At 66.5% G+C, this 43965-nt stretch carries 42 protein-coding genes and 2 pseudogenes; 27 read left to right on the forward strand and 17 right to left on the reverse strand.

Annotation, left to right across the window (positions count from 1 at the left end; all coding sequences use genetic code 11):
- Positions 1–155: 155 nt before the first annotated feature.
- Positions 156–1031: a potassium channel family protein gene (locus V2J52_RS16385; RefSeq protein ID WP_331228853.1), complete on the reverse strand. Its 876-nt coding sequence runs from the start codon at positions 1029–1031 to the stop codon at positions 156–158.
- A 326-nt stretch (positions 1032–1357) separates the two neighbouring features.
- Between V2J52_RS16385 and V2J52_RS16390 the strand changes: the two genes are divergently transcribed.
- The 5 genes from V2J52_RS16390 to V2J52_RS16410 all read left to right on the forward strand — a co-directional run bounded on the left by V2J52_RS16390 (position 1358) and on the right by V2J52_RS16410 (position 3830).
- Positions 1358–1534, forward strand: a complete 177-nt coding sequence (locus V2J52_RS16390) for a hypothetical protein (protein WP_331228813.1) — start codon at positions 1358–1360, stop codon at positions 1532–1534.
- A gap of 19 nt (positions 1535–1553) precedes the next feature.
- Positions 1554–2309: a ZIP family metal transporter gene (locus V2J52_RS16395; protein WP_331228814.1), complete on the forward strand. Its 756-nt coding sequence runs from the start codon at positions 1554–1556 to the stop codon at positions 2307–2309.
- A gap of 193 nt (positions 2310–2502) precedes the next feature.
- On the forward strand, positions 2503–3009 hold the full coding sequence (locus tag V2J52_RS16400) for a hypothetical protein (protein WP_331228815.1): 507 nt from the start codon (positions 2503–2505) through the stop codon (positions 3007–3009).
- Positions 3010–3213: 204 nt separating this feature from the next.
- Positions 3214–3456, forward strand: coding sequence for a type II toxin-antitoxin system Phd/YefM family antitoxin (locus V2J52_RS16405; RefSeq protein ID WP_331228816.1), 243 nt, complete (start codon positions 3214–3216; stop codon positions 3454–3456).
- Positions 3453–3830 (forward strand): type II toxin-antitoxin system VapC family toxin, encoded by a 378-nt coding sequence (locus V2J52_RS16410; protein ID WP_331228817.1) that lies wholly within the window; start codon positions 3453–3455, stop codon positions 3828–3830. The genes V2J52_RS16405 and V2J52_RS16410 overlap by 4 nt, the downstream gene beginning before the upstream one ends.
- 215 nt (positions 3831–4045) lie before the next feature.
- Here the strand turns inward: V2J52_RS16410 and V2J52_RS16415 are convergent, their stop codons facing one another.
- The 7 genes from V2J52_RS16415 to V2J52_RS16445 form a co-directional block, all read right to left on the reverse strand.
- A complete protein-coding gene (locus V2J52_RS16415) occupies positions 4046–5041 on the reverse strand; it encodes a LacI family DNA-binding transcriptional regulator (RefSeq protein WP_331228818.1) in 996 nt (331 codons plus the stop codon).
- A gap of 8 nt (positions 5042–5049) precedes the next feature.
- Entirely contained in the window at positions 5050–6189 is a 1140-nt protein-coding gene (locus V2J52_RS16420; protein WP_331228819.1) for an N-acetylglucosamine-6-phosphate deacetylase, read from the reverse strand.
- Entirely contained in the window at positions 6179–6919 is a 741-nt protein-coding gene (locus tag V2J52_RS16425) for a 6-phosphogluconolactonase (RefSeq protein ID WP_331228820.1), read from the reverse strand. The genes V2J52_RS16420 and V2J52_RS16425 overlap by 11 nt, the downstream gene beginning before the upstream one ends.
- Before the next feature lie 16 nt (positions 6920–6935).
- Positions 6936–7682: a sugar isomerase domain-containing protein gene (locus tag V2J52_RS16430; protein ID WP_331228821.1), complete on the reverse strand. Its 747-nt coding sequence runs from the start codon at positions 7680–7682 to the stop codon at positions 6936–6938.
- A 31-nt stretch (positions 7683–7713) separates the two neighbouring features.
- A complete protein-coding gene (locus V2J52_RS16435; protein ID WP_331228822.1) occupies positions 7714–9003 on the reverse strand; it encodes a TRAP transporter large permease in 1290 nt (429 codons plus the stop codon).
- On the reverse strand, positions 9000–9539 hold the full coding sequence (locus V2J52_RS16440; RefSeq protein WP_331228823.1) for a TRAP transporter small permease: 540 nt from the start codon (positions 9537–9539) through the stop codon (positions 9000–9002). Before V2J52_RS16440 ends, V2J52_RS16435 begins: the two co-directional genes overlap by 4 nt.
- A gap of 146 nt (positions 9540–9685) precedes the next feature.
- Positions 9686–10597: a TRAP transporter substrate-binding protein gene (locus V2J52_RS16445; protein ID WP_331228824.1), complete on the reverse strand. Its 912-nt coding sequence runs from the start codon at positions 10595–10597 to the stop codon at positions 9686–9688.
- Positions 10598–10928: 331 nt separating this feature from the next.
- Here V2J52_RS16445 and V2J52_RS16450 point away from each other — a divergent pair, with 331 nt between their 5' ends.
- Positions 10929–12821 (forward strand): DUF8600 domain-containing protein, encoded by a 1893-nt coding sequence (locus V2J52_RS16450; protein WP_331228825.1) that lies wholly within the window; start codon positions 10929–10931, stop codon positions 12819–12821.
- A gap of 122 nt (positions 12822–12943) precedes the next feature.
- Here the strand turns inward: V2J52_RS16450 and V2J52_RS16455 are convergent, their stop codons facing one another.
- Both V2J52_RS16455 and V2J52_RS16460 read right to left on the reverse strand, forming a co-directional pair.
- A complete protein-coding gene (locus tag V2J52_RS16455) occupies positions 12944–13105 on the reverse strand; it encodes a hypothetical protein (protein ID WP_331228826.1) in 162 nt (53 codons plus the stop codon).
- Between the two features lie 147 nt (positions 13106–13252).
- Entirely contained in the window at positions 13253–13519 is a 267-nt protein-coding gene (locus V2J52_RS16460) for a hypothetical protein (protein WP_331228827.1), read from the reverse strand.
- A 368-nt stretch (positions 13520–13887) separates the two neighbouring features.
- Between V2J52_RS16460 and V2J52_RS16465 the strand changes: the two genes are divergently transcribed.
- From V2J52_RS16465 to V2J52_RS16555, 20 genes and pseudogenes are all read left to right on the forward strand, one after another.
- Entirely contained in the window at positions 13888–15057 is a 1170-nt protein-coding gene (locus V2J52_RS16465) for a MalY/PatB family protein (RefSeq protein ID WP_331228828.1), read from the forward strand.
- Between the two features lie 120 nt (positions 15058–15177).
- Positions 15178–17379 carry an alkaline phosphatase gene (locus V2J52_RS16470; RefSeq protein WP_331228829.1) on the forward strand — a complete coding sequence of 734 codons (2202 nt, stop codon included), beginning with the start codon at positions 15178–15180 and terminating at the stop codon, positions 17377–17379.
- Between the two features lie 980 nt (positions 17380–18359).
- A complete protein-coding gene (locus V2J52_RS16475) occupies positions 18360–19295 on the forward strand; it encodes a tyrosine-type recombinase/integrase (RefSeq protein ID WP_331228830.1) in 936 nt (311 codons plus the stop codon).
- 405 nt (positions 19296–19700) lie between these two features.
- Positions 19701–19958 carry an addiction module protein gene (locus V2J52_RS16480; protein ID WP_331228831.1) on the forward strand — a complete coding sequence of 86 codons (258 nt, stop codon included), beginning with the start codon at positions 19701–19703 and terminating at the stop codon, positions 19956–19958.
- Positions 19955–20272 (forward strand): type II toxin-antitoxin system RelE/ParE family toxin, encoded by a 318-nt coding sequence (locus V2J52_RS16485; protein ID WP_331228832.1) that lies wholly within the window; start codon positions 19955–19957, stop codon positions 20270–20272. Before V2J52_RS16480 ends, V2J52_RS16485 begins: the two co-directional genes overlap by 4 nt.
- Positions 20273–20689: 417 nt before the next feature.
- Entirely contained in the window at positions 20690–21928 is a 1239-nt protein-coding gene (locus tag V2J52_RS16490; protein WP_331228833.1) for a hypothetical protein, read from the forward strand.
- 239 nt (positions 21929–22167) lie between these two features.
- Positions 22168–23958 (forward strand): polysaccharide biosynthesis protein, encoded by a 1791-nt coding sequence (locus V2J52_RS16495; protein WP_331228834.1) that lies wholly within the window; start codon positions 22168–22170, stop codon positions 23956–23958.
- Entirely contained in the window at positions 23955–25151 is a 1197-nt protein-coding gene (locus V2J52_RS16500; protein ID WP_331228835.1) for a DegT/DnrJ/EryC1/StrS family aminotransferase, read from the forward strand. The genes V2J52_RS16495 and V2J52_RS16500 overlap by 4 nt, the downstream gene beginning before the upstream one ends.
- A complete protein-coding gene (locus V2J52_RS16505) occupies positions 25148–25792 on the forward strand; it encodes a sugar transferase (protein ID WP_331228836.1) in 645 nt (214 codons plus the stop codon). Before V2J52_RS16500 ends, V2J52_RS16505 begins: the two co-directional genes overlap by 4 nt.
- 86 nt (positions 25793–25878) lie before the next feature.
- Positions 25879–26565 (forward strand): GNAT family N-acetyltransferase, encoded by a 687-nt coding sequence (locus tag V2J52_RS17100; protein ID WP_434056443.1) that lies wholly within the window; start codon positions 25879–25881, stop codon positions 26563–26565.
- Positions 26562–27587 (forward strand): GNAT family N-acetyltransferase, encoded by a 1026-nt coding sequence (locus V2J52_RS16510; RefSeq protein WP_331228837.1) that lies wholly within the window; start codon positions 26562–26564, stop codon positions 27585–27587. The genes V2J52_RS17100 and V2J52_RS16510 overlap by 4 nt, the downstream gene beginning before the upstream one ends.
- Positions 27588–27589: 2 nt before the next feature.
- The gene (locus V2J52_RS16515; protein WP_331228838.1) at positions 27590–28807 is read left to right on the forward strand and encodes a glycosyltransferase family 4 protein; all 1218 of its coding nucleotides are present in this window, start codon (positions 27590–27592) and stop codon (positions 28805–28807) included.
- On the forward strand, positions 28804–29709 hold the full coding sequence (locus V2J52_RS16520) for a glycosyltransferase family 2 protein (protein WP_331228839.1): 906 nt from the start codon (positions 28804–28806) through the stop codon (positions 29707–29709). Before V2J52_RS16515 ends, V2J52_RS16520 begins: the two co-directional genes overlap by 4 nt.
- Before the next feature lie 363 nt (positions 29710–30072).
- A complete protein-coding gene (locus V2J52_RS16525; RefSeq protein ID WP_331228840.1) occupies positions 30073–30987 on the forward strand; it encodes an O-antigen ligase family protein in 915 nt (304 codons plus the stop codon).
- A 246-nt stretch (positions 30988–31233) separates the two neighbouring features.
- Positions 31234–32118, forward strand: coding sequence for a polysaccharide pyruvyl transferase family protein (locus tag V2J52_RS16530; protein ID WP_331228841.1), 885 nt, complete (start codon positions 31234–31236; stop codon positions 32116–32118).
- A gap of 198 nt (positions 32119–32316) precedes the next feature.
- On the forward strand, positions 32317–33684 hold the full coding sequence (locus tag V2J52_RS16535) for an oligosaccharide flippase family protein (RefSeq protein ID WP_331228842.1): 1368 nt from the start codon (positions 32317–32319) through the stop codon (positions 33682–33684).
- A gap of 33 nt (positions 33685–33717) precedes the next feature.
- Positions 33718–34836: a glycosyltransferase family 4 protein gene (locus V2J52_RS17105; protein WP_434056442.1), complete on the forward strand. Its 1119-nt coding sequence runs from the start codon at positions 33718–33720 to the stop codon at positions 34834–34836.
- 71 nt (positions 34837–34907) lie between these two features.
- A pseudogene (locus V2J52_RS16545) lies at positions 34908–35759 on the forward strand (UDP-glucose dehydrogenase family protein); the annotation flags it as partial.
- Positions 35760–35764: 5 nt separating this feature from the next.
- Positions 35765–36355 (forward strand): annotated as a pseudogene (locus tag V2J52_RS16550) (UDP binding domain-containing protein); the annotation flags it as partial.
- A gap of 119 nt (positions 36356–36474) precedes the next feature.
- Positions 36475–37965: a tyrosine-protein kinase domain-containing protein gene (locus V2J52_RS16555; protein ID WP_331228844.1), complete on the forward strand. Its 1491-nt coding sequence runs from the start codon at positions 36475–36477 to the stop codon at positions 37963–37965.
- A 10-nt stretch (positions 37966–37975) separates the two neighbouring features.
- Here the strand turns inward: V2J52_RS16555 and V2J52_RS16560 are convergent, their stop codons facing one another.
- Positions 37976–38935 carry a beta propeller repeat protein gene (locus V2J52_RS16560; protein WP_331228845.1) on the reverse strand — a complete coding sequence of 320 codons (960 nt, stop codon included), beginning with the start codon at positions 38933–38935 and terminating at the stop codon, positions 37976–37978.
- A 108-nt stretch (positions 38936–39043) separates the two neighbouring features.
- Here V2J52_RS16560 and V2J52_RS16565 point away from each other — a divergent pair, with 108 nt between their 5' ends.
- Positions 39044–39640 (forward strand): arsenate reductase/protein-tyrosine-phosphatase family protein, encoded by a 597-nt coding sequence (locus V2J52_RS16565; RefSeq protein ID WP_331228846.1) that lies wholly within the window; start codon positions 39044–39046, stop codon positions 39638–39640.
- 16 nt (positions 39641–39656) lie between these two features.
- On the opposite strand, the gene V2J52_RS16570 is transcribed toward V2J52_RS16565, so the two are convergent.
- From V2J52_RS16570 to V2J52_RS16595, 6 genes are all read right to left on the reverse strand, one after another.
- Positions 39657–40178 carry a CAP domain-containing protein gene (locus V2J52_RS16570; RefSeq protein ID WP_331228847.1) on the reverse strand — a complete coding sequence of 174 codons (522 nt, stop codon included), beginning with the start codon at positions 40176–40178 and terminating at the stop codon, positions 39657–39659.
- 69 nt (positions 40179–40247) lie between these two features.
- Positions 40248–40784 (reverse strand): LPXTG cell wall anchor domain-containing protein, encoded by a 537-nt coding sequence (locus V2J52_RS16575; protein WP_331228848.1) that lies wholly within the window; start codon positions 40782–40784, stop codon positions 40248–40250.
- A 55-nt stretch (positions 40785–40839) separates the two neighbouring features.
- Positions 40840–42750 (reverse strand): DUF4012 domain-containing protein, encoded by a 1911-nt coding sequence (locus V2J52_RS16580; protein WP_331228849.1) that lies wholly within the window; start codon positions 42748–42750, stop codon positions 40840–40842.
- A gap of 175 nt (positions 42751–42925) precedes the next feature.
- Complete coding sequence (locus V2J52_RS16585; protein WP_331228850.1) at positions 42926–43069, reverse strand: hypothetical protein; 144 nt, start codon at positions 43067–43069, stop codon at positions 42926–42928.
- Positions 43066–43326, reverse strand: coding sequence for an FtsB/FtsL family cell division protein (locus V2J52_RS16590; protein WP_331228851.1), 261 nt, complete (start codon positions 43324–43326; stop codon positions 43066–43068). Before V2J52_RS16590 ends, V2J52_RS16585 begins: the two co-directional genes overlap by 4 nt.
- Before the next feature lie 423 nt (positions 43327–43749).
- On the reverse strand, positions 43750–43965 hold a 216-nt coding region (locus tag V2J52_RS16595; RefSeq protein ID WP_331228852.1), incomplete at its 5' end, for a transposase.

Consider the following 43965-nt stretch of genomic DNA (forward strand, 5'->3'; position numbering starts at 1 on the left):
AGCGTCACTCGCTCCCCGGCGCGCACGGCATCGAGCACGCGTGCCGTCTCGTTACGAAGCTCCCGTACTCCCACCCGCATGTGCGACACGGTAGACCTCACCGAGACGCCGCGGGAGGCGTCTGACCCCAGCGCAGCGTGCGCCGTCGGCCGGAGCTACTCCGGCGAGCGAACGCTCTGGTCGCGGCGGTAGGCAGCGAGGATGCCTGCGGTGTCGGCGTCGGCGTGAAGGAACTGCTCGCCAAGGACGGTGGCGAGGTCGTCGATCACTTCCGACAGCACCGCCGCCGCGTGCCGCACGTCCGCGTTCTCGCTCGCTCGGGCCGTACGGGCGAGCTCGACAGCGTAGGGAACCGTCACGGCGAGCGTCGTCCGCGCGTCGGCGTCGCGGAAGTAGTAGGTCTCGCTGTACTGGAGCAGGTCGACGTGGACCTTCCCGACGGCGTCGGCCACACCCGCGAGGAGTGCGACCGTGGTGGAGGCCTGCAGGCCGGGCAGCGCGTCCGTCGTCCGGGCGCGGCGTAGGGCGTCGAGCCGGAGCGACAGCACGCGCCGCCGGGTCAGTGCGGGGTAGACCTGGAGCACCCATGACACCGCCGCCGTCAGCAGCGCGAAGCCGAGCAGCGCCTCGAGCGGGACGAGCAGGCGCAGCCATGCGCCGGTCGGAACGATGTCGCCCAGGCCCAGGGTCGTCAGGGCGACGAGCGAGACGTAGAGCGCGTCGATGAACCCGTTGCGTTCCCCCGGAAGCAGTCCCGGGCCGTAGGAGAACCGCTCGGGCAGGTGCGGCCAGTAGACCAGCGCGCACCCGACAACGAGCAGCGCCGCCCACGTGACGATGACGAGCACCATGGCGACCGGGCCACTGAGCCGTCGACCGCCGGTACCGAGGCGCCCGGACAGCCGCCACACCACTCGCATGAGCGCCGTGCCGACCGGTCCCCGGCCGCTGGGGTGCCACAGCGTGGTGAAGACGTCGCGCCACGCGACCAGGACGAGCACGCCACCGAGCAGGGTCGCGATCCACATCATCGGGCTCACGCCGCTCCCCTCGTCCGGTCCCGGGTCGTGGCGACAGTGCACACCAGTGCGCCGCGCCGCGCACGGCGGGCGCCCCGCCGGCGGTCCGCTGCGGTCGCGGCCCGCCCCGGCAGCATGTAGGCAAGGAGGGTGCGAGCACGCGGGGCACGGTCGAAGCGCCTCGGACATGAGCTCGAACCAGCCAGGAGGACCCGTGGGGCAGCGCATCGAGGACTACGGCGTCATCGGGGACCTGCACACGATGGCCCTGGTGGGACGCGACGGGTCCATCGACTGGCTCTGCCTGCCGCGGCCTCGACGTGCATGTCCTGGACTGGGTGACGAACGGCGCCAAGTCCCGCCTGGTCACCGAGCTGGGCGCCTCCTACCACTCGACGGCGGCCGACGACGTCATGGCCCAGCTGGCGCCGGACATCATCATCGAGGCCACCGGCACCAGCCCGGTGGTGCTCGCCGCCATGGCGGGCGCCGCGTCCTACGGGATCCTGTCATGACCAGACGACCGTGACAGTCGTGACCGGAGTCCTCGAGGCCGGCCTGTGGGGTGCGCTGGGCGGCGCCGCGCTCGTCATCGGCGCCGCCATCGCCTGGTTCGTCCGCGTCCCGGCAGACATCATCGCTGGCGTCATGGCCTTCGGCTCGGGCGTGCTCATCTCCGCGCTCGCCTTCGAGCTCGTCCAGGAGGCCGCCGACACCGGCGGCGTCGGACCGGCGATTCTCGGCTTCCTCGCCGGTGCGGTGGTCTACATGCTCGCCAACACGCTGCTGGCCCGCCACGGCGCCCGGCACCGCAAGCGGTCCCAGGAGCAGCAGCCCGGCCCCGAGGAGAACAACGGCAGCGGTGCGGCCATCGCCGTGGGGGCACTGCTCGACGGCGTGCCCGAGTCCGTCGTCCTCGGCGCCAGCCTGCTCGGCGGCGGCGGCGTGAGCACCGCCGTCGTGGCCGCCGTCTTCATCTCCAACCTGCCCGAGGGCCTGTCGAGCGCGGCCGGCATGAAGAAGGCGGGCCGCAGTGCGCGATACGTGTTCGGGGTGTGGATCGGTATCGCCCTCGCCAGTGCGCTCGCCGCCGCCCTGGGCTACCTCTTCCTCGGCTCTGCCTCACCGCAGGTCGTCGCCGTCATCACGGCGGTGGCGGCCGGCGCCATCCTCACCATGCTCGCCGACACGATGATCCCCGAGGCGTTCGAGCGCACCCGGGCGCTGACCGGGCTCATCGCGGCGATCGGGTTCGTCACCGCCTTCGCGATCAGCCGGGCAGGCGGCTGAGGCGGCGTCCCCGACGGCGGCCGCAGCGACGCGAGCTGCGCCGTCGCTTCACCGGGCGCAGGTCGGGACGATCACACGAGACCCCAACGCACGTCGACATGTGTCACCCGCTCACGGCGGGCAAGTTACGCTGCTCGAGCCAGGGTCGCGTCCCGGCTCCCGTTCCACCAGAGCAGCAGGAAGGCTGTGTCCAGTGTTCACCAGGCCCGTTCGCGCGGGGGCTTCGTCCCTGACCGCGCTCCTGCTCGCCCTCGTCCTCACCGGGTGCGGAACAAGTGAGTCGGAGCCGACGACGACTGCCGAACCGACAACCCAGGAAGCGACACCCGAGGCCACCGACACGAGCAGCGCAACCGCCGAGGCAGCTCCGGAGCAGCGCGACGCGCTGGACCGGTACGTCGCGCTGGAGCAGGCTCAGGTGGAGGCGACATTCGACACGATGGCCGACGTCTACTCCAAGGTCACGGTCACCGCGGCGTACCCGGACACCGTCGAGTTCAGCTACGTCTACGCGCGGCAGGTGGACCCGGCGGAGGCGGCGGCCCAGCTCGACAGCATGCTGCCGACCCTGCAGACGCTGTGCGACACGAAGCTCTTCCCCGACATGGCAGCCACCGGCGTCACGCCGTCCCAGAAGGCGACCTACAGCTACTACAACGCCGACGGCTCGGAACTTTGGACGCACACGTTCGAGTCGTAGAGCACGCCCGCCTCTCACGTTGTCACGTGGGTCCAGGCCGAGCATTCGCCCGGCGCGGTAGAGGCCCGGTGCCCCGCACTGCGCACGAAGGCGCAGGCTGCACCAACCAGACCCCGGAGCACCGCCAACACCCCCTCACCGACAGCGCGATCGTCAACACGCCATGGTCGTCCATGGCCAAGCTTGGCCAAGTAGAATTCACCCATGCCAGTGGTGAACGTCGGTCAAGCCAAGAATGAGCTGTCCAAGCTGCTCGCGATGGCAGAGGCGGGTGAGGAGGTCGTGGTCGCCCGAGATGGAGTTCCCATCGTTCGCCTGGTACCCGTGCGGCAGGAGCGACCCGGGGCTCGCTTCCTCGCGGGCAAGGGGATTCTCGCTGGTCAGGTCCGGATCGGCGCGGACTTCGAGCTCACAGACTCCGAGATCGACGAGATGCTGAGCCCGTGAGGCTCCTCATCGACACCCACGTTCTGCTGTGGCAGCTGTCGAAGGAACGTCCGCTAACCCGGGCGACGCGGGAAGCCATCCTTGCGGCAGACGACGTGCTCGTCAGCACGGTGTCGTTCGCGGAGATGGGCGTCAAGATGTCCCTCGGCAAGCTCGACGTGCCACCCGACCTCGAGAAGGCTGTCCGCACTCTGGGCGTCCGGATCCTCGGACTGTCACCGGCACACGGTCTCGCCGTCGGGCAGCTGCCGATCCACCATCGCGACCCGTTCGACCGGCTGATCATCGCCCAGGCCGCCACGGACGACCTAGCGGTCGTCACTGCCGACCGACGATTCGCCGACTACCCGATCACGACGATCGCCGCCGGGTAGCGGTCGGTCCGGCTCCCAACGGTCCACCTCCACCGGCAGTCGGACGATCACTCCGCCACGGCTCGACCGGGCCGCGCGCGTCGCGAGTCCGGCCCAGATGACGGCGTGCGCCTAGCGCGTCGACGATCCTGCTGTCGGCGACGGGCGGGGTCGCGGTGGCGGCGGAGGCCGAGGGAGACGGCACCGCACCGGCAGCGGCTCACGATGGCAGTTTCCTACGTCGTCTCGCCCGGTAGGTACGTCCCGCTGATGACCACGCGCTGGGCTCGACCGGTCGAGTCCTCCGACAGCAACAGGTCCACAGCCGTACGGGCAGCGGTGCGGGTGTCGAGATGGACCGTGGAGAGTGCGGGCTGGGTGCTGATCGGGAGGGCGTCGTCACACCCGAGCACCCGAAAGTCCTGCGGCGCGTGGTAGCCGCGCGCACTCATCCCGTCGAGAACCGCGTGGGCGACGATGTCGTCGAACGCGATGATGAGTTCGCCGGGCTGGTGGTCCATCGCGCCCACCAGGCTGCGAGCGTCCTGGTAGGTGGGCTCAGCCAGGCGAAGGCGCCGGTAGCTCAGCGAGTGGCGGGCCGCCTCGGCCCGCACGCTGGCCTCCCGTTCGGTGTTGGGCCACCACCGTTCCTCGCTGCCGACGTACGCCACTCCCGAGATCCCGTGACGTACGCCGTCAGCAACGGCGTCGGCAATAGCCTGCGCTGCGGAGACGAGCACCGTCGACAAGCCGGCGACCTGGGCATTGATCAACACCGTGGGCACCTGCTCCGCCACGTCGTTCACGTGTGCCTTCGACATCCGCGGGGACGCCAGGATGAGTCCGGCGACGTCCCGGCTCACCACGGCCGCGAGCTGTCGCTCACGCGCGGCACTGTGCTCGCTGCTGAGGATGTAGAGCGAGTACCCCTTCTCCTCGGCAGTGAGCTGGGCAGCGTGGACGAGTGGGGGGAAGAAGGGGTTAGAGAGGTCGGGGACGATCAGTCCCAATGCCGATGGTCGGCCGGTGCTCAGTGCCTTGGCGAACCGGTTGTGCCGGAAGCCGAGCCGGTCGGCTGCCGCCTTCACTCGAGCGACGGTGTCCTCACGCAACAGGTGCGGGTGGTTGAACGCCCGCGACGCCGTCGACGAGGACACCCCCGCGGCCTTGGCGACGTCGGCGATCGTCACCGGCGCTGGGCGCGGCGCGCGCGGGCCTCCAGCTCTGCTCATCTGCCGACTCAGCTCCGACCTGGGGTGACGGACGCCATCGGCGTAAGCTCCGAGTCCCACAGGACGAGGTTCGCAGGTGCGCCGGGGGTGATCGTTCCTACGCTAGCGGCGCCGGCGAGCTCTCCGAGGAGGCGCCCGGGCACACGCGTGGCCATGGCGAAGACGTCGGGCACCGCCAGCTGCGTGCGCGAGGCAGCGAAACGCACGCAGTCCGCGAGCGACACCGCGGAGCCGGCAAGCAGCCGCTCGTCGTCGGCGAGCGAGAGGCGCCTGTCCGCCGAAAGGACCACCTCTCCCCCGACCGCGGTGGTGTAGCGACCTGCTGGGGACCCGGCGAGGGCGACCGAGTCAGAGACGAGGAAGCAGTGGTCCACGGCCTTGGCGCGCACGACGCTCTCCAGCACGGCCGCCGGGAGGTGGTGGCCGTCGGCGATGAGTCCCGCGTCCATGGTGCGGTCGGCGATCTGTTCCCACAGCAGGTTCGGGTGGCGCGGGATCTCAGACTTCACGCCGTTGCCGAGGTGGGTGGACAGGGTGGCGCCCGCGACGGAGGCCGCGGCGACCTGCTCTGCGGTGGCGTGGGTGTGCCCGACTGCGACATGCACCCCCAGGCGGCGCAGGGCTGAGATCTGCGCGGCGGCGTCGTCCCCGTGCGGTGAGACGGTGAGGTAGCCGATCGGGAAGATCTCCTGCCAGCGCCGAACCTCGTCCACGGAGATGTCGCGGACGTGGTCGCGCTCGTGCGCACCGCGCGGGCCGTCGAGCGGGGAGATGAACGGCCCCTCGATGTGGGCGCAGCGGACGGCCGCCGCCACCGCGGGGTCCTGCGCCACCGCGGCAGCCAGCGTCCGCAGGATCTCGGCGATGTGCTCGTGGCTCTGCGTGATGACCGTGGGCACCCAGGTACCGGTGCCGTGGTCGGCCAGCGCCCTCGTCATCCGGGAGACGTCGTCGACGGTGAGGTCGGCGGCGTTGACGTCGATCCCGCCGAACCCATTGACCTGGAGGTCCACCAAGCCGTGACTGAGCCACGGCAGCTCGGCGGCCGTGGCGATCAGCTCGAGCTGCTCGACGACGCCGGAATGCACGGTGACTCGCACGCCCCGACCGGTGAGGACGTCACGGCCCTCGTACACGTCACTCGACACGGCTCAGCGCCTCCAGGTCAGCCACCACGGTGACGTCGGAGTGGTTCTTCAGCGCGGTCGCCGGCACCTGGTCGGTCACTGCGTTCTCCAACATCGCCTTCATCGCCTCCGCCTTGGCGGCCCCGAGGACCGAGCACACGACAGTACGCGAGGCCAGGATCCGCGGGACGGTGAGGGTGATGGCGTACCGGGGCACAGCCGACAGCGCCGGGAACAGGCCCTCGTCGACCTGCTGTGCTCGCGACGCCTCGGCGAGCTCGATGTACCGCACCGGCTCCGGGTCCTCCAGGTCCGCACCCGGGTCGTTGAACGCGAGGTGGCCGTTGATGCCGATGCCGCACAGCACGAGGTCGAAGTCGCCGGCCGGCAGCGCCGCCGCGTAGGCCGACGCGGTCTCCTGCGGCGCCCCTGATGCGGGAATCCGCTCGAAGGTCGCCCGGTTCCCCTCGGGCAGGCGCGCGAAGTAGTTGTCCTCGAGCCACCTCCCGAACGCTTGGGGCGCACCGGGCTCCAGGCCCACGTACTCGTCCATGTGGAAGTAGCGCACCGGTCGGGCGTGGATGTCGGCGCCGGTGAGTGCCTGGAGCACCGGCAGCTGGCTGGGGGCCGCCGCGAGAAGGACCGTGGCCTCGCGGCCCTGCTCGTGTGCCCGGGAGATCGCCTCTGCGGCGATCCTGGCTCCGGCCGTGCCGAGCTCGGCATGAGTGCGGTTGCGAATGAGGTCAAGCATGGTGTCCACCTAGTGCTCAGAGGTAACGGATACGGCCCTTGAACCGGTCGACGAGCTTGGCATTCGCCGCATCGCCGCCCGGTGCGTTCCCGCTGGTCCACACGGCCGGGCGACCGCCCTCGGCCAGGACGCGCTCGATCGTGAGCATCTGGATGGCGTTCATGAGGAAGGCGTTGGCGAAAGTGGACACCGCCCCAGCGTTCGGCACGTCGCCGTCGAAGGTGATGACCGCATCGCCCACCGGCACGAGAGAGTCGAGGAACAGGTCGGCCAGATCGTGCAGGTTCTGCTTGGAGGGGTGACGGGCGGGGTGGTCGGCTGCGATGGTCTCGGCGTGCTGACGGGAGCTGACGCCGACGACGGTGGCCCCCAGCTCCCTGGCGCGCATCGTCGAGTCGATCACCGCGGAGTTCATCCCGTACGAGTTGACGACGAGGATGAGGTCTCCCTCGCCCAGTCCGGAGTTGTCGATGACGATCCGGCCGTAGCCGGGTGTGCGCTCCATGGACATCGATCGCAGCGCACCGCTGGAGAGCATGGTGCCCTCGTCGAGGATGGCGGCGATGTTCATCAAGCCGCCGGCCCGGAAGAACGCCTCCTGGCTGGCGATGTTGGCGTGGCCACCGGGGCCGTACACGTAGATGAGCTTGTCTTCCTGGACGCGCCGTGCGGTCTCGTCGATGACCCGTGGCAATACCTCGCTGTTGACCTCGATGACCTGTCCCAGCATGGACGTGACGTAGTCGTAGTACGTGTTGAGCATTGTCGTTCCTTTCGTTGTCGCGGTGTCGCGATCAGAAGAGCAGGCCCGGTAGCCCGATGGTGAGAGCCGGAATGAAGGTCGTGAGGATGACCACCACCATGTAGACGGTGATGAAGGGCGCCGCCTCCTTGACCAGCGGCACGAAGGAGACCCTGGCGAGCTTCGTCGTGACGAAGAGCAGGGCGCCCACCGGAGGGGTGATCAGCCCGACCATGAGGTTGACGACGATCATCGCCGAGTAGTGGATCGGGTCGATCCCCAGCGCGATCGCGGTGGGTAGCAGCACCGGTACGAAGATGAGGATCGCCGGGATGGCGTCCATGATCATGCCGAGCACCAGGAAGAACAGCATGGTGAGCAGCAGGAACGTGAACACTCCCAGGCCGGCGTCCTTCACGAAGGCGTCGATGCGCGTCCCGAGGCGGGTCAGCGCCACGATGTAGGTGAACCCCCCGACGGCAGCGAAGATCATCATGATGGTCGCGGAGAACAGCGCGGTGTGCGTGAATACGTCGAAGGTCGACCGTAGGTTCAGCGTCCGGTAGATGAGGCCGAGCAGCAGCACGTACGCCGAGGCGAGGATGGAGATCTCGGTGACGGTCGCGAATCCGCCGATCACGCCGACGAGGATGAGCAACGGGGTGAGCAGCGCGGGCAGCGCCCGAAGGGTGACGGCGAGCAGGCCATCCTTCCGGTACGGGTTGACCGCCTCGGTGTCCGGGATCCGCTCGGTCCCGCGGCTGCGGAGGACCACGACGGCGATCAGGCCGACGATGAGCAGGATGCCTGGCCCGAGGCCCGCGATGAACAGCTGCCCGACCGACAACGAGGTGACGAGGGCGACGAACACCATCGGCACGCTCGGCGGGATCACGGGGCCGAGTACTGCCGAGGACGCGACCACCGCCGCGGAGAACTCCTGGCGATATCCCGAGCGCCGCATCATCGGCAGCATCGCCGAGCCGATCATCGACGCGGCGGCCGGTGCGGAACCACTGACCGAGGAGGCAAAGGCGCTCGCCCCGATGACCGTGTGCGCCAGGCCGCCCTTGATTCCCCCGATGAAGTACATGAGGAATGCCACGATCCGCTCCGTCAAGCCGGCCTTGGACATGAGCGAGCCCATGAGGATGAAGAACGGGATGGCGAGCAGCTCGTAGGAGTCGACGCCGGCAGCCATCTGGGTGGGCAGTGCGGTGGCCGAGCCGAAATCTCCGAGGACCAGCGTGACGAGCACCGCGATGAGCATCGCGAGGAAGATGGGCGAACCCAGCGCCATCAGCAGGAACATCACGACGAAGAGCACAGCGATTTCCATCATCGTGCGTCACCTCCTTCGGCAGCCACGATCGGTGCGGACTCGGGTGGACGGATGTTCATGAGCAGACCGAACAGCACCATGAAGAATCCGAGGGCCGGGACAGCCAGGTAGGCATATCCGGTGGGAATCCCGAGCTGGATGTACTGGATGTTCATGCGTTCCATCCCGACGACGACGCCGGAGACCAGGAGGACGAAACCGATCCCGATCTCGGCAGCGCGTGTGAGGTAGGCGGACACGGCGCGAAACTTCTCTGGTGCGCGCTCCACCACGAAGTCGACGATGAGGTGTTCGCGCAGCCCGACCGCCGCTGAGGCGCCGAGCATGATCACCCAGGTGATCAATAGTCGGCTGAGGTCATTGACCCAGATCCATCCGCCCATGAGCGGCCGAGCGCCGATCTGAAGGACGTTCACCAGGAAGAGCACGAGCAGCAGGGCGCCGGCGAGGGCGGCAAGCCCGTGCGAGATGCGTCTGACGAGGGTTTCACGCCTCGTGCGCCCTGGGCCGGTGGGGCCAGGCACTTCGGAGTCCACTTCGTCTCCTAACGGTCGGACGTTTGCGCAAGCGCTTGCAGCAGCTATCGGGTCCTCGACCCGAGGCTGCGATGGGCAGGACTATCGGCCGGCGAGCGGGCCCCGGGCCCCCGGCATCGAGGCCCGCTCGTCATGCGCGGTGCTTGTCAGCTGGCATCCGCGTGCTGGCCAGCCAGCTCCTGCACCATCTCGAGGGTGCCCTCGGGCCACATGTCGCCGTCGAACTGGTCGAACTCGCCGTCGAGGGCCTCACGGAAGGCATCCATGTCCACGTCGACGACGGTCATGTTCTCCTCGATGACCTCCATCGCGGAGTCGATCTCGGCTCGGGTCGCCTCCGTGACGTCCTCGCCGGCCTGCTCCATCTCCTCCTCGAGGATCGTGCGGTGGTCGTCGCACAGGCCCTGCCAGAGGTCGTCGTTGAAGTACCACGCGCGCACGTCCCGGATGTAGTCCGTGGGCATGTAGTAGTCCTGGACCTCGAAGATGCTGTTGTTGACGACGGCGATCGAGCCGGTCTCCTGAGCGTCCACGACTCCCTGGCGCAGCGAGAAGTAGAGGTCGGACAGGGCGATGACCTGAGGCTGAGCGCCGAGCGCGACGGCAAATGCCTGCGGGATCGGAGCATCGGCGATCCTGATCTTCAGGCCCTCCATGTCCGCCGGCGTCTCCACGGGGCGGCTCGCGGTCAGGGCCCGGGGCTCGTTGTCCCCCGACGCCTCGACAACCCGCACACCGGTTGCCTCGGCGGCCTCGTCGAAGAGCTCGGCGAACTCCTCGGTGTCCAGTACCGCCTTGAACTGCTCATAGCTGTCCCACAGGAACGGCACGGTCAGGGCGGTGAACGCCTCGGCGCCGGCCAGCGCGGAGTACGTGGAGATGGTCTCGTAGTAGACGTCGATCTCCCCGCTCGCGACCCCCGCGTAAGCATCGTTCATGTCGCCGAGCTGACTGTCCGGGAAGATCTGGATATCCAGGTCGCCATCGGTACGTTCGGCGACGCGCTCCGCCAGCTCCTGGGCCGCAATCGTGCCCGGGTCGTTGGCGGTACGGATCATCGCGACTCGGATCGATCGCGGTTCGCACTGTGCTCCGTCCGCGTCAGAGCTGCCGCCCCCGCCGCCGTCCGAACCGGTCAGGAAGCCACAGCCGGTCAGGGCGAGGGCGCCCGCGGTCGCTACCGTCAGAACCTTCAGTCGTCGCATTGTCCCTACCTCCTTGTTGGGTGCTCGGCACACTGACATGCAAGCGCTTGCACGTCAAGACTTCGAGTGCACGGACTCAGCCGACGGCCTGACATCTGTCGACGGACCTCGGGCTCCGGCTCGGCGCGGCAGGAATCCGCCCAGGCATACTGACAACGACCGGCAACGCCGACCGAGGACGACGATGGCAGATGTATCGCGCGCCGCGGAGCTGTGGCGCCGCTGGGTCGACGAGGGCGTCATCCGTCCCGGCGACTACGACACCGACCTGCTCGACGCCGTCAATCCGCTCGTCGCCCCGGGCACCAGCCTGACCGTGCCCGACGTCGGTGCCGCGCTCGAGGAGTCGGCCGCGAGCGCGCGTGACCTCATCCGGGCGGTCGTGCCGCTCATCAGCTCTTTCGCCGGGATGATGCGGGACCTGCTGGACCTGTACGCCCGTGTCGGGGCCACCCAGGCCACCGGCGGCAACCTTCGTATCCAGTACGAGTTCGAGGACGGGAACGTCGTCGACGACTCGCTGGCCGCGTTCCGTACCCAGGTCGAGACCGTCGAGGAGGCGGCTCGGCGGCTGCCGTGGCTGGTGTTCCCGCGGTCGCGCGCCTTCGAGAGTCCGCTGCGCCGGCTGGAGCGGGTAGAGACTGAGCTCTCCCGCGCGGTCACCTCTCTCGACAACGACGTCGTCTGGGCCGACGACGACGCCGTGGCTCACCCGGGCACGACCGGCCTGCCGGAGGTCGATGCGGTCATCGACGACTGGTGGCACCTGGCCGTCACCTGCCGAGACGTCCTCAGGTCCGTCGCCGACGATCCCTTCTCGGTACCCACGCCCCGTGACGACGCACCCCAGATCCAGGTCGATCTCGCTCAGGCAGCGACCGACCACTGGCCGGCGTCCCAGATGAAGGCGGTGCACGGGCTGGCCGAGGTCAGCCGGCAGGGCAGCCCACCGGCACCAGGGAAGCTGCAAGCCACGGCGAGGTGGCTGGACAGGTTCTGGGTGGAGTCGCCGGCCGACGAGATGGCTGCCGCTCTCGCCGACGTGCTGTCGCTGCCGTCGTGGGGACGCCGGCACGAGCTGTACGCAGCCTGGGTCCTCACGCAGCTCGACGCAGCGCTGCCAGGCCGGCTGGAGATCGACGTCGTCGACGGCGCGATCCGGTTCCCGTTCTCGGCCACCAGGATCGCCACGCTCGATGTCGCCGGAGACGACGGCGGCCCGCGCCGGGTGGAGCTGTGGAGCGAGCTGCGCTCGGCAGCCGATGACCTCGCCGGTGAGGGCCGGACGAACGCCATCCAGCCGGACTACGTCTTCCTCGATCCGGCCGCCGGCGCCCCGGCAGGTGCCGTCCTCGCCGTCGAGGTGAAGCAGTACCTGCGGTCGGCGCTGCGAAACCCCGGCCTGGCGCTGCGCGACTACGCGCACTCGCTGCCTTCGGCCACCGTTCTGCTCGTTGCGCACGGGCCGCTCAGCCCCCGGGTCACCACCCTGACTCGGGAGGAGGACGTGGACCGGGTCGCGGCCTTTGCCCACGTACGACCTACTGTCGGGTCTCGTTGCGAGTCGTTTCGCGCCGCCGTCACCGGGGTCCTTCCCCCGCCACCGCCACCGCCACCGCCGTCCCAGCCGTCCGACGCCGCGCGACCGTTGTCAGGAACCGCTGTCCCGGGCGTCGTGGCCGACACCGACGGCATCCGGTTCTCGCTGCGGTGGGACCCGGCGGTGCACGACCTCGACCTGCACGCCCGCCGGCTCGCCACCGACGAGCGCATCTCGTTCATCAACCTGAGGGAGTCCTGGGGACGCCTCGAGCGCGACACGCGTGACGGCGGACCGGAGGAGCTCACGCTGCTCCCGACCCCCGGTGGCATCGACCTGACGGTTCAGGTGTATTCCGGAGCGGAGTCGGTCGTGCAGGCAACTGCCACGCTCGACGTGACAGCCGAGGCATCGACGGTCCGTCTTATACCGGCCGCCGGAACCGGCCGGGAGTGGCACGTGGGGCACCTTCGGCCTGACGGAAGCTTCGTCCCCGGTGTCCAGACCGTCACGAGGCTCGGGGCCGTTGAGAGCTGACGGCCACCTGGCCCGCCAACGCAACCGACGCGTTGACAATCCTGCTCTCGACGACAGGGGAACGAGGGGCCGGCGCAGGTGGCGCGTTGACAATCCAGCTGTCGGCGACGAGATGGGGCGCTTTAGAGGAACTCCTCCTGGGAGCGGCCATCGGCGTAGCCGTCGGTGCCGGGCCAGCTCGCCCCGTGGCTCAGGCCTGCGCCGGCCGCGAGCTCCTTGATCGTCGAGCCCTCGTCGGTGGTCAGCAGTGTTGACCGTGCCGCGATCTGTGTTCCGGTACCCATGTGATCGTCCTTCGCCAGCTGAGCCGGCACCGCCCGATGCCGCCGACACAAGTCGACAACAGCACAGGTGTCGCGCGCACCCTGCGGAGGGCCGAGAGTCTGCTCCTACTTTCGAAGGAGAGTGGTGGTTAGTCGGCAGGGCGACAGTCAGTCGTGCCGACTAACGACCATGCGCTGGCGCCACAGCAGGGCGACAACGCCGGCCGCGAGCAGAGCCGCGACGCCACCAAGCATCCCGGCCAGGTCGGCGCCGGTGCTGGGAAGGGTGCCGGGCTCCGACTGTGCCGGACCGTCGACGCCATCAGTGCCCGGCTGTCCGGGCGCCGAGCCGCTCTCGGTCGGGCCCGGCTCACCGTCCGGCGCTGCCGGCCCCGGGAGCGTGCCGCTGCTGACGCCTTCGTCGGTCGGTGGCACCTCTGGTCCGCCCGGGGTCGCCCGCTCCGGAACCGTGACGACGATCCGCTGATACTGCTCGGAGGTGGTGCCCTCCGTGACGTCTGCGTGCGCAGGGGCGACGCCGCCGATGGCAATGATGAGACCGGCCGCTGTAGCCGCCGCTGCGAGCCCCCGCCCGGGACCCGCAGAAGAATACGAAGGTGTCACACTTCTCCATTGATCGTGACCTCGAGGTGGAGCTAGTCGGTGACTGTAGCAGCGGGCAGCAGGCTGGCGGATGGTCGGCGCCGCCGGACGCCGCAGCGCACGGCTCGCCGGCTCAGTACCGTGGGCGTCGACGAGGCCGCTCCCCCGGGCGGCAGCACCGCACCCGAGGAGCAGCAGACGTGGCAGCAACCGACTTCGACGCCATCACGATCGAGCAGCTGAGGGCGGCCGGCAGCACGAAGTGGACGATGTTCCCCGACGCGATCGGGGCGTTCATCGCCGAGATGGACTTCGGGGTCCCGCCGCAGGTCGCTGATGTCGTCCAGCAGGCCGCCGACTCCGGCGCCATGGGCTACCTGCCCGCAGCGGACCGGACCGCCGCCAAGCGTGCCACCGCCCAGTGGCTGGACCGCGGCTTCGGCTGGCAGGTGCCGCAGGAGCACGTCTTCCTGCTGCCGGACGTGCTGTCCTCGATGCGGATCGCGATCCAGCGCTTCACCCCACCGGGCTCCCCCGTCATCATCCCCACCCCGGCCTACATGCCCTTCCTCACCGTCACCCCGGCGATGGACCGCGAAGTCATCGAGGTCCCCTCCCTCCTGGACGACGACGGCCGCTACCACCTCGACCTGGCCGGCATCGACGCCGCGTTCGCCGCCGGCGCCGGGCTGCTCGTGCTGTGCAACCCGTGGAACCCGGTCGGTCGCGTGCTGTCCCGTGACGAGCTGCTCGAGGTGGCCGAGGTGGTCGAGCGCCACGGCGGACGGGTCTTCGCCGACGAGATCCACGCCCCGCTCGTCCTCGACGACCTCCCCCACATCCCCTACGCGTCGCTCGACGAGCGCACCGCCGGGCACACCATCACCGCGGTCGCCGCGTCGAAGGGCTGGAACGTCCCGGGCCTCAAGTGCGGCCAGATGATCCTGTCCAACCCCGACGACGTCGCCGCCTTCGCCCCGTACGCCACCGACGCCGGCGACACCGTCGGCCTGCTCGGCGGCCGCGCCGCCGTCGCCGCCTACGACCACGGCCAAGAGTGGCTCGACGACGTCGTCACCTACCTGCGCGGCAACCGCGACCTGCTCACCGAGATGGTCGAGCAGATCCCCGGAGTCACCCTCAGCCCGGTCGAGGGCACCTACATCGCCTGGCTCGACTGCCGCGAGCTGGACGTCCCCGGCAGCGCCGCGACGTTCTTCCGCACCAAGGCCGGCGTCGCGCTCACCGACGGCTCCAGCTGTGGCGGCGCCGGTGAAGGCTTCGTCCGGCTCATCTTCGCCATACCGCGGCCCATCCTCCGCCAGGCGCTGGAGCAGATGCGAGACGCGGTGCTGGCCGTAAAGGACTGACTGCCCTCACCACCGCACTGACGCGCACCTCCCGGCCACGCCGGGTTCATCCGCGGTTCTCCGGCACGTCATGACGCTCAGGTTGAGTCGAAGGGCCCTGTCCCCTCCAGAGAGGCAGTCATGCCCCTTCGACCCACCGGACCGCGCCGCCTCCTGGCCGCGACCCTCGGCGCCGCCGTCGTCACCGGCGCCGCCGTCGTCACCGGCGGAGCCGTCGCGCCCACGGTCGCCGCCGCCACCGCAGACGACGCCCGCACCAACGTCATCCTCCTCATCGCCGACGGCATGGGCTACAACCACGTCGACGTCGCCAGCCTGTGGCAGCACGGAGTCGCCGCCTACCAGGACGCCGACGGCAACGTCCACCTGTCCGGCCACGGCTCGGACAGCGAGAACAGCCAGGTCTACCAGGACTTCCCGGTCCAGCTCGGCGTCGAGACCGGCGAGGTCCGCAGCCCTTCCTACGCCGCTGTCGACCCGTGGGCAGGGCCGGCGAACGTCACCCGGGACCACCCCGACGGACGCATCACCGTCACCGACTCGGCGGCCGCCTCCACGGCCCTGTCGACCGGGGTCCAGACCCGTAGCCGCCACCTCGGCATCGACGCCGACGAGCAGCCGCTCGTCAACATGGTCGACGTCGCCAGCAGCGCGGGCCTGGCCACCGGCGTGGCCAGCTCCGCACAGCTGTGGACCGACACCAACGCCGGCTTCGCGGTGCGGACCACCGATCGCGACACCCAGGGCATCGTCGACCAGCTCCTCGGGCACGAGGACCTCGACGTCCTCATGGGTACCGGCCACCCGGAGTTCAACAACGACGGCACCCCCAAGGGCTCGTTCTGGAGCCGCTACATCGACCCGCAGGACTGGACCGCGCTGCGCGCCGGCGACGCCGCCGCGGCCGGCCTGGCGGACTGGACCCTCATCGACGAGCGCAGCGACTTCCAGGCACTCGCCGAGGGCGAGACGCCCGAGCGGGTCCTCGGCATCGCCCAGACCGACGGCACGCTGTTCCACGACCGGCCCGGGGACCGCGAGGTCCCGTTCGCCGCGCCCCGTGCAGAGAACGTCGCACGGCTGCCGGAGATGACGGCGGGTGCCCTCAACACGCTCCACAACGCCTCGGACGAGGGCTTCTTCCTCATGGCCGAGGTCGCGACGGTCGACCACTCCGGTCATGCAGGCGAGCTCGGTCGGGCCATCGAGGCGATGGTCGACTTCAACGAGACGGTCGAGGCGGTGGTCGACTGGGTCGAGAGCGAGTCGAGCTGGGAGGAGACCACCGTCGTCGTCACCGCTGACCACGAGACCGGCAACCTCTGGGGGGCCGGCACGGTCGACAGCGGCGCCTTCGCGCCGATCACCGGCACGGCCGGCGAGCTCCCGACGGCGGAGTTCGCCGACTACACCGACGGCGAGCCCGGGGAGGAGAACCCGCACTACCACACGCTCCAGCTCGTCCCGCTCTACGCACGAGGTCCGGCCGCACCTGCGCTGGCGGCCGCAGCCACCGGCGAGGACCCCGTCCGCGGTGCCTACCTCCACCTGGCCGACATCGGCCGGACGCTCCAGGACCACCTCACCGCCCCGCCCGAGCAGCCGGAGCCGGAGCCGGAGCCGGCTCAGCGGTACGGCTTCTTCCTCAACGACGGGTGGGACGGCGTGCCCGAGCACGTCTTCCAGTACGGCCGGCACACCGACGAGGTGCTCATCGGCGACTGGGACGGCGACGGGACCAGCTCGATCACCGTGCGGCGCGGAGATGAGTTCTTCGTCAACGACACCCCGCGCGGCGGGGAGGCGGACCGCGTCTTCCGGTACGGCCGCCCGGACGACGTGGTGCTGGTCGGCGACTGGGACGGCGACGGCACCGACACCCTCGCGGTGCGCCGCGGCAACGAGTACCACGTGAAGAACTCGCTGCACGGCGGCGACGCCGATCACACGATCGTCTACGGCCGCGCCGGTGACGAGGTGATCGCCGGCGACTGGGACGGCAACGGCACCGACACCCTGGCGGTCCGCCGTGGCGCGACCTACCACGTGAAGAACCGGATCGCCGGCGGGGACGCCGACCAGGTGTTCGCTTACGGCCGCGAGGACGACGTCACGCTCGCCGGCGACTGGGACGCGGACGGGACCGACACCTTCGCGATCCGTCGCGGCAACCAGTACCACGTGAAGAACTCGCTCGCCGGCGGGCCCGCGGACTTCATGGTCAGCTACGGCCGGGCGGCCGACGAGGTGCTGGTCGGTGACTGGGACGGGGACGGGCGCGACACGCTCGGGGTGCGCCGCACCCCGCAGAACGCGTCCTGAGTCCCACTCCACCCCACGGCACGACGCTGCCGCACCACGGGCCCGGGTTGCGGGTTGCCACTCGCACCCGGGCCCGTGGTCGATGTACCCAGCAACGCGGCCGCTACCTGGCGGAGGCCGCATTGTGGCGCGTGTCGTCCACAGCCCGGGCGCTGTCCACCGGTGCCCCGCCGAGGCCGACGGTGAACGGTGGTCGGTGGTGGGATGGGCGGCAGGCCCGATCGCCACCGCGGAGGTGAGATTGATGAGCGACGTCGTCGCGCCGCGACCGGCACCACTGCCCACGGCGGCCCAGGCCGCCGCGATCGGCTTCCTGGCACGCTACGACGGCGCGACGCTGGCGCTGTACCGCACCCACCTCCAGGTGCTGTTCACCTGGTGCGAGGAGCACGACGTGGACCCGGTGGCCCTCCAGCGGGTCCACCTGGAGATGGTTCCGGCGCTACCTGTCGGAGGGCCGGGCAACCGGGCCACGACGGTGGCCACCCGACTGACCACGATCCGCACCTTCTACCGGTTCGCGGTGATCGACGGCTACCTGGCGAGCTCCCCGGCCGACCATCTGCGCATCCCCACCGCCCACCGCGACGAGGCACGGTTGCGGGGACTGCCCCTCGTCGAGCTGTCACACAACTCCTGCGCGGAACGGTCGAGATACCTACTCAGCGCGCTCGGCGCGGCCAGCGCCGGCCTGAGCACCTGCAGCCGGGTGAGCAACTTCCCTCAGCTGTCCGAGTCTGGAGCACACCATCTGGCTGGTCGTGGCCGGTTCATCGACCGCTCGCGGCCGCCCGTGCCACCGTCCGCCCTGGTGAGCACAGTTGGAGTTGCTCAGCGTGCCGGTGCCACGGGAGTCACCGGCTGCGCAGTGCCCCACATCACCCGCCGCCCTACCTCCTGTCCACCGGCGCCGTGCCGTGACGCCCGCGGCACACGGGCCGGTGCTGGGATGGGGCGTAGCACTGACCACCACCTCGGAGATGAGGCTCATGACCGACGTCGTCGCGCAGCGACCGGCACCGCTGCCCACCGCGGCCCAGGCGGCCGCGATCGGCTTCCTCGCCCGCTACGCCGGTCCGACGCTGTCGCTGTACCGGACCCACCTCAAGGTGCTGTTCGCCTGGTGCGAGGAGCACGGGCTGGACCCGCTGGCGCTCGAGCGGGTCCACCTGGAGATGTTCCGGCACTACCTGACGGAGGTCCGGGGCAACCAGGCCACCACGGTCGCCAACCGGCTCGCCGCGATCCGGACCTTCTACCGGTTTGCGGTGATCGACGGCTACCTGGCGAGCTCGCCGGCCGATCACCTGCGCATCCCCACCGCCCACCGCGACGAGTCACGGCTGCGGGGACTGACCCGCGTCGAGCTGGCTACGTTGCTGGAGGTCGCCCGCGCCACCGACGCCCGCCGCTGGGCACTGGTCTCGCTACTGGGGCTGCTGGGGCTGCGGGTCAGCGAGGCCTGCTCGGTGCAGGTGGAAAGCACCAGAGGCCAGGCCGGGGAGCACCGCACCGTCTCGTTCGTCGGCAAGGGTGCGAGGCCGGCGACGATGCCGCTCCCGGCCCCGGTGGCCAGCGCGATCGATGCCGCCGCCGAGGACAGGGACACCGGCCCGTTGTTCGTCCGTGACGACGGGAGCCAGCTCGACCGGCGCACCGCCCACCGGTGGATCAGGGCGCTGGGCGCGCACGCCGGCCTCGGCGATCGGCTCCACCCGCACATGCTGCGCCACACCATGGTCACCCTCGCGCTGGACGCCGGGGTGCCGCTGCGCGACGTGCAGGCCGCCGCCCGGCACGCCGACCCGCGGCTGACCGAGCGCTACGACCGCCAGCGAGGCAGCTTCGACCACCACGCCGCCCACGCCCTTGTGGCCTACGTCGCCGGCGCCACCGACCCTGACCAGCGCCCGTGAGGGCTCGCCGGTGGGACGCTCGGCTCGGCTACCGCCGGTACCGGTGCCGACGGCGGCCGGGCGGTTCTCGTCGCGCCTGCTCGGCTCGATGTCGGCGGCGCCGGCTCGTGCCCCGCCCGAGCCCGACCTGCGCTCCTCGCCGCCCCAGCCTCGCCCAGTCCTTCGACGAGCTGACGTCGAAGGAGAAGGCGCCCGCTTCCGCGCGCGTCCTCGGGCGCCTGGATCGCCCATGCCCAGCAGCGGCTCGGCAGCGCCGGCCCGCGCCTGAGTTGGCTGGTCGCCGCGACTGTCGTCGCTGCTGGGCTCCAGCGCGCCGTCGACGAGGCGGGCGCGCCGCTGCTTCTCCTCGGTGCGGGCTGCCACCGCCCCCTGCGCCGTGTCGGTGCCTCGGCGTACAGTTGGGGCATGTCGCAGAATGTTGCCGACGTCGAACGGGCGCTGCTTGCTCTCGACCACCATGATCGTGCAGCAGTGATTCATCGCGGCCTGCGCAGCCTCGACCCCGCAGACACGACCGACGTAGATCAGAACGAGGTTGATGCCGCCTGGCGCACCGAGCTGCGGCGACGCCTCGACGACATCGAGAGCGGCAAGGTCGAGCTGCTCGACGTCGACGAGTCGCACGCCCAGTTGCGCGCCGAGTTGGCGGCACAGCGCAGGTGACGCTGAGCAAACGCGAGCATCCCGAGGCCCGCGACGAACTCCGCGAGGCCGCGAACTGGTACGACGCCGAGGAGCCCGGGCTGGGCGACGACTTCTTCGACGCCATCGACGAAACCCTGCGATACCTGCTCGACTGGCCGCTATCAGCGCCGGTCATCCCGGGCTGGGAAGGTGCTCCGCCGGTACGAAGCCTGCGAGTGCGCGTGTTTCCGTACCGCGTGCTGTATTACGTCACCGATACGAGCGTCGTGGTCCTCGCCTACGCGCATCAACGACGCAAGCCGGAATACTGGCAGCACCGACTCCACAGCTGACTCCTGCCGTCGCTGCCAGCGGTCAGTCGCTGGTGGTGGTGTCGTTAGTTTCGACAGGAGAAGCCCGCGCTCGGCGATCTCACGCTGGCGTCCCGCGTTGGCAGCCGGGTCCTTCAGTCGCAGGAGAGGCGGACAGCGCACCGTCGCCGAAGGAGTGCCGGAGGTCCACAGCACTGCCACCGGCCACCGGTGCCCACTGGGCCCGGCATAGGGACACCCCGCCGACCGCGCCAAGCTCGACAGGGGCTGGAATACCCGACGATGCCGCTCCCCCGGGCGGCAGCACCGGCACCCGAGGAGCAGCGCACCTGGCAGCAACCAACTTCGACGCCATCACCATCGAGCAGCTGAGGGCGACCGGCAGCACGAAGTGGACGATGTTCCCCGAGTCGATCGGGGCGTTCATCGCCGAGATGGATGCTCATCATCGGCGCGGCGCTCACCGCGTTCTGGACCTACGAACGCACTGTGCCAGACACGTTCTCGCGGGAGTTCTCCATCGCTCTGCTCGGTGCCGTGATCACTCTCGTGCCGGCCGCTGGTCTGGCCGCGCTGGCGTTGCTCGAGCAGTGGCGGCGCGCCCGGGAGATCGAGATCCTCACTCGGTTCGCGGGCGAGACGTGGCAACGACGGGCCATCCGTGCTGGATGGATGGAGATTCCCGGCATCGTCGTTATCGCGTCGGGCAACGACCACAGCGAGTGGACCGACAAGGTCGACGTCGAGTTCACGGACTGGGCGGCACCGCGCCCTCTCGATGACGACGTGCAGCAGGTCGTCATTGCCCGCATCCCCGAGCTGATCGATCGAGCTGCGCGGACGCATGCGCCGTTCACCGACGACGACTGCGTCGACCTCGTCATCGCGCGGGTCGAGCTACACCGCGACGCCGCCGGTCGCCGACGCCCGCTGTACCGCCTGACTCCGGCACCCATGACCTACTTCCCGTTCGCCGCGACGGGCGCCGAGCTCGACCTTCCCCACGGCGAGGGCGGTATGACCCTGCGCCATCGGTTCGGTCCGGATATCCAGAACCTGCCGGAGGTCGCCGCCTTGCCCGTCCCGGCCAAGGTGGGCTCCGGGACTCTCGTCGTCTCTTCCGACCGGCGGCTGGTCCTTGGGGTACGCGGCAGCACCATGATCGCCGGGCGACACGAGAGTAGGGACGGCCGCAGCCTTGTCCACGTCGTCGCCGAGGGCGCCACCCCCGACGACGTCGATCGCCACGGACGGTTCGATCCGCTCGTCACTGCGCGCCGAGGGGTGCTCGAGGAGGTAGGGATCGGCGACTCGTCCGAAGAGGTCGGCCGGATCACCAAACTCGTCCGCACCGGCTTCTACCTGGACCAGCAGCGCTGGCAGCCGTGCTTCGCGAACATCGCCTACGTCGACCTCACCTGGGACGAGATCCAGACGGCTGCGCCGGCCGCGCAGCACTCGTGGGAGGTGGAACGGTACTTGTCGTTGCCGTTCGACATCGCCCACCCGGGTGTTCGGCGGTTGCTCCTCGACAGCCACCCGGACCTCGCGCTGGCATCGAACCATGCCGCAGCCGTGCTCTGGTTCGCGCTCCTCTACGAGCACGGCTTCACCGTTATGCGCGACCTGCTCTCGCGAGCCGTCGCAGACGACCCGCCGGCCCGGCCCCAGCCGTAAGCCTCACCGCTTCACGACATTGCCACACGGGGCGGCCCACACCGCGCCCCGTCGGACGTCCAGACCCACGCGCGAGTGCCAGACAAACCTGGACATTGCCTGTGAGCAGCCCCACCAACTCGGCAACATCGCCGCCCGTCGACTACTCTCGACAACGGACGCACGCGCCGCTAGGCGCGGGCCGGGGGGCAGGCGTCCGACAGGGCCGGGCGTGCCCGTAATTCTAGAGGAGTGGTGTCGTGGCCGGCGGGGGCGTGGCTCGACGAACGATCATCGTGTTGTGGGACTGGCTGGCATGGCTGCTAGCAGTCTTTGTCATCGTGGCGACTCGCTACGAGTTCTATCTCAACGAACCGCAGTGGGCATCTCTCATCGCCTACTCGGTCATCGCGTGCCTGACTCAACTGGTCGTGGGCACCCTACTGAAGCTCTACCGCGGCAAGTACCGCGTGGGCACGTTCGAGGAGGCGCTCGGGCTGCTGCTCACCACGACGTTCAGCGGACTGATCCTCATTGTCGGCTTCCTCGTGTTCGTGCCGTTCGAGCAGTTCCCGCGTGGCGTGGCCTTCCTCGCGCCTGCGCTAGCGCTCCTGCTGATGGCCGCCGGACGCTGGTGCTTCCGGGCCTGGCGCACCTCTCGACGGCCCCATCACGCGGACGCAGAGAAGGTGCTCATCTACGGCGCCGGTGACGCCGGCTACCAGCTGCTGCGGCTGATGCAGATGGACACCGCCTCGCCTTACCGTGCCGTGGGCCTCATTGACGACGACCCTGCCAAGCGCCATCTCACCCTCCTCGGCGCCCGCGTCCTCGGCGGGCGAGCGAATCTTGTCGAGCAGGCCCAGCGGAACGGGGTCAGCGCGATCATCCTGACCATCTCCCGCGCGGACAGCGCGATGATTCGGGAGGTTGCGGATCTGGTCGAAGGCGCGGGGATGAAGTTCTTCCTCCTGCCGCCGGTGAGCCAGATCCTCGGTGGCCAGGTGAGGCTCAGTGACGTCAAGGAGGTCGATATTGCTGACATCCTCGGCCGTCGCCAGGTTGACACCGACATCGGCGAGATCGCCGGCTACCTGACCAACAAGCGGGTGCTCGTCACCGGTGCGGGCGGTTCCATCGGTTCCGAGCTCGCCCGTCAGGTGCACAAATTCGGGCCGGCCGAACTCATCCTTCTCGACCGCGACGAGTCGGCACTCCACGGGGTGCAGCTCTCGATCTACGGCCAAGCCCTACTGGACACGCCAGACGTCGTGCTGGGCAGCATCAGGGACAAGGCCGCGATGCGTCAGGTCTTCGAGGACCACCGCCCACATGTCGTCTTCCATGCGGCGGCGCTCAAACATCTTCCGATGCTCGAGCAGTACCCGTGGGAGGGCTGGAAGACCAACGTGCACGGCACGCAGATCCTTCTCGACCTAGCCGCAGAGTATGGGGTCGAGAAGTTCGTCAACATCTCTACCGACAAGGCCGCCGCGCCCACGAGCGTCCTCGGCAAGACCAAACGGCTTGCCGAGCAGCTCACCTCTTGGTATGGCCAGCAGGCTTCCGGTACATACCTTTCGGTGAGATTCGGCAACGTCCTCGGTTCACGAGGATCGATGCTCCACACGTTCCGAGAGCAGATCGCGCAGGGTGGGCCGCTCACCGTGACCCACCCGGACATCACCCGCTACTTCATGACGATCCCTGAAGCGAGCGAGCTCGTCATCCAGGCTGGCGCCATCGGGAACGACAGTGAGGTCCTCGTGCTCGACATGGGTGAGCCAATCAAGATCTTCGACGTCGCCAAGCGACTCGTGACCCACTCGGGCGCGGACATCGACATCGTCTTCACTGGCCTACGGCCCAACGAAAAGATGCACGAGGTCCTCTTCGGCGATGAAGAGGTCGGCACCCGCCAGCAGCATCCTCTCATCACACACGTGCCGGTACCGCCGATGTCGCCCACCGATGTTGCAGCCATCGAGCACCACTACGACAACCTCGCCAAGCAAACTGTCGATCCCCAACCTGCCGGAGCCGCTCGGTGAACGACCGCATCCTCCTGTCCCCGCCTGACACCGGGCCAGCCGAAGAAGAGGCCGTTCTCCGAGCGATGCGATCAGGTTGGATCGCCCCGCTAGGTCCTGAGGTAGATGCCTTCGAAGCCGAGATCGCCCAGTACACAGGCCGGCAGCACGCTGTAGCACTCGCGTCAGGTACAGCGGCGCTCCACCTCGCACTGCTGAACATGGGGGTCGGCCCAGGCGACTACGTCGTCACGGCCACCATGACGTTCGCCGCCACCGCGAACGCCATCACCTACACCGGCGCTCGCCCCGTATTCGTAGACTGCGACGATACCGGCAACATCGATGTCTCACTCCTGGAGCATGCACTCGACGATCTGGAATCCCAAGGAAAGCACGTCGCAGCGATACTTCCGGTCGACCTTCTAGGGAAGGTGGCCGACTACTACGCAATCGGCCACCTCGCACAGCGAGCGGGCATCCCGGTGCTAGCTGACGCCGCTGAGTCTTTGGGCGCCACCCGCAATGGCGCGCCTGCTGGCAGCTTCGGAGATGCTGCGGCGATTTCATTCAATGGCAACAAAATTATGACCACATCGGGAGGAGGAATGCTACTGACCGACAACTCAGACTTCGCGGACCGTGCGCGCTATCTCGCTACACAAGCGCGGCAGCCGGTCGCGCACTACGAACACACCGATGTCGGCTACAACTATCGCCTATCGAACATCCTCGCAGCAATCGGGCGTGCGCAGCTAGACCGTCTCGATGCGATGATCGACCGCCGTCGACAGCATCGCCTCCGATACTGCGAGGCCATCGCGGACATACCCGGCGCAACTGTTTTTGGTCGCCCAGATGGCGCCGAAAGCCCTGGCCCGACACGCGACAACTTCTGGCTAACATCGGTCATCATCGATCCGGAGACCGCGGGATGGACCGCGCAGGATCTGATCGCACACTTCGGGGCCCACAACATTGAGGCTCGGCCTCTTTGGAAGCCAATGCATTTGCAGCCTATCTACCGGGACAGTCTGAACTACTCCACCGGCGTCGCCGAACGAATCTACCGCACTGGCGTGTCCTTACCTAGCGGCTCGATTATGACCGACAGGCAACTCGAACGCATCTCAAACGTCCTAAACGACTTCGAGTCGATCCACGCAAAGAACAGTACAAATCCATCAACCTTGTCCGGTCAGGACGCCCCATGACCACACCGTTGAGTACAGTACGGCCCGCGTCGAGCAGTCTTAAGCGACTGACAGACGTCACGCTGGCAATCGTGGCACTGACTCTCGGCGCGCCGGTCCTTATCGCCATCTGCTTCACACTACGAATAACTCAAAACAGCGCTGCCATATTTACTCAAGAGCGCCACGGTCTCGACGGACAGCCATTCAAGCTGTATAAGTTCCGAACCATGAAGGACATTGTAGACGCACAAGGCAGACCGCTGCCGGACGAGTTGCGGATCACGCGTAGCGGCGCATTCCTCCGACGAACAAGTCTCGACGAACTCCCGGAACTGTTCAATGTCCTCATTGGCAATATGAGTATAGTCGGGCCGCGACCTCTGCTACCACGATATACACCCTACTTTACCGCCGCAGAGCGAATCCGATTCAACACACGTCCCGGAATAACCGGCTTAGCACAGATCAACGGCCGCAACGCTGCCTCATGGGACGAACGACTCGCGTTAGATATTGAGTACGTCGCAAACTGGAGCCACCCAGCCGATGCGAAAATTGTTCTGCGTACAATAAAAGCAGTGCTTACCCAGGCAGGCGTCGAAACACTCCCTACCGCGACCATGAGAGACCTCGACGTCGAGCGAGCGGAGAGAGAGTGACACTCCGACAAGCCAGCGCTCAGGACGCCCCCTCCATCCTGCAGCTTATCCGGGAAGAGATCCTTCCAGCCGACCTGCGTCCCTACGTGCCTTACGGTCAAATCGGCGCGCACCAATACCTGACTGATCAACTGTCAATCGCCTCCGACCGCACCCGACTCATCATTGCCGCGGGTAACAACGTAGTAGGCTATATCGAGTTCCATAACCCCGCACCAAGCATAGTGTCAATTGACTATCTCGCCGTAGCTAGGACACATAGACGACTGGGCTTTGGAAGTAGACTCATCAGCACAGCAGCGAGTACTGCAACAAACGCGACCATTCGACTCGACGTTCTAACATCGAACGACGGCGCACTCGCGTTCTACCGACGTAAGGGATTCGTCCCAGTGGGATCGAAATCATGGCTAACTCGAAGATTGGCGCCACCGAACTCTCACGTTTCGCACGATAATGCAGAGAGTGAACAGCCCGCGACCATGGCCCTCGGATATGGGTTCTCCCGCGTTGGCGACTGGACCCACAAGGGACACACCGTACCAATCGGCCGTCTGGGCAATGGCATAGTTCGGGTCTACACTGAGTCGGCCCTATTTGACGATACCCTTCTAGCGGCTCTCCACTCCCAGTATCCTGACGCACGGGAAGCATTCGCCATATTCACTACAGGTCGACTTCAGGCGGCAGCCGTCACCGGAGCCTCATTAAAAGCACACTTTCAAGTCCTCGAACTGACCGGGGCGAGCCCCGGTGGATTGCAGGGCAAATGAAGTTCTCTATGGTCGACGTTTCTAGCGCCCACTGGCGGGATGCAACCTCCCTAATCCCCCATGATGTCTACCAACTTCCAGAATGGTCCGAGCTCGATAGTTTGGCCGGAAGCGGTTCCCCACGCGCTATCATCGTAGATGATGGCACGAGAAGCACGGCAATACCCGTCGTAGTACGTCGCATATCGGACACGCTATGGGATGCCTCTTCGCCATACGGCTATCCAGGGTTCGCGGCAGGTCACGGCTTCACGGCAAAAATGGCCCGGGAACTAGTTCTACATCTCTCGGAGTTCCTCCGTACTATGGGGTGCGTCAGCCTCTTTCTAAGGCTCCACCCGACCCTCAACAATGCAAGCGCCTGGCCCGATGAGTTCACTCGCCTTGTTGGAAAGACGCTGATCCTGGATCTTACAGTCTCCATCGATGAGATACAGTCCAGTATTCGCAAGGGCCATAAGAGCGATATCAAACGTGCAGTACGTGAGGGCCTCGAAGTAGTAGAAGACTCGAGCGAAGAAGCGTACAGAGAATTTCAGCGAATATACGAACAGACAATGCGTAGAGTAGACGCTGCCGACTACTACCAGTTCGATCGTGACTATTTCAATTACCTGCGAATTAATATGCGGTCAATGGTTCGCCTATATCTGGCAGTGCAAGACCACGATGTCGCCGGCGGGGCTCTCTTCCTGGAGGCGCCGAGCTCAGGCATAGTTCAATACCATCTCTCGGCTACCGCTGACCGGCACTTAGGCCTCCAACCCAGTAAGTCAATCATCCACCGTGCGATTCACGATAGCCGCGACCGCGACTTCTCACTACTGCACCTCGGTGGTGGTCTTGGTGGCAATTCTGACTCACTCTACAATTTTAAAAAGGGATTCGGCGCCACCCCTGTCGACTACAGAACCGTACAACTCATCACAAATGCCGATGCTTACCACGAACTGAGCGCAGGCACTCCCGCCGGATCATATTTTCCTACGTATCGTATGCCTTCTCAGGACTCAGAGAGCTAACCATGTCCCGAATTACATATATCCACCAGCACTTCAAGCGGCCGGACGAGGCCGGTGGCACCCGCTCGTGGGAGTTCGCCCGGAGGCTAGCCTCCGATGGACATCGCGTCACGGTGATCTGCGCTGGAGCCCAATCGCGGCGTTATGAAACCGAAGGATTCAGAGTACGACAACTCCGCGTAGCATACGCCAACAGGTTCGGCTTTCTAGCGCGGATTATGTCGTTCATCCGCTTCATGTGCGCTGCAACACTCGTCACGTTACGTGTACCTGCAGATCTCATTTATGCAACAAGCACCCCACTAACGGTTGCCATCCCAGCATTGGCCCGTCGCCTACTCATGGGAACGCCCTATATCTTCGAAGTTCGCGATCTATGGCCGGCCGTGCCGGTAAGCCTTGGCTACTTGCGGAACCCGAAAGTCATTCGCGTCGCCCAGTGCATCGAACGTCTCGCATACCGACACGCCGCAGAGATCGTGGCTTTATCACCATCGATGGCCGATGGTGTGGTTGCAGTGAATCTCGCCGTGCGCGTTTCGGTGATTCCTAATTCTGCGGACCAAGCACTCTTCCACTCGGTGGCACAGGATCGCAATGCTCTGCGAGGTGAACTCAATTGGCCCAATGAGAAGCGGATCGCCCTGTACGCCGGCTCGCTCGGCCATTCATATGACACTCCATGGCTCGTTGACTTAGCCCAACATCTTCGCCAGACCGAGTGCATTATCGTCATAGCTGGCTCGGGAGCTGCCGAAGACAGTTTGCGTCTTGCGGTGCAGAAGAGAGGCCTGGATGACACCATACTGTTGGCTGGAGCAGTCTCGAAGCAGGATGTTGCAAAAATGTACAGCGCTGCCGACCTGATCCTTTCAACACTGCTCCCTCACCCCTCCCTGGAGGGAAACTCCCTCAACAAGGTATTCGACGCACTCGCTGCTGGCAAAGCAGTGGCCTTTAACCACGGCGGATGGCTCACAAATCGTCTCACCGAGGCGGGCGCTGGGTGGCGCCTGAGTCGCGAATCGGGAAGCGCAGCAGAGTCACTTCGACGGATCTTGGACGACGAGCGTTCGTTGCGGCAGGCGGAGGCGGCTGCAACCGTTCTGGGCGAGACTGAGTTCGCCAGAGACACACATTACAGTTCTCTCAGGCAGGTAATTACTCGCGCACTCGGCACACTTGACACGGCGTCGTTTGATGAGGGGAAAGTAGCGTGATCAACGACATTGAGCGCGTGCTCATCACCGTCATCACCTATCGACGTCCTGCGGAACTCGAGCGCATGCTACATAGTCTTCTTCAGTTGCAGACCACGCTCTCCCACCGGATCGTGGTGGTTGACAACGACCCTGAGGGCGGCGCCCGCAGCATCGTACGGAACTTTAGCGAGCGTGTTCAGTACGTTCACGAGCCGATGCCTGGCATCGCTGCCGCAAGGAACCGTTGCATTGAACTAATTACTTCCGATGACGACGCAATCATCTTTACTGACGATGACGAAGTGGTCACACCTGACTGGCTCGAAGAACTAGTGCAGTGCGCTCACGTGTATGCCGTCGATATCGTCGCGGGTCCTGTCGTCTCTGTGCTACCGAAGAATGCACCGAAGTGGATATTGAACGGGAACTACTTTCAGCGACGCATTCGGAAGACCGGAGCATCAGACGGCCTGCCCGCAACGAACAATGTTCTGGTACGTTCCAAGATTCTCACCATCGATGCGGCACCGCGATTCGACGACGCCTATTCAGCCACGGGCGGTAGTGATACAGACTTCTTTTCACGCCTAGTGGGCAGGGGACACAGTTTCGTATGGTGTGAGACCGCGCGCGTCGTCGAGTACATACAGGCTGATCGCGTCACCTTGCCATGGCTAATTCGTCGATTTACCCGGGGCGGTGAGACGCATGCGCGAGTTCAGCGCCAAATCGAACCTGCATGGCGGCTTGTACTACGAGGGGGCAGCCTACTGGTTGCAGGTATTGTATGCGCGCCACTGTCGCTGCTATTCGTCCCACGACTACGGGGACGCAATCTAATGATGGCCGCGCGGGGGCTAGGCATAATTCGAGGCACACTCGGACTTCGAGTTCATGAATACGCACGGGCGGTGGGCTAGTTGGGAACGCCAAGACTCCACGGGAAGCCGGCGAGCTACAATCATGCGGTAGGCACTATCAACGGCATCGACGCGGGCATCACGCGCCCACGCCTTGCAGCTGCGTGGGTCCTCCTGCCGCTGGTTCTGGGCGTCGGGGGTACATTTAAGGGTACTCCGCTCCTGTCTTGGCTACCGTTTGATCTAACCTTGGTTGCGGCGATAGTCGCCATCATTGGCATCTTTAGCTACCTCGCGAAGACGCATGGCACCGCGCCCCTAGATCTCCGCATTATCATGGGTCTATGGGCATGCTTTATTCCTGCAACTGTGGTCACAGCTTTGTCGGGCAATAGCCTGTCGAAGCCACTGCAACTATTTACCGTGACGCTGGCGGCAGCCGTGTGCGCCCCCTTCATACTTCAGAGCGTCAAGGCTCAGCGCTGGTGGATATATGGCCAACTTGGACTGGCGGTAGTAGTAGTCATATTGATCCAGCTATTCCCGGATCAGCAGGCTCTTGCAAGGGGCCAGGCAAGCATCTCCGGATCGAACACTATCGGTGTCGGGAGGCTACTTGGTGCAGGCACGATCATCGCGGTACTGCACGCGATCTGCGTGAGGCGAGCGCGTATCTTCACCGCCATAGTCGCGCTGGGGCTCGGTGCAGCACTTTTGATCGTTGGAAATCGCGCGTCCTTCATCGCCGTGGTCGTGACCGTCATATGCACAGCTCTTCTCTCGCGCCGATTTAGCGGAGTCCGCCTCCGTATTCTGGCAGTTGTATCGATCGGGCTCGCCTGTGCGGCAACAGCTGTCGCGACAGGTAAAGTAGGTTCCTCGAGCCGAATTAGTGCGCTCCTCCAGGGCAGCGATTCCACAGTCCTCGTGTCGAACAACGTTCGTCAATCGCTGTTGGAAGTGGCTATACGCACTAGTGCGGACAACCCAATCGGTGTCGGCTGGGGTGGTCTTTCGTCGATGCCCGAGTTGGCGTCAGGTCTCGGTGAGAACGTGTATCCCCATAATGTTGTCGCAGAACTCTTTGCTGAGGGTGGATGGCTAGCAGGTATGGGATTCCTCGTATTCCTAAGTCTAGCCATATCTCGTCTGCGCCGTGTGAGTGAGACGCGGATAAATACACTTCTGCTTTCCTTGGCGATATACTGGACAGTAGTTGCGCTCTTTTCGGAGGATATAAATGGTAACCGAATGATGTGGATAAGCCTCGCACTCGCCTTCGGCATTCCGGCAGCAGGCCGTGCACCGAAGGATAGAACCGTTGGAACAGCCCACTAGCGCCCGGCAGTACGTCCCTATCAAGCGTAACTACAGCCTCGTTCCGAGAACAATTCCGTATATCAAGCACTCCATGCAGTGCAGGTTGGAAGATCGATAAATATGGCCAACGCCGGCTCTGACGAAGTATCGCCCTCACGAAGGTCGCTCCTGGATCTACTCAAAGACCTAAAGGGCAGTGCCGCGTATGTAGTGCCTATGGTCGGGCGCAACGGGCGACCGCTGGGCAATAATGGAGACCGTCTAATGCTCACCATGTTCGGGCAAATTCTTGACGATCTCAAGATCAGGCGCACGACGCTCCAGATGGCTGAAGTGGTCGTCGTGCCGCCAAATGGGGCACTACTGGACACCTACGAGTTTCCCTGGATTCTCCGTGACGCGCTCCGACAAGCGCCAAACCTCCCGGTTGTCATCTTCCCATCGTCGGCATACTTTCCTGAGGTTGACCCAAGTTTTATGTTCGAAGGCCGTCCAGCCGCAACCACGTGGATAATGCGGGAGGGGAACTCATTCCGCCACCTGCAGTCCGCATGGGGCGAGTCTTTAACACGGGTTGGCGTTCGCCTCGAGCTCGACCACGATGTCGTAGCATCCGCAGGTAAGTTTCTGCCCACGCAGTTTCCATCCTCTGGCAGCACCGGATACCTCCTCGTCGCGGCGCGCCTGGATCGCGAGTCGAGCAGTTCTGCCTTATCGCGGGGCAGCGGTGCGGAGAAGCTTCCGTCCCTCAAATCTAGGCTCAAGAGAGGCTGGCTGAAATTGCCCAATTCGCGCGTAAAGACGTTCATAGGACGTTATGCGAAGCGCGCTGAATTACAGAAGAGCGGGAAGCTGCTCGAGTCTAGGCTATCGAAAGTAGCGTGGCAGGATCTCGGCATCACGCCTGATGTTGTCGCCACACTGCCTCGGCGTTACGTAGACATCAGCTCTCCGCAGTTCGCGACCTATCGCGAATACGGGAAGTTGATTGAGGGTGCCACCGCTGTCATTTCGGATCGATTGCATGTAGCGATGCCCGCGGCATTGTTGGGCAAGCCGACGGTAATGGTCGAAGCTGGCTACTACAAGTTGGGAGGGGTCTATCAGCGGTCTCTTACGGACCTACCCAATGTTTACTATGTTCGCTAACCCAGCTTGACTTTTCGTGGCACCTGCACGAGTTTGCCACGCGCCCGGAGTCGCACTTCAGCACTTCGCCACTTCATCGGAGACCGCATTGACGAGGAGTACGATTAGTAAGCCCATGACCGGTCAGTGTAGATTAGCGTGCTCGATGGTAGACCGGCGGGGAACCACCCCGTCTTCCTTGCCGGGAGGACGTCCCTGATGGACTCAAGCAAAACTGCGCGCGGCGCACTCAAGGGTGTATTTCAACTATCAGTGGGAACTACAGTTACACGCCTGATTTCTGCGGGTTCGCAGTTTGTACTGGCTATATGGCTAGTCCCCGCTCAGTTCGGATTGTGGGCTGCAGCAATATCCGCCACTGCGTTCGCTGTGGCCCTGACCAATTTTGGTTTGGTTGATGGCTACCTTGCTCGCCGTGGGCTTACTCTGCGAAGTTTGCTCAAGCAAAGCACCATAGGAAACGTTCTCCTGACGCTTCCAGTGCTGGCCATCGCCGCCCTGTATTCTCGAAGTGGCAATCACGAAGTTGGATTGCTGGTGCTTCTGGCTGGCTGCAACATTCCATTAACTGGCTTAAGTGAAGTTCTTAACGCGCGACGGTTGAGACGTAACGGATACCGCTCGATTGTACTGAGCCAAGCGTGTGCAGCTTTCGCCAAGCTCGGGGTCGGCGTCGCGGTTGCCTATGCGACCCACTCCGCCGTCGCCATTGCACTCAGTGCGATAGCTTTCTCAGTTGTCATGATCCTCCTCCTCTTATTGCCTTCGTCGTCAAGGGAAGTAGTGGTCGATGAACCCGAGTATCGTCCTCAAGAACGCATTGCGTGGGCGACACATGCGCTGGTGATGCGGTTGCCGCCCTACCTAGGCTTTCTTGTCGCGCAGTTTCTCACCACACCGGATGTGTTGGGAATGTACTACCTCAGCTACCAAGCTGTGGTGGCAGTTAGCTCCGTCGTAGCGCCGCCACTCAAGCGCGTCGCGCTCAACACGATGACTCAGCATCCACCTGAGGTTAAGACGATGCTCGCTCGGACGTTTAGCCACATCGCTAGCAGAGCCACACTCACTGCGTCGGCAGGGGCCGTTGTCGTGCTTCCCCTAGTCTGGCATCTGGCGCCTACACATTGGCGCGATGCTCTCCCCGCGATGCTGGTCTTCTTGGCACTATTGCCGGGTAGAATGCTGTCGCCTGTTATCGACGCATACCAACAAGCGAGTGACGAGTGGAACAAGAGTATCCGCTTTCATGTATTTGATGGCATAGTGGTGTGCCTGGCGGCAATTACTGCACTTATGGACGACATCTTCTTGCTAGCATTAGTCTTAAGCGTTTCGCGCTTGGGCGTTATTGGGGTACGGACATATTTTGCCTACGTCATGCCGAAACGTGAGCGGTGGTCGCTAACTGCCGTGTCGACGGGACTTCCGTTCGCGCTAATCGTTAGTGCCGCAGTTAGAGATGTTACGCCGGTCCCATCCCTGACCTGTTTTGCTATAGGCGCGTTTTTGCTCGGTTCTGCGGTAGTGCCGCTCTTACGAGGCGATAGCCCGACTGCGGCATAGTGGCCTGTGTCGACTAGGATGATTGGATGCACCATGCATGTTGCAATATTGAGCCCTCATCAAAGTTCTGGATACAGCGGTCCCACAATACTAGTCAAGAGACTAGTATTGGGATTACCAACCGAGTTCGACGTCACTGTGGTGGGGCCGGAGGAGTCGGGCGGCGTCCAGGCGCCGGTCGCATTTGAACGTATTCGAACAAAGTCCATACGATCGCGTGGTGGCCAGCTTAGGTGGAGCATCGGCGTGGCAGCTTGGATTGTACGGAGGCGCCGACGACTCGACCTCCTTCACTTCCATGGTACATACCTGTACGCGCTGCTTCCCGCCGTGGTGTGCCGAGTGCTACGGATTCCATACGTACTGCTTCCGCTCGCAGCAGGAGGGGATCTCTCCGTCAGCTCGGCTAGTAACCGCTGGTCCATTGTTAAGGCGATCCGCCGGTATGCAGTTTCCGGCGCGTCGGCGGGGCTCTCACTGGCGCCACCAATCGGAGACGAATTGGCGTCATGGGGAGTGCCACGTTCGGCCATCTTCCCGATTCACAACCCCGTGTCGATGGAGTACTTTGAGAACGAGATCGGGCGTCGCCACGCACGGGCACACGGTCGGACGCTCGTGTTTATCGGGAAGCTTGGCTCGCGAAAATCACCCGAACTCGTTCTGGGAGCTCTCAACCTCCTTCGGTCTGAATGGCCTTCCGCTCGAGCATGTTTCATTGGCCCCTTCGAGTCCGCAAAGTTCGGTAGTGCGTTCTGGGAGAGAGCGGAGACTCTCGGAGTCAGGTCGAGCATAGATGTCGTGGGCCACGTGGAGAATGTAGCAGAGCACATCGGTGATGACGCGAGTATCTTCGTCTTGCCGTCCACCCAGGAAGGTCTCCCAGGAGCGCTGGCCGAGGCAATGGCTTTGGGCCTTCCTGTGGCCGTCAGTACGGCAGGTGCCATGCCGATGGTTGTCGAGCAGTCTGGCGGCGGTGAAGTTGTTGAGCGTGACGCAGCGGCGATAGCCGAATTTGTCGCCAAGCTATGGCGGACCGACGCACTGTGGCGATCGTACAGCGATTCGGCACATTCGTATGCTTCTGAGCATTTCTCGACAAGTGCGGTCGTGAGTCAGTATTTAGAATGTATCGTGACCGCACGTCATTAGTTTGCTATTTCACTGATAGAACGTTCGCCTGGGGGCTCGGCTCTCCAGTCGGTTATAGAAAGGGAATCAAGTTGCAAATTTCAGTGATTGGTTGTGGGTACCTGGGTGCGGTGCACGCGGCGTCGATGGCAGAGCTAGGCCATGACGTCGTGGGGATCGACGTCGATGCGGCCAAGGTCGCGTTGCTGTCCCAGGGCCGGGCGCCGTTCCACGAGCCCGGCTTCGACGAGCTGCTGGGCCGCCAGGTGGCCTCGGGCAGGCTGCGGTTCTCCACCGACTACGCCGACGCCGCGCACGCGCAGGTCCACTTCGTGGGCGTGGGCACCCCGCAGAAGGAGGACTCCTTCGCCGCGGACCTCACCTACGTCCACGCCGCGTTCACCTCGCTGCTGCCCCACCTGAAGCCCCACCCCGACGGCCCCACCCTGGTGGTGGGCAAGTCCACCGTCCCGGTCGGCACCGCTGCCGAGCTCGCCGACCCGATCCACGCCGCCGGCGCGGTCCTGGTGTGGAACCCCGAGTTCCTGCGCGAGGGCTTCGCCGTGCAGGACACCATCTCCCCCGACCGCATGGTCTACGGCCTGCCCACCGAGCCCGCCGCCCACGCCGCCGGCCAGCAGGTGCTGGACCAGGTCTACGACAACCTCATCACCCACCAGCAGATCCCCCGGATGGTCACCGACTACGCCACCGCCGAGCTGGTCAAGGTCGCCGCCAACTCCTTCCTGGCCACCAAGATCTCCTTCATCAACGCCATGGCCGAGCTGTGCGAGGCCACCGGCGCCGACGTCACCCAGCTCGCCCAAGCCATCGGTTACGACGACCGCATCGGAGCCAAGTTCCTGCGCGCCGGCATCGGCTTCGGCGGCGGCTGCCTGCCCAAGGACATCCGCGCCTTCATGGCCCGCGCCGGCGAGCTCGGCGTCNGGCCATCGGCTACGACGACCGCATCGGAGCCAAGTTCCTGCGCGCCGGCATCGGCTTCGGCGGCGGCTGCCTACCCAAGGACATCCGCGCCTTCATGGCCCGCGCCGGCGAGCTCGGCGTCGACCAGGCACTGACCTTCCTGCGCGAGGTCGACTCCATCAACGATCGCCGCCGCGACCACGTCTTCAACCTCGCCACCCGCGCCCTGGGCGGCAACGTCGCCGGCAAGCGCGTCGCCGTCCTGGGAGCCACCTTCAAGCCCGCCACCGACGACCTATGCGACTCCCCCGCCCTGGACATCGCTGCCCCCCTCACCGGCGCCGGCGCCGACGTCGTCATCACCGACCCCCAGGCCGGCCCCATCCTGCGCCGCACCCGACCCGACATGACCGTCGCCGAGACCGCCACCGAGGCCATCACCGGCGCCCAGCTCACCCTGCTGCTCACCGAGTGGACCGACTTCCGCGAGCTCGACCCCGCCGCGATCGCCGCCCTGCCCGCCGACGCCACCATCATCGACGGCCGCAACGCCCTCGACCCCCAGCAGTGGCGCGACGCCGGCTGGACCTACCACTCCATCGGCCGCCCCTAGTGAGGCTCGAGTCGCCTACCGCCCATGGCGCGAAGAGCGTGACAGTGGCCATCACGTGGGGCCAGTCTCGGTGGAGCATGGGAAGATGCGTGGGCGCAATTACTAACTGGGGGTCATGAGTGGAACTGGGCGACTACTTTCGGGTGCTCCGAAACCGTTGGCTGAGCGTACTGAGCGTCGCGCTCGTGGTGCTCGCCGCGACCGCGGCAGCGACCCTGCTGATGACACCGCAGTACACGTCATCGACCCGGATGTTCTTCGCGGTCCAAGGCGGGGAGTCGGTCTCTGATCTAGCCCAGGGCTCGACGTTCACCGAGAAGCAGATGGCTTCGTACGCCGAGGTCGCACGCTCGCCGCTGGTACTGGCAGGAGTCGTTGAGGCGCTCGACCTCGACCAGGAGCCGCGATCGCTCGCGGGGCAGCTCGACGTCACAGTCGCCGCCGACACGACAATCCTGGTCATCTCGGCCACCGACGCGGACCCATCGCTCGCGCGAGACATCGCCAACACCGTCGCGGATGAACTGTCCGCGACGGTGGGCGAGCTGAACCCCGAGCGGCCCGACGGCAGCGAAGCCGTTCGCGCCACCATGTTGAGCGAAGCTCAGGTATCGACCGCGCCTTCGTCGCCCAACACCACCCGCAACCTCGCCCTCGGCGTGGTCCTCGGCCTGATGCTCGGCGCCGGCGTCGCGCTGCTCCGCGAGGTGCTCGACACCAAGGTTCGCAACGAGCGTGACATCTCCGCGATTACTGACATCAGCACCCTCGGAAGCGTGCCGATCGACGACGCGAAGAGCGACCACCCGGTCTTCATGCACGATGACACCCTCGGCCAGCGCGCCGAGGCGATCCGGCGGCTCCGCACGAACCTCCAGTTCGTCGACTTCTCCGACCGCCCCAGTTCGATCCTCGTCACGTCCTCGATCAGCAACGAGGGCAAGACCACCACAGCGATCAACCTCGCGGCCTCGCTCGCTGACGCCGGCTCGCGAGTGATCCTCGTGGACGCGGACCTCCGCCGTCCGTCGATCGCCAAGTACATGGGGTTCGAGGGTCGGGTGGGTCTCACGACCGTCCTCATCGGCAAGGCCACCATCGGCGACGTCGTCCAGCCGTGGCAGGACACGTCACTCGACGTTCTCGCCTCCGGCCGCGTCCCCCCGAACCCGAGCGAGCTGCTCGGATCACGGGCGATGTCCCGGCTGCTCGCGGACCTGTCGACCACCTACGACGTCGTTGTCATCGACAGCCCACCGCTGCTGCCGGTGACGGACGCCGCCATCCTCAGCAAGATGGTCGGCGGCACGCTCGTCGTCGCCGGCGCCGACAGCATCCACAAGGCGCAGCTCCGCACCGCACTGGAGAGCCTCGCCAAGGTCGACGCCGACGTCCTCGGACTCGTCCTCAACAAGGTGGAGCGCAAGAGCCACAACAACTACTACGGCGACTACTACGCCACCGAGGACCCGAACCTCACCGGCAGCCGGTCCGGGCGACGCTCCGCACGCAAGTCCAGCAAGGCGCCGGCCCGTGCAGCTGCCGACCAGCCGGATTCCGCGCGAGGGTCTACGTGGCCCGGCGAACGGATGTCGGCCACCCGCCGCTGAGCCGGTCAGCTCACCAGGAGAGGCCGCCGTCGACGGACACCAGCACCTCGTCGGCGGCCCAGAGCCACACCGAGCTCCCCGCAGCGGCGGCCGCGAGTTCCGAGGCGTCCTCAGCGGGAGCCGGGGCACAGGCGGGCTCGTCAGCCGCCTCGCCGGTGAGGTCGGTGAACGCCAGCGCGACGCCCTCCTCACAGACCTCGTCGCTGCCGACGAGCACATAGCCCCCATCGCTCGCCCCCACGGTCACCGCGTCCAGCTCCGGCGTCGTCTCCTGCCAGGTGGCGCCGCCGTCCGCGGTGACGTTCAGCGAGCCGTCGGTGCAGAGCACGCCTGCGCTCGAGGCGTCAGTCCCCACCAGCTCAACGGCCTCACAGGGAGCATCGATGGTGCCGACCGGGGCTCCCATCCGGGACCGGTCCGCCGGGTCGAGGTACCAGGAGCCGGTGAGGAACTGGTTGTTCGTGGACCACGAGACGCCCGCCGTCGACGAGGACAGGTAGACCGGCTCGCAGTCCGCTCCCCCACCGATGGCGAAGATCGTCGCCGCGCCCAGCACCCGGATGCGTGACAGCGGGGCGAGCTCGTTGGGCAGCTCACGCCACGTCTGACCGCCGTCGACGGTGTGCTCGAGCGTGCCAGGGTCCTCGCACTGCCCGACCGTGGCGCGCCACGCGACCTGCTCCGTGGCGGCCACCAAGATCCGCTCCGCCGGCTCAGCGCGCAGCTGCTCCGGCTCGGCCGGTGCCGGCAGGGCAGAGCCGACCTTCTCCGGGCGCTCCGCTGCGCCGTCGTCGGCCGGGTCTGTGGCCGGCTCTGACGGGCGAGCGCTGGACGGCGAACTGGGCACCGCCGTCGACGTCCCCGCCGGGACTCCTGGCCGGGTCAACAACAGCGTGATGAGGACGATGTTGAGAACGATCAGCGCAGCGATACCAAGCCACGACCACACTCGCCTGCCACCTGAACGCATTCGTCAAGTGTAGGTGAGGGGTCCTCGCTGCCGCGGCCCCGTGCCCGGCGCAGTTACGCTGGGGCTGCTCGCCATTCCCGTTCGAGCTTTGTGCGAGAGAGAGACGCTATGCGATACCGCTCAGGCGATGACTTCACCCTGCTCGCCGTCTGCACCGGCAACATCTGCCGCTCCCCCGCGATCGAACGGCTCTTCCGGTCGGTCTTCACCGACGGCAGCGGCATCGTCGTCCACAGCGCGGGGACCGGGGCGCTGGTCGGCGAACCGATCCAGCCACCGATGGCCACCCTGCTGCACCGGCACTCGGTGGCCGCCGACGGCTTCAGCGCCCGGTCTGTCACGCAAGGCCTGGTCGACTCGGCCGACCTCGTACTCACCGCCACCCGCTCGCACCGCGGCAAGGTGGTCGACCAGGCACCGGCCGCGGTACGCCGGACCTTCACGCTGCGCGAGTTCGCTCGGCTCACCGCGGAGGTCGATCCCGTGCAGCTCGAGGAAGCCGCCGGACCAGGCGCTCGGCCCTCCGAGCGCCTGGCCGCGCTCGTCCCCCTCGCCGCGGCCCACCGCAAGCAGGTCGACCGTGGCCTCGACGACATCGCCGATCCCTACCGGCAGAGCGACGAGGTGTACGCAGAGTCCTTCGAGCAGATCATCGAGGCCGCACGCGCCGTCGCGCGGGCCGTGCTGGTGGTGCCGGACCAGTAGCGACTGGACCGGCGCCTCACGGACCGAGGAAGATCTGTGCGCAGAGCAGCGTCGCGTCGTCCTCGACGCAGCCGATGCCGATCTCGGTGAGGGCCGGATCGACGATGTTCGCGCGGTGGCCCGGCGAGCCCAGCCAGGCGTCGGTGACCTCGGCCGGCGTGGCGGCGCTGTTGACGAGGTTCTCCGCGGCGGTCGTCTGCGGCGCGCAGCGCTCGATCACGGGGCCGAGCGGGGCGTGCTCGAGTTCCTCGGCACCGACGAGGGCGGCGGCCCGCTCCAGCGCGGCCTGCCGGGCGCACTCCGACGGCGTCAGCTCCTCGAGGCCCTCGCCGCGGCGAACGTCGTTGGTCAGCGCGACGAGCTCGACGGCGTACTCGTCCGCGGCCGGCGATGAGGCGGGGGGCGCCGTCGCCGCGGTGCTCGGCTCCGCCGTCGGGCCGGGACCGGGCTCGGCGGCGCAGCCGGCCAGCACCAGCAGGCTCGCTGCGGTCACCAGCACGGCGCGGCCGGCACGGGGATGGCGGGTGGGGCGTGGCACTCGAGCAGGGTACGACGAAGGCCCCTGCGAACGAGTCGCAGGGGCCTTCGGGTGGTTCGTGATGACCGGTCAGGCCTTAGTGGCCTTGCCCCGGCGGTTGAACACCAGCGCGGTGGCGCCCACGAGGAGCAGGAGGACCGCGCCGATGAGCAGCGGGGTCGCGGTGGCGCCGGTCTCCGGCAGCGAAGGTCCGGCAGCGGAGTCGTCGCCGTCGTCCCCGGCGCCCGGTCCGGCCTGGCCACCGTCGCCGACGACGATCGAGGTGCTGTCGAGCACGTTGCCGTCAGCGTCGGTGGCGACGAGCTGGAAGGTCGCCTCCTCGGTGAGGGTCACCGTGAAGACCGCCTGGTTGTCGACAGCGATCTTGGTCAGCGACTTGGTGCCGGCGATCTGGATCGCGTCGTCGGAGACGCCGTCGGCGCTGATGGTCAGCGTGACGTCGGTACCGGTTGGTGCGGCCACGGCGACCGTGAACGACTCGCCCGGAGCGGGGTTGGTGGTGCTTACGGAGATGTTCAGGTCATCCTCGGCGTACCCGAAGGCTGCCGAGGGCGCGAAGACGAGGAGGGCTGCAGCCAGCATGCCCGCGAGTGCGCGTCGGATCATTGGAACTTCCCCCTGAAGAGCATTGGTGACCGGATGGCCCTTAGCAGCGTAACTGCTATTCGACACACGTCCAAGCGGTGGCACTAAAATTGTCGCCGCCGGGGCCCGGGGTGGTCCGCAGGATCGCCGGTAACGTATAGCCAGGCCCGGTGGTGATGTCCACCTCGGTGGTCGCCGACTCGCCCGGCTCCAGCGCGACCCGGCGGGCCGCGACCACCAGATCGTTGTGGATCTGCGGCAGAACGCCGGGGTCACCCTCGGCGGCGCGGACGTCGGTGATGCGGCCACCGGTCGGGGCATAGACCAACAGGTTCGACCGCATGTCCCCCTTGTCGACCACTCGGCCCGTCCCGACCAGTGAGACGGGCAGGTCCGCGGCGTCCTCCGGCGCGGCGGAGGTGAGCGTCACCGACATGGTGAGGTCCTGCGTGCCGTCCGGGTGACAGGTCTGGGCCGTCAGCTCGACGTCCATGTGCTGGTAGTAGGCGATCTTGGCAGCACTGAGGTCGTTGACGTAGACCCCGACGACCGGTGCGCCATCAAGATCTCCACGCAGCTCGCCGCTGAGCACGGTGCCGCTGAGCAGGCCCTGCTCGGCCTCGTGTGCCGACCAGATCATCAGCCGGCCGTCGTCGGCGGAACCGACGAGGGCGGCCAGCATCGCCGCCGACGACCCCTCACCGGCCACCAGCTCGGCGAAGACCAGCCCGGCGGCGGCCTGGAAGAAGTCGTCCTGGTCCGCCGGGTCCGCGATCGACAGGTAGACCTCGTTGAGGAGGAGCTGGACCGCGTTGTCGGACGTCAGCTCACCCCCGAGCGGCAGATCGACCGGACCGGTGGCGCCCAGCAGGGAGGCCAGCACGATCGGGTCGACCGACATCACGCCGTCGACCTCGGTCCCGACGCCCTGCCGCCACATCTCGGTGATGATCTGCGCGCTGCGCGGGAAGTGCGGGGTCGCAGTGACATTGCCCGGGTAGCGGCCGAGCTGGGTGCCGAACAGCGCCACCTCGGTGTCCGTCAGCTCGACCGCGGGCTCCGAGAAGGAGCCGACCTCGACGGCGGAGCGCTGGTCGAGGATCTCGATCGCGCCGTCGTCAGCTCCAAGAAGGACGAAAGCGCCGGTGAGGCCGCCCGTGCTGCGCGGCTCGGCGTTGTTCTGGACCAGGAGAAGGTACTCGCGGGGCTCGTCGGCGCCGAGCATCGGCGGCAGCAGCTGGACGGCGCGGGACGCCGTCGCGGTAAGCGAGCTGACGTCGGAGAGCTGGCCGGCGAGGTCCGTGAGCTGACCAGTGAGCTCGTCGATTACGCCGTCGGTGTCGATCGCGTCGAGCCGATCGATGGCCGCGTTGACCGCGGCGTCGGCGGCGATGACCTGCGGTGCCACCTCGATGATCGGGGCGAGGTCGATGCGACCGTCGACCAGCGCGAGGTTGGCCGGGTTGACCACCTGGGTGGCAGAGACGAGGTCCGGCAGGACGTCCGAGGCGAGGTCGTCGACCACGACGGTCGCCTCGCGGGCGGCGTGGACGTTCGGGCCGACCCACGGAAGCGCGGCGAGGACCGACCAGTGCGGTCCGCCGAGAGCGTCCCGGGCCGCTGTCGTGTGCTCCTGCAGCTCGGCCACAGTGGCCACAGCGGTTTCTGCGTTGCCGGCGAGCGCCTGCGAGCGCAGGTCCTGCACCTGTGGCATGGCCGCGCGCAGCTCGGTGTAGGCGGTGCGCGCCTGCAGCGCGTAGACCACGACGAGCGCGAGCAGCGCGAGGATGACGGCGAGGATCAGCCCGGTGAGGATGTTGCGGCTGCGGCGGGACTTCTTGGTCTTGCGGCCGGTGGAGCGGCTGCGGCGTCCAGCGGCCTCCTGGCGGCGCGAGCCGGCGCTCTCTGCGGCTGCGGGGTCTCCCCCGCCCGACGCACCGCGTGTGCTGTCGGAGCCGTCGAGCCATGCCGGGAAGTCGTCTGTCACCGGGCTATCTCACCATTGAACGCACGCTGCTCCCAGCGACGCTCACCTGATGTGTCACGGCGGTGCTCCCCGAGAATGCCGCTGACCATCGTCAGCACAACCGGATTGGCACGGACCCGGCCTGCCACTCCGCCGAGGGTGGCAGAAAGCTGCCCCGGGACATAGCGGATTGGGCTCAGTTCGACAACGAGCGTTTGACCGCCGTCTTGGCTGCGGTTCCCGGTTCCGCGACGGCCAGTTCCCGCACCGCTGGGTCCTGCTCGATCTCGGCGGCCCAGGCGGCGAGGTCGACCTCCAGCTCGGCCGCGCGGGCGGTCACCTGTCGTAGTCCTGCCTGAGCAGCTCTACGTCCTCGGTGAGCTCGGCGACCTGGGCGTGGGCGTCGGCCAGCTCCGCTTCCAACGTCCGGTACTCCCGCGACTCGGTGGGGTCGCTGGTGGCGTCGCCGATGCCCATTCCCAGCAGGAGGGTAAGTACCCCACCCGCTACCAACGCCAGCGGTCGGGAGACCTTGGGCGTCGGCGCCGACGGTGCGTCGTCGACGATCTGACCACGCACATAGCTCTGATCTATCACTGCGTTTGCTCCACGAAACAGGCGCTGACCACTCCGTCAGCGAGCCGAATAGTCGCGGGGCCGCCCACCCCAGTCAGAGTCTTGCAGTGGATGCCGCTGTGGCGTTGCGTTTTGAACACTCAATCTGACGTGGAGAACCAGCGATGCCGACGTGCCCGCGCGTTCGTGGCGCCTATGTGAAGTTTGTCGGTCGAGAGTGGCACAGGTCATGGCTGCCGCCGGTGACCTACTCACGTGGTGGACATCTGACGACTAGCCCGGAACTTTCACGGGGTGGTGGGCTGAGGCTGTGACGGCGCGGTAGCCGTTTCTGAGGTCGATGATGGCATCGGGGTATGACAGCGGCCCGGGTCTCGTGCCGGGTGGGCGCCAGTTCCAGGGGCCTGTGGGCTTGCAGTAAGTGCGCGGGACGGGGCCTGGCGATCAGGTCGGGGCGGCGAGTTGTCGTAGCCGGGTGATGGCGCCGGCGGCGAGGCGGGCCCATGGTGCCTGGTCGGCGAGGTGGAGCACGACGCGTCGGGCGCTGCGGGCGATGGTGGCGGGGATGGTGAACAGCCGCAGCCGCAAGCGTTTGGGCTCCCAGCGGCGGGCGGGATGATCACCGAGGGCGAGCATCTGCATCCAGGCGGTGATCTCGGC

Origin of the sequence: Georgenia sunbinii (assembly GCF_036421875.1) — a bacterium.
GTDB classification, from domain to species: Bacteria; Actinomycetota; Actinomycetes; order Actinomycetales; family Actinomycetaceae; genus Georgenia_B; species Georgenia_B sunbinii.

Coding starts and splice junctions, on each gene's coding strand:
- V2J52_RS16505 (WP_331228836.1), top strand. CDS start 25,148: ATGACCACACCGTTGAGTACAGTACGGCCCGCGTCGAGCAGTCTTAAG.
- V2J52_RS16455 (WP_331228826.1), bottom strand. CDS start 13,105: ATGGGTACCGGAACACAGATCGCGGCACGGTCAACACTGCTGACCACC.
- V2J52_RS16565 (WP_331228846.1), top strand. CDS start 39,044: ATGCGATACCGCTCAGGCGATGACTTCACCCTGCTCGCCGTCTGCACC.
- V2J52_RS16430 (WP_331228821.1), bottom strand. CDS start 7,682: ATGCTCAACACGTACTACGACTACGTCACGTCCATGCTGGGACAGGTC.
- V2J52_RS16385 (WP_331228853.1), bottom strand. CDS start 1,031: ATGATGTGGATCGCGACCCTGCTCGGTGGCGTGCTCGTCCTGGTCGCG.
- V2J52_RS16560 (WP_331228845.1), bottom strand. CDS start 38,935: ATGCGTTCAGGTGGCAGGCGAGTGTGGTCGTGGCTTGGTATCGCTGCG.
- V2J52_RS16535 (WP_331228842.1), top strand. CDS start 32,317: ATGGACTCAAGCAAAACTGCGCGCGGCGCACTCAAGGGTGTATTTCAA.
- V2J52_RS16510 (WP_331228837.1), top strand. CDS start 26,562: ATGAAGTTCTCTATGGTCGACGTTTCTAGCGCCCACTGGCGGGATGCA.
- V2J52_RS16445 (WP_331228824.1), bottom strand. CDS start 10,597: ATGATCCGTACCGCCAACGACCCGGGCACGATTGCGGCCCAGGAGCTG.
- V2J52_RS16415 (WP_331228818.1), bottom strand. CDS start 5,041: ATGAGCAGAGCTGGAGGCCCGCGCGCGCCGCGCCCAGCGCCGGTGACG.
- V2J52_RS17105 (WP_434056442.1), top strand. CDS start 33,718: ATGCATGTTGCAATATTGAGCCCTCATCAAAGTTCTGGATACAGCGGT.
- V2J52_RS16435 (WP_331228822.1), bottom strand. CDS start 9,003: ATGATGGAAATCGCTGTGCTCTTCGTCGTGATGTTCCTGCTGATGGCG.
- V2J52_RS16530 (WP_331228841.1), top strand. CDS start 31,234: ATGCTCACCATGTTCGGGCAAATTCTTGACGATCTCAAGATCAGGCGC.
- V2J52_RS16450 (WP_331228825.1), top strand. CDS start 10,929: ATGGCAGATGTATCGCGCGCCGCGGAGCTGTGGCGCCGCTGGGTCGAC.
- V2J52_RS16575 (WP_331228848.1), bottom strand. CDS start 40,784: ATGATCCGACGCGCACTCGCGGGCATGCTGGCTGCAGCCCTCCTCGTC.
- V2J52_RS16490 (WP_331228833.1), top strand. CDS start 20,690: ATGCTCATCATCGGCGCGGCGCTCACCGCGTTCTGGACCTACGAACGC.
- V2J52_RS16515 (WP_331228838.1), top strand. CDS start 27,590: ATGTCCCGAATTACATATATCCACCAGCACTTCAAGCGGCCGGACGAG.
- V2J52_RS16470 (WP_331228829.1), top strand. CDS start 15,178: ATGCCCCTTCGACCCACCGGACCGCGCCGCCTCCTGGCCGCGACCCTC.
- V2J52_RS16405 (WP_331228816.1), top strand. CDS start 3,214: ATGCCAGTGGTGAACGTCGGTCAAGCCAAGAATGAGCTGTCCAAGCTG.
- V2J52_RS16425 (WP_331228820.1), bottom strand. CDS start 6,919: ATGCTTGACCTCATTCGCAACCGCACTCATGCCGAGCTCGGCACGGCC.
- V2J52_RS16475 (WP_331228830.1), top strand. CDS start 18,360: ATGAGGCTCATGACCGACGTCGTCGCGCAGCGACCGGCACCGCTGCCC.
- V2J52_RS16480 (WP_331228831.1), top strand. CDS start 19,701: ATGTCGCAGAATGTTGCCGACGTCGAACGGGCGCTGCTTGCTCTCGAC.